Here is a 57,671-nt window from a genome sequence, read left to right as displayed (position 1 = left end):
AGCTACTACACCGATGCGCACGGCGCAGCCGACTGGCGACGTGCCGTCACCGCGGTTCTCGCCGAAGAGATCCGCGCCGAATTGTCGAACACTGCACTGCCGAAAACGGAGGTTCAGCCGTGAAACTCACCGTCAACGGCCGTGAACGCGACGTCGACCCCCGGCCCGGCCAGTGCCTGCGCACCCTGCTGCGCGAGACCGAGCACTTCGAGGTCAAGAAGGGCTGCGACGCCGGCGACTGCGGCGCGTGCTCGGTCCTGCTCGACGGCGAACCTGTCCACTCCTGCGTGGTCCCGGCCGTGCGGGTCGAGGGTCGTGAGGTCACCACGGTCGCGGGTCTCGGCACCCCCGACGACCTGCATCCCGTCCAGCAGCAGTTCGCCGACGCCGCCGGTTTCCAGTGCGGCTTCTGCACCGCCGGCATGATCGTCACCGCATCCACCTTCACCGACGAGGATCTCGACGACCTGCCGAAACGCTTGAAGGGCAACCTGTGCCGGTGCACCGGCTACCGGTCGATCGAGGACGCCCTGCGGTCGCGCACCAACGTCGAACAGGTCGACGGCCCGTCGTGCGGCCGCTCGCAGCGCGCACCCGCCGCGACGCGCGTCGTCACCGGCACCGAGCCGTACACCCTCGACACCACCGTCGAGGGTCTGCTGCACATCGCCGTCCTCGGCAGCCCGCACACCCATGCGCGGATCGTCTCCGTCGACGCCTCGGCCGCCGAGACACTCCCCGGTGTCCACGCGGTGCTGTACCACCGCGACGCCCCCGCCACCGCCTACTCGACGGCCCGTCATGAGAACCGCAACGACGATCCCGACGACACCTATCTGTTCGACCGGGTCGTGCGCTTCCGGGGACAGCGGGTCGCCGCGGTGGTCGCCGAGAGCCCGGCGATCGCGCACCAGGCGCTCGCGTCGATCCACGTGGAGTACGAGGAGCTGCCCTTCGTCCTCGATCCCGACGAGGCCCGGCAGCCGGGGGCTCCCCTGCTGCACGCCGACAAGTCCCCCGACGCACGCATCGCCGATCCCGGACGCAACGTCGTCGCCGCGATCCACGGCAGCAGCGGGGACGTCGACGCGGCGGTCGCCTCCGCTGCGGCGGTGGTGCGGGGACGCTGGCAGACCCACCGTGTTCAGCACACCCACCTCGAAACACACGGAGCCATCGGACATCTCGACGAGACGGGACGGCTCGTCATCCGCAGTTCCACCCAGGTTCCGTTCCTGGTGCGCGACGAGCTGTGCCACATCTTCGGACTCGAACGGGACCGGGTGCGCGTGCACACCGCCCGGGTGGGCGGGGGTTTCGGCGCCAAGCAGGAGATGCTGGTCGAAGATGTCGTCGCGGCGGCGGTCCTGAGGACGGGCCGTCCGGTGCAGTGGGAGTTCACCCGCTCCGATCAGCTCACCGTCGCTCCGTGCCGGCATCCCATGCGGGTCGATGTCACCCTCGCCGCCGATACCGACGGTGTCCTCACCGCCCTCGCGATCGACGTGCTGGCCGACGCCGGCGCCTACGGCAACCACAGCCCCGGGGTGATGTTCCACGGCTGCACGGAGTCGATCGCGGTGTACCGGTGCCCGAACAAGCGCGTCGACGCCGAATCCGTGTACACGAACAACCGGCCGTCGGGTGCCTTCCGCGGTTACGGTCTCGGCCAGGTGATCTTCGCGGTGGAGTCGGCCATGGACGAACTCGCCGGCAAGCTCGGCATCGACCCGTACGAGTTCCGGCGCCGCAACATCATCGTGCCGGGAGATCCGCTGGTCGCGGCACATCCCGAGGGCGCCGACCTGACGTACGGCAGCTACGGACTCGACCAGTGTCTCGATCTCACCGAACGGGCGATGGCGCGCACGGGTGGCCGGCCCGCGCCGACCGGTGATCATTGGCGGGTCGGCGAGGGTATGGCGCTCGCGATGATCGCGACCAACCCGCCCAACGGGCACATCTCCGAGGCGTCGATCGAACTTCTGCCCGACGGCCGGTATCTCGCCCGGGTGGGCACCGCGGAGTTCGGCAACGGCACCACCACCGTCCACACCCAGATCGCGGCCACCGCGCTCGGCACCACCCCCGACCGGATCGTCGTCCAGCAGTCCGACACCGACGTCACCACCCACGACACCGGCGCGTTCGGATCGTCGGGCACGGTCGTCGCGTCGAAGGCGCTGCTGGCAGCTTCCCACGAGCTGCGACGGCGGATGACCAAGGCCGCCGCGGAGCTGACCGGCACCGACCCGGAGCAGGCCGAACTGCAGGCCGGCGGCGTGCAGTGCGGCGATCGTCTCGTCACCTCCGGTGAACTGCTCGAGGTCGCGGGTGGGCGGTTGCGCGCCGAGGGCCGGCACGGCGGGCTGCCACGGTCGCTGTCGTTCAACGTGCAGGCCTTCCGCGTCGCCGTGGACACCCGCACCGGTGAGGTGCGGATCCTCCGCTCGATCCAGGCCGCCGATGCGGGCACCGTCCTCAACCCCGAGCAGTGCCGCGGGCAGATCGAAGGCGGCGCGGCGCAGGCGCTCGGTGCGTCGATGTACGAGGAGATCATCACCGACGACGCGGGTCGTGTGACGACGGATGTGTTGCGCAATTACCACATTCCGCAGTTCGCGGACGTCCCACGCACCGAGGTCTACTTCGCCGACACCTACGACGAACTCGGCCCCATGGGCGCGAAGTCGATGAGCGAGGCCCCGTTCAACCCGGTGGCCCCGGCGTTGGCGAACGCCGTGCGCAACGCCATCGGGGTGCGGCCGCACGAGCTGCCCCTGTCCCGCGACCGCATCTGGCGACTCATGCAGTGAGACCGATCCGTCGAGACCGGTGTTGTGTGCGATTTCCGGCCGGATTTCGCACACAACATCGGTCTCGTTCGTTGTACGGCCGGAGACGCAACGCAGCCGTAACACGAAGTTGATGCAGCGGGGTCGATTCGACCCATCGCGCTGTGTAAAGTACTGAACCACATCGGGAATCGAACCGATGATGTCCGTCCGGCCCAGGGCCGGTGAACGATCCGGAGCTCCCCTCCGGAGGAGGACTCTCCGGTGACGGGCGCGAGGGCCGTCGCAGACGAAGCACCCCACGTCCCCGGAGGTTTCCATGCGATGTTCCCCGACACCGAGCCCCTTCCACGGCCGGCGCACCCACTGCTGACATGTGCGGCACGATCTCGTCCACCCTCACGCTGGTAGGACGATTCGATCCGGGTGCCATGGCGCACTTCGTCGCCGCCCGCGCCGACCTGCTGCAGGTACGTGCCACCGTCGTCACTGCGACCCGGCATCGCATCGAGCTGCGCACCGAGGGCGAACCCGACCTCGTCGACGCCCTCGAAACGGCCTGCGCTCTCGCCCCCGGCACCAATGTCGTCCTCGATCTCACTTCGACCGAGAGGAACCCGACCCCATGACCGTCTGGACTCCCGTCGCTCTCGCCCGCGACATCGAGCCCGGCACCGCGACCGGCACCACCGTCGACGGGGACTCCGTGGCGCTGTGGCGCGGCACCGACGGCGCCGTGCACGCGTGGGCCGATCGTTGCCCGCACCGCGGCATGCGCCTGTCCTTCGGTTTCGTCCGCGAGGACCGCCTCGTCTGTCTCTACCACGGGTGGCAGTTCGACGGCGCCGGCGCGTGCAGAAACGTCCCTGCCCACCCGCGGATGGAACCGCCGAAAACCGTGAAACCGCAGCAGTATCGGACCGTCGAGAGCGCCGGTCTCGTGTGGGTCGCACCCACCGATGCCGACGGCACACCCGACGTTCCCGACACGGCGATCACCCCGGTGCGATCGGTATGGATCGACGGTGACCGGGACACCGCCCTCACCCTCCTCGGCCTGGACGGAACCGGTGCCGTCGCCACCGGCACGATCGACGGAACCGACGTGATCGCCGGCATCCAGACGATCGACGCGCACACCACGGCCGTGCACGTCGTCGCCGCCGGCGTCGTCCCGGCCGACACCGTGAACGCCCTCGTCCACCGACTGCACGAACTCCGCGACTCCGTGTCGTCCGCGCGAGAGGTAGTGGTCTCGTGAGCATCCCTGTCCTGCACGACTTCCCGCTCGACCCGCGGTGCTACTCGGTGCGACTGGCACTGACACTGCTCGGCGTCGAACATCGGGTGCAACCGGTCGACGTGTTCCCCGGTGGCGCCCACCTCGAATCGCCCTACCGCGAGCTCACCCCCACCGGCGAACTTCCGGTGTTCGAGACCGGAACGACGACGCTCGTCGGATCGATCGACGTCCTCGTCCACCTCGCCGACGGAACCACCTGGGCCGCACCGTCCGACGACTGGATCGACTTCGCGACCGGACCGCTCGAACAGTTCTACTCCTGCCGGGAACGATCGCTGTACACGACGGATCCCGTCGACACCACGGCCGCTCGCGCGGTGGTGCAGTCGCTCGACGACCTGCTCGCGTCCCGCACGACGGACGACGCGTGGGTGGCCGCCGACCGGCCGACCGTCGCCGACATCGCCCTGTTCCCCGCCGCTGCCCTGAGCCGGGACATCGCAATCGACCACGACCGCTACCCCGCCCTGCGCAGCTGGATCCGGCGCATCAAGCAACTTCCCGGCTTCGTGGAGATGCCCGGAATCCCCGTCTTCCCCTGATCTTTCCGACCGCCCACATTCCGAAAGGACGCCACATGCAACAGTCCACCGTCGACGCGGTGATCCGCGGCCTGGAGAAGGCCGGCGTCACCACCGTGTGCTACCTGCCCGACTCCTTGTTCAAGGAGCTCTACCCCGCCCTCGACGCGCACCCCACGATCCGCACCATCCAGGTCACCAACGAGGGTGAGGGCGCCGCGATCTGCGGCGGAATCTTCCTGTCCGGCAAGCGTGCCGCGCTCATCATGGAGAACTCCGGCCTGCGTGCGTCCGTCGAACCCCTCGCCCGCATGGGCCTCGGTGCCGGCATCCCGGTGATCATGCTCATGAGCTACCGCGGCGAACTCGGCGAGAACAACTGGTGGGCCGTGCCGCACGGCATCACGATGGAGCCGATCCTCGATGCCCTGCGCATCCCGTACCGCATCGTGCGGGAGGAGGACGCGATCGAACGCGCCATCCACGACGCGTTCGAGTGGTCCTACTCCGCCTACCACCATTCCGCCATCGCCCTCGGAGGAGGACTCGTCCGATGACCACCATGCGCATGACCCGATTCGAGTGCATGCAGGCACTCGCCGCCCGGCTCGAGAACGAACTCGTCATCCTCTCCCTCGGCGCGAGCGTCGACGAGTGGTACAACGCCGCCCCGCACATGCGCGAGGCCAGCCTGTTCCAGCAGCAGCTCGGCTGCGTGACCCCGCAGGCGTTCGGTCTCGCGGTGGGCCTGCCGCACCGACGCATCGTCTCGCTCGACACCGACGGCGGCATGCTGTTCAACCTCGGCATCCTCGCTACCCTCGCCAACGAGCAGCCCCGCAACCTGTTCACGGTGGTGTGGGACAACGAGTGCTACCAGTCCATCGGTGGGCCGCCGACCCATACGGCGAAGGGCAAGGTCGACATCGCCGCGATCGCCCGCGGAGCGGGAATCGAGAAGGCCTACACCGCGGAGACCCTCGAAGAGTTCGACAAGCACTGCGTCGCAGGGTTGTCCGCGGACGAACCGTACGTGCTCGTCGCGAAGGTCTCGAGCGTCGTGCAGCCGGGCATCAAGCGCAAGCACAGCGACGGCCGGGAGGACAAGTACATCTTCGTTCGCCACGTGGAGGCGACGGAAGGCATCACCATCATGGGTCCCAGTGAACACAACTGAAGTGAACACAACCGACGGATTCGACTACGTCGTCGTCGGCGGCGGGTCGGCGGGGTGCGTCCTCGCCGCCCGTCTCACCGAGGATCCCGACACCACCGTGCTGCTCCTCGAGGCCGGACCGGACCACGCCGGTCTCGCCTCGATCGACGCGCCGGTGACCTGGGCGGGACTGCTCGGCGGCGACTACGACTGGGGGCACAGCTACGCGCCCAACCCGTTGCTCGACGGTCGCGCCGTGCCCATCCCCCGCGGCCGGGTTCTCGGCGGATCGAGCAGCCTCAACGCGATGCTCTGGTATCGCGGGCACCCCTCGGACTACGACGCGTGGGAGACCGCCGGCGCGAAGGGCTGGAACTTCGCGTCGCTGCTCCCCTGGTTCCGCCGTGCCGAGGACTGGGAGGGCGGCGCCACCGCCTTCCGCGGCGCCGGAGGCCCGGTGCGCATCACCCGGCCCGCCGACCCGCATCCCATCGCCACCGGATTGCTGAACGCCGCAGCCGAACTCGGCATGGCCGTGCTCGACGACTGCAACGGACCGGACATCGAAGGCGCCTCCCTGGCGAACCTCACGATCGACGACGGCCATCGCGTCAGCACTGCTCGTGCCTATCTCGATCCGGCGCGGACCCGGCCCAATCTCACCGTGCGCACCGACGTCACGGTGTCGGGGTTGGTGTTCGACGGCGACCGGTGCGTCGGTGTGCGGTACGGCAGTGGAAGCACGGACACCGTCGTCCGTGCCGACGCCGAGGTCCTGCTCTGTGCCGGTGCGATCTCGAGCCCGCACCTGCTGCTGCTCTCCGGGATCGGCGATCCCGCGCACCTGCAGGAACACGGAATCCCTGTCCACACCGCACTTCCCGGTGTCGGACGCAACCTTCAGGACCATCCCCTGCTCATGGGTGTGAACTTCCGGGCCCGCAACCCGCTCGGGCCGGTCCGCGACAACGGCGGCGGGGCAATCCTGAACTGGCGCTCGGACCCCTCGCTGGACCTGCCCGACCTGCACGCCTTCGTCGTCCAGGGTGCGCACGCCACCCCGGAGGTGGCCGCACGCTACGACGTCACCGGCGACGTCTTCGCGATCTCCCCGGGTCTCATGCGCTCCTACAGCGTCGGACAGCTGAGCCTGCGGTCCGCGGATCCGGGCACAGCACCGATCATCGACCCGCGCTATCTGTCCGATCCCCGCGACCTCGACGCCCTCGTCGCCGGCCTCGACCGCATCTTCGACCTCGCCGAGACCTCCGCCTTGCAGGATCTGGTCGAGGCACCCGTTGCACCGGACCGTCGTCTCGGCCGCGCCGACGCCGAGGCTTTCGTCCGCGCGAGTTGCGCGACCTTCTTCCACACGGGTGGCACGTGCGCGATGGGCGTGGGACCCGACGCCGTCGTCGACCCGGACCTGCGTGTCCACGGCGTGGACGGACTGCGCGTCGTCGACGCCTCCGTCATCCCGGTGCTCCCGTCGTGCAACACGAACGCCCCCGTGATCGCCCTCGCCGAGCGCGCGGCCGCGCTGATCACCGGAACCGAGAGGAGACTGTCGTGACGACCAGCATCACCACACGCTGCGACGACCCGGTCGTGCTGAACCAGTGGTATCCGGTCTGTTCCGAACAGGAGGTCGCCGAGGGCGTCGTGCGCACCCGCCTGCTCGGCGCCGACATCGAGTGCAGCGTCGACGCCGACGGCGAACCGACGGTGCGCGACGGCGACGCCGTGCTTCCGGTGCAACGCCGATACGGGTTCGTGTGGACCACGCTCGGCACCCCCGACAAGGACGTCTTCCCCATCGACGAGGCCGACGAACCCGACCGGCGCTACGTGCCGTGCGGGTGGGTCACGCTGCGGTCGTCGCCCGGCCGGGTGGTCGAGAACTTCCTCGACATGGCGCACTTCCCGTTCGTGCACACCGGCATCCTCGGAGGTGAGGCCGCCACGGAGGTCGCACGCTACAAGTGGGAGATCCGCCGGGAGACCGACGAGGTGTGGGCCACCGACTGCACGTTCTTCCAGCCGCAGATCTCCGCGGCCTCCGAAGGCACGTTCGCGCAACTGACCTACCGCGTCCCGAATCCGTATCAGGTGATGCTCTACCGGGTCTCGCCCTCCGATCCCACCCGTCTCGACGCGATCGCCCTGTTCATCCAGCCGATCGACGAAACCCTGTGCCGCGCACAACCGGTGATGTACCTCGTCGACCCGGATTCCACGCACACCGAACTGGTGCAGTTCGAGCAGGTGATCTTCCTGCAGGACCGCATCATCGTCGAGAACCAGCGTCCGCTGCTGCTGCCGCTCGATCCGCGCGACGAGATCCCCACCCGCGCCGACGCCTCGTCGGTCACCTACCGGCGCTGGCTCAAGGCCAAGGGACTGCGTTGGGGTGCCCTGCCGTTCCGTCCCGTCCATCCCCGAGGAGCAGACACGTGATCACCTCCGCCCTCCCCCGGTACTGCGCCGACTTCCTCCGCGACGGCACGAAATCGCTGCTCGTCGACGGCCGGTGGATCCCCGGTTCCGGCGAACCCTTCGAGACCATCGACCCGGCCACCGGCGTGCCGCTCGCGACACTCGCGTCGGCGGGAGCCGACGAGGTGGACACCGCGGTCGCCGCCGCGCGCCGCGCCCTGCAGAACGAGTGGGCGTCGTGCACCCCCGCGGCCCGCGCTCGCGTGTTGTGGCGGATCGCCGAGACCATCGACGCCCACGCCGACGAACTCGCCGAACTCGAGACCCTCGACCAGGGGAAAGCCTGGGCGACCTCCCGTTTCGCGGAGATCCCCTCCGCAGCCGAGCAGTTCCGCTACTACGCGGGTTGGGCCACGAAGATCACGGGGACCACCGTCACGCCCTCGATCACCTACGCACCTCCGGGACGGAAGGTCGTCGCGCACACCGTGCGCGAACCGGTCGGTGTGGTGGCTGCGATCGTGCCGTGGAACTCACCGCTGCTCATGGCGGCGATGAAGCTGGCGCCGGCGCTCGCCGCGGGATGCACCGTCGTGCTCAAGCCGGCCGAGGACACCTCGCTGACCGCCCTGCGGTTCGGGGAACTGCTCGCGCAGAGCGGAATTCCCGATGGCGTCGTCAACATCCTCACCGGTGGCGGCGAGGTCGGGCGCATGCTGGCCGAACACTCGGGGGTGGACAAGGTGACGTTCACCGGGTCCACGGAGGTCGGGAAGAAACTCGTCGCCTCGGCCGGGGCCCGCAATCTCTCGCGGCTCACCCTCGAACTCGGCGGCAAGTCCCCGGCGGTCGTCTTCGGCGACACCGACCTGCCGCTGACGATCCCCGGTCTCGCGCGCGGCATCTTCGCCAACTGCGGGCAGGTCTGTGTCGCCGGTTCCCGGATCTACGCCGAACGGCGCGTCTACGAGCAGGTCGTCGACGGTCTCGCCGCTGCTGCGGACACCCTGCGGCTCGGCCACGGACTCGACGACGACACCGACCTGGGTCCGCTGGTGAGCCTGCGGCACCGCGAGACGGTGGCGTCCTACGTCGACGACGGAGCCCGCGCGGGAGCCACGGTCGTGACGGGTGGTCGCATGGTGGGCGAGACGGGCAGCTTCTACGAGCCCACCGTGGTGGTCGACGCGGCCCCGGATCTGCCGATGATGCGCGAGGAGATCTTCGGCCCGGTCGTGACGGTGACCCCCTTCGACGATCCCGACGAAGTGATCGCCTGGGCCAACGACACCGACTACGGTCTCGCGGCGAGCGTGTGGACATCGGATCTGTCGCGGGCCCACAGGGTGGCCGACGCGATCCGCGCCGGCACCGTGTGGATCAACTGCCACTCCTACTTCTCCCCCGAACTGGTCAAGGGCGGCCACAAGCAGTCCGGCTGGGGTTACGAGAACGGCGCCGCCGGGCTGGAGAACTACTTGGAGACCAAGACGGTGTGCTTGTCGATCTGACCGTCGGTCGGGGCCCCGAGGTAGGCGTGTGTCGCTTCGAACCGCGATTGCAGGTACTCGCCGGCCCCGATCGGCGGATGGATCGGCTCCGCACCCGGTTCGACACAGGTCGGGATCGCCTCGATCACGGCGTGGTAGTCCGGAGTGACGAAATAGGGCAGCGAATAGCGGTGTCCGTGCGTGGGATTGAGCACGCGATGACGGGTGGAGACGTAGCGGTGGTTGGTCCATCGGGCGATCATGTCGCCGAGGTTGACGATCAACGCGTCGGGCGGGGTCACGACGTCGATCCACCCGCCGCCCCGCGCGGCGACCTGCAGCCCGCCGATGTCGTCCTGGGCGAGCAGCGTCAACGAGCCGTAGTCGGTGTGAGGTGCGATGCCGAGTGCGGTGTCGCCGACGGGAACCGGTGGGTAGTGCAGCATACGGAGCGACGCGAGCGGGTCGGTGAACATCGGCACGAAGGCGTCGGCGTCGAGGCCGAGAGCGAGTGCGAGACCGCGCATGAGGTGAGCGTTGATGTCCAGGCACGCCTTCGCGTACTCGTCGGCGACGCTCTTGAAGCCGGGCATCAGCGAGGCCGGCCACTGTGCCGGACCGTGCAGCGGCGTGCCCGCTATCACCTCCGGATGATCGTCCGCACGGTCGGTGGTGATGTCGAAGGCCTCCTTGCCGTCGGCTCCGACGGTGGGGTCGAGTGTCTCGGTCTTCGGCGGCACGTATCCGCTGTGGCAGGTGGATTTCGCGATGGCGATGTCCATCTTCTCCTCGAAGGGCAGCGCGAAGAAGTGCCGCGCCTGCTCCATCGTCGCCGCGCGGAGGTCGGGGTCGAGTCCGTGACCGGTGACGACGAAGAAGCCGAGGTCGGTACACGCGGCGTCGAGCGCGTCGGCGACGGCATACGGGTCGCTCCCGTCGCGCAGCGGACGCAGATCGATGAGAGGCAGGGATTCCATGGGTGACTCCTGGCAGGAACGGACCGATGATCGCTCTGAGTTAATTCCTGCGATGCTGCGGGTCCGTCTCGCTGCGGTGAGGACCGTGTTACGGATCCTGGGAACGCGCTCCGACGCAGAGCACCAGGCGAGCCGGCACCGAACCCCGATGGCGCCACTGCATCTCGGTCCCCGCCGCGGCGAACAGGCAGTCCCCCTCCGCGAGCTCGACCGCCGGGCGCCCGCGTACCTCCACCTCGAGCCGTCCACCGGTCATCACCAGCACGAGATCGTCCGAGCGGCGGAACCAGCCGGCGATGTCGCCGTCCGGCCCGATCTCGTACTGGTACACCTCGGCGATCGCTCCGTTGCCGCGGGCCATCCAGGTCACCGGTGCCGCAGGGGTTCCCGTCACCGCCCGCGCGAGGCGCCCCCCGGCACGCACCACCAGTACGTCGTCGGCAGGCGCCGGATCGAGGAAGTCCGACGGCGACCGTCCGAGCGCGTCGGCGATCCTGTACAGCGTCGCGAGCGAGGGCGCGTTGAGGCCCCGTTCGACCTGACTGAGGAACGCCTGGCTGACCCCGGCGCGCGAGGCCAGCGCCCGCGCGGTGAGTCCCTCCTGTCTGCGAACGGCGCGGATGACGCTGCCCACCCGGGCGACGCGATCCTGTTCCGGCACTGCACTCTCCGTCGGCATCACGAATTTCATCCCCTCCCGCCGCCCGAAACACAATCGTCATGAATCGGACACGGCGGCTCAATTACAACCCTGGATCGTCTCGACTTAACACATAGCGATTACTCGGAAGGTCCCACCGTATGGTGACAGCAACTTCGCCCGCGAGCATCACCACCGCTGCGGGAGCGACGGAATCGGTTCCCGCCGAGGGCGTCGTGATGCGCGGTATCCACCGGTCCTTCGGTGAGAACACCGTCCTGCGCGACGTGTCGTTGCATGTGCGGCCCGGCGAGGTGTACGCGCTGCTCGGCGAGAACGGCGCCGGCAAGTCGACCCTGATGCGCATCCTCACCGGATTGCTCCCGCCGGACTCCGGTTCCATTGCGGTGGACGGAAAGTCGCTCGCCGACGGAGGCCGGGAGCGGATCGCCATGGTCCACCAGCACTTCATGCTCGTGCCGAGCATGACGGTCGCCGAGAACTTCCTGCTCGGCCGCTCCCGCGGAGTGGTCCGCCGGAAACGCCTGCGGCGCACCGAGGCCGAGATCGCCGCCCTCGCGGAGGACACCGGCCTCGCGTGCGACCCCACCGCACGTGTGGAGAACCTGTCGGTCGGCGAGCAACAGCGCGTCGAGATCCTGCGCGCCCTGCACCTGGGCGCCGGCTACCTGCTTCTCGACGAACCGACCGCCAATCTTGCGCCGGCCGAGGTGCATTCTCTGCTCGCACAGGTCCGCCGACTCGCCACCGAGCGAGGCGTCGGGATCGTGCTCATCACCCACCATCTGGAGGAGGTCCTCGAGGCCGCCGACCGGGTCGGTGTGCTGCGAGGAGGGCAACTCGTCGCCGAACGCCCCATCCGCGGGGAGGGCGCCGAGAGCGTCACCACCGCCGAACTCGCCCGCGACATGGTCGGCCGCGAGGTCGGACTCGGTATCCGTCGTGCGGCCACCGAACCGGCCGGGAGCCGGATGCTCGAACTGGTCGGCGTGTCCGTCCCCGGCCAGTTGCACGATGTGACCCTGCGGGTCGCATCCGGGCAGCTCGTCGCCGTCGCCGGAGTCGAGGGCAACGGTCAGTCCGCCCTCGAGGACGTCCTGTCCGGGCTCGCCCCCGACTCCACCGGCGCGGTGGTCGTCGCCGAACGGGAGATCGACGCCTCGTCGCCGCGCGCGATGCGCGAGGCCGGTGTCGGCGTCGTCCCCGCCGACCGCTACACCCGAGGACTGATCAAGTCGCTGGGAATCGATACCAATCTCGCGATCGACAGCTACACCGATCCCCCGCTCGCGCGTCGCTGGGGACGCCTGTCGCGGGCCGCCGTTCGTGAACGCGCCGAGCGCATCATCGCCGCACTGTCGGTCAAGGCCCAGAGCCCGCGCACGCTCGCCGGCACCCTGTCCGGTGGGCACGCGCAGCGCGTGGTGCTCGGTCGGGTCCTCGACGGTGAGCCCGACGTCCTCGTCGTCGCCCAGCCCACCCGCGGTCTCGACATCGGTGCCACCGAGTTCGTGTGGGACACCCTCGTCGACCATCGCTCCCGGGGCGCTGCGATCCTGCTCATCTCGTCCGATCTCGACGAGATCTGCAGCCTCGCCGACCGGATCGTCGTGCTCTACCGCGGACGGATCGTCGCCGAGTTCGACGAAGGCCCGTTCGACCGCGAAGCCCTCGGCTCGGCCATGGGCGGATTCCAGGAGGCCGCAGCATGACCGCCACGCTCAGTCCACCGGTGACGACACCGCCCGAGCCGCCCACTGCGTCGCGGATCCGGGGCCTCGCGACCACCATCGGCGTGCCGCTGCTCGCCGTCGCCGTCGGTCTCGCGGCGGGTGGGATCCTCATCGTCCTCGCGGGCGGCAATCCCGGGCAGGCCTACGCGACGATGCTCGACGCCGCGCTCGGTGGCGACACGCAGCTCGGTCGCCTGCTCACGGGCATGACGCCGCTCGTGCTCATGGGACTCGGCTACGCGATCGCGTACCGCACCGGCTTCATCACCATCGGCGCGCAGGGCCACTACGACATCGGCGCGATCACCGCGACGGCCGTGGTGCTGAGCATGCCGCTGGGGACGAGCTGGATCGCGATCCCGATCGTCGCCGTCACCTCCGCGGCCGCAGGTGCGTGCATCGGCGGCATCGCGGGCGTGCTGAAGGCGCGGCTCGGGGTCAACGAGATCATCTCGTCGCTCATGCTCAACTACCTCGTCTTCTACACACTGGCGTGGGCGGTGCGCAAACCCCTCGCCAACCCCAACGGTTTCACCCCCGAGTCCGAGCGCATCCCCGACTGGGCGGCGCTCGCGACGATCCCCGGCACGCGCATCCACATCGGTGTGTTCGTCGCGATCGCGGCGGTGCCGCTGGCGTGGTGGCTCATGCGTTCGACCCGGTTCGGCTTCGCGTCGCAGATCGTCGGTGAGAGCCCGAGCGTCGCCGAGGCCAACGGCATCTCCGTCGCCCGCACCGTGGTCACCTCCGCTCTGATCAGCGGCGCCCTCGGCGGTATCGCCGGAGCGATCATGTTGCTGGGCAGCGAGTTCCGCCTGTCCCTGGCGATCTCGTCCGGGATCGGGTTCACCGCGATCGTGGTGGCGCTGCTCGGGCGTCGCAATCCCTTCGGCATCGTCCTCGCCGCGGCGCTGGTCTCGGGGCTCACCCTCGGCAGTCAGGCGGTGCAGCGCACCCAGGAGATCCCCGCGTCCATCGGCACCGTCGTCCAGGCAGTGATGATCCTGACGGTGCTGCTCGCCAACCGAATCGTGGAGCGTGCCCGATGAACTGGTCCGACGTCCTGGGCGCCGGTGCGCTCGTCCCGCTGTTCACCGCGGCGCTGCGTCTGGCGGTGCCGATCATCCTCGCCGCCGCCGGCGCGTGCCTCGCCGAGCGCTCGGGGCTGATGAACCTCGGTATCGAGGGACAGATGATGGTCGGCGCGATCATCGCGTTCGTGACGGTGTACTACACCGGGCAACCGATGCTCGGCGCCGCCACCGGTGCCGCCGCGGGCCTGGTGATCGCCGCGATCGTCGGCTATCTGACGATCACGATGGCCGTCGACCAGATCATCACGGGCATCTCGGTGGTGATCCTCGGGACCGGCCTTGCGTCCTTCCTGTACCTGCAGGTGTTCGGCGTGACCGGCACACCGCCGCGCATCCAGGGCACCACGCCCCTCGACCTTCCGGTGCTGTCCGACCTGCCGGTGCTCGGCCCGATCGTGTTCTCGCAATCCCCGCTCGTCTACCTCGCGCTCGCGATCGTCGTCGCCCTGTGGTGGGTGCTCACCCGCACAGCCTTCGGCCTGTCGATCCGCGCGGCCGGGGAGAGCCCCGAGGCCGCCGACTCGGTGGGCGTCTCCGTCCCCCGTACCCGGTGGAGCACGCTGCTGATCTCCGGCGCCGCAGCAGGTATTGCCGGCGCGCTCGTCATCGACGGTCTGGGCTTCTTCCAGGACGGCATCACCGGTGGTCGCGGCTGGATCGCGCTCGGTGTCGTCATCCTCGCCCGGTGGAATCCGCTCGGCGCCATCGCCGGTGGCTTCATGTTCGGTCTCGTCGACGCCTTCCAGCTGCGCGTGCAGGCCGCATCCGGTGGGCAGGCCACGTCGGTGCCGTACGAACTGTTCCAGGCCATGCCGTACGCGGTGACGCTGCTCGCGGTCATCGCCACCACCGTGTGGTTCTCGCGCAGCAATTCCCCGAAGGCGCTCGGCGTCCCGTTCGTCCCCGCGAAATAGCTTTCCGTCAGCTTTCCCGTCAGTCATGGGACTCGTAGTCGCGAGCCCTCCCTTCCCCGAGGAGAACCACGTGAAGAAATTGGGTACCGCTGTGGCGGCCGCCGCCGTCGTCGGAGCCGCCGTGACCGGGTGTTCGAGTTCCGACTCCGGTGGGAGCGGCTCGGCCGACGGGGTCGTCAAGGCCGCGATCATCACCTCGGGTCCGGTCAACGACGTCGGCTGGAACCAGGGCATGGTCGAGGGTGCCGAGAAGCTCGAGGCGGAAGGTCTCATCGATCTGACCGTCGTGCAGCAGGATTCGGGCGCGACCTCGGAGCAGATCGCCCAGATCGTCACCGACCTCGCGGAGGACGGCAACCAGCTCATCGTCGGCCACTCGTTCAACTACGGCGAACCCATCAAGGGCATCATCGCCGACTACCCCGACGTGCTGTTCGCCTATCCCGGCGGCTTCGGCGACATCACCGCCAACCTCGCCGACTACAGTCAGCCGTTCTACCAGGGTTCGTTCCTCACCGGCATCCTCGCCGGCGACCTGACGGAGACCGGAATCCTCGCCGGCACCGCCGGTTTCGAGATCCCGGTGTGCAAGGCCCAGATCGAGGCGTTCGCCGACGGTGCCCGCCTGACCTACAAGGGCCCCGGCGAGATCCAGTTGCGCCCGTCCTACATCGGCGGATGGTCCGACGCGGCGGCCCAGACCCTCGAGGCCGTCAACGCCCTCGTCGACCAGGGTGCCGATCAGTTCTCCACGTGTGGTGTCGACGCGGCCACCATCGAGGGCGCCAAGCAGCGCGGCGTCGGCGTCGCCGGTTACACGATGGATCAGACCCCGCTGGCCCCCGAGAACGTCGTCTCATCCGTCGTGTGGAATCTCGACGAGGTCCTCCGCGCGATGATCGCCGACGTCGAGGCCGGCAACGTCGACCCGGCGAAGTACTACGAGGTGGACATCACCGAGGGCGGTCTGGACGTGGTCATCAATCCGGCCTTCGTCGACAAGATCTCGCCCGAGGCGATGGCACTGTTCGAGGAGTACCGCGAGAAGATCATGGCCGGTGAGTTCGAGGTCGAGTACAAGGGTGGCGACTGACCCCGAGACCACCCGGTAGGACGAACGAGACCGGCGTCGTGTGCGATTTCCCGACGGATTTCGCACACGACGTCGGTCTCGGTCGTTCGCCGCAGTTCACGCCGCACCGTCGCCGAAGCGCGCCAACGATCTGGTGACCTCGGAGGCCACCACCGCATGTCCGGCCATCGTGAGATGGATCCGGTCCGCGCTCAGCCAGTTCCGCCGCAGCCGTGCCGGATGGTCCCAGAACTCGGTGAGGATCGCGTCGTGCCGGCGGGCCACCCGACGAACGACGTCGGCGAACTCGACGAATCGGGGCCGCAGCGGCAGCATCGGACCGGTGAACGCATCCGCCAGCGTGAACATCGACAGCCGTGCCCCGCCGGCCGTCACCGCGGCGCAGAGTTCGTCGAGGTCGCGTTCCACCGACCCGATTCCCGCGTTATGCAGGAAGAGGTCGTTGCCACCACAGTTGACGTGCACCAGATCCGGGCCGAAGTCGAGGACGGCACCCATCTGCCCGGACAGGACTTCACCGATGGTGGCCCCGACTGCGCCGGTGTTGAGATAGGCGACCTCGGGCCGCACGGATCTCATGGTCGATGCCACCCTGTCCGCCCACGGCACCTCGGCGTATCCGGGCCACGGATCACCGATCCCCGCCGCGATCGAATCACCGATCACCGCGAAGCGGGACCACGGCATCCCGGTCATCATCTCGCGCGCCGCCTGCGGGGTCAGCACCATCGGGTCGTCGAGTTCCGATCGGAACTCCCCATTCGGTGAAGCAGTGTCACTGAGTGAGGCCGTGCGATTCATCTCGGTTCCTCCTGAATATCGAGGGAGATCGCCGCACGCCGCCCAAAACAACACGAACGATCGTGCGTACAACTGACCGTACGACCGTACGTTCGACATTGCAAGACCCGAGTGCCACCATGGTGGGGTGACCGACCCGAACATCTCCGACCAGCGACTGCTCAAGGGCGCGCGGGCCAGGGCGACCATCGCGCGTCACGCCACCGACGTGGCCTCCGTCGAAGGCCTCACCGGGCTGAGCATCGGAAGGCTCGCCACCGACCTGGGGCTGAGCAAGAGCGGCGTCGCCACCCTCTTCGGCACGAAGGAGAATCTGCAGCTCGCCGCCGTCCAGTCCGCCCGCGAGGTGTTCGTCGAACATGTCGTCCGGCCGGCGCTGACCGCACCCGAGGGCATGCCGCGTCTGCGGACGCTCGTCGACCACTGGTTCGACTACATCGACAGGCCGGTCCTGCCCGGCGGATGCTTCCGCGTCGCCACCGCGACCGAGTTCGACAGCCGAGTCGGCCCGGTCCACGACGCACTGCGCGACGAGCGCACCGAGTGGTTCGCCCTCCTCGAGACGGAGATCGCGAGGGCGCAGGCAGACGGGTATCTCGACGGGCACGATGCCCACGCCCTCGCGTTCGAACTCGACGCGCTCGTCGCCGCAGCCAACACCGGAGCCCGCATGGGCGACGACAGCGCGATCCCGACCGCGCGATCGATCGTCGATCGCCTGCTCGGCCCGTCTACCTGAGGGAGTCGCACCACTCCACCAGCGCCGCCGCGAGGTCGTCGCGCGCGGACAGCTGGGGTGCGTGGTCGGACTCGAGCGACACGACCTGCGCACCCGGGGTGAGGCGTTGCATCTCCCGCTGGGTGACGATCGGAACCGAACGATCCAGTGTCGCTTCGATGTACAGGCGAGGCAGGCCGCCGAACCGTTCCGGTGTCCAAGTGGGCGCCATGAGCCGGGCGGTTTCGAGTTGCGGCACGAGTCGGCGTGCGGCACCGATCGCGTCGGCCGCGTCCGCCTCATGGAAGAACACCGCGGCGCCGGCCTCGGGTGGCACAATCGTGCCGCGACAGTCCTCGGTGGGTTCGAGCCAGCGTGAGATACCCACCGGCGCTTCGAGACCGAGGCCGTCGCAGAGCATCCCGAAGTCGACCCCGGACGGGAGCATCATCCCCGCCACGTAAGCGACCCCGGCGACGCGCTCGGGTAGCATCTCCGCGACCTGCGTGACGACGATGCCGCCACCGGAATGGCCGACGAGGATCACCCGACCGTCGAGTCCGGCAACATGATCGGCCACGACCGCGGCGACGTCGTCGAGCGTCACGTCGTCGGCGCCCCACGATCCGACACCCGGAAGCGAGAGCGGGTGCGGGACGTGCCCGGCCCGGCGGAGCGGTTCGAGCAGCGTGTCCCACACCCAGCTTCCGGCCCACGCGCCGTGCACGAGCACGACATGACTCACGCGCGGTTCTCCCCCGTCGCCGCCAGCACACGGGCGGCTTCCCGCACAGCAGCGGTGTTGGCCTTGCCGTGCCGCGACCCGGCGAGCTTCGCCTTGATGTGATCGCGGATCAGGATGGGTTCGTAGGGCTCCGGGCCCGCATACTCGGGCAGCGTGGAGACCACCGCGTCGACGTTGCCGTCGTGGAAGAACGCCACCGAACGACGGCGCCGGATCCTCCCGTCGACGATCGGCGGCTTGACGCGGTGCAGCGTCGACATCCACCGGTCGTCGGTGATGCGGGCGGTGAGATCCCCCAGGTTGACGAGCAGGGCGCCGGGCAGCGGTTCGACGTCGTGCCAGATGCCGTCGGATCCGAGCACCTGCAGCCCTGCGACCCGGTCGGCCCACAGCACGGTGACGATCCCGAAGTCGGTGTGCTCGCCCATGCCGGTGAGGTCGCCGTCGAGGTCGACAGTGCCTTCGGGCAGCGCGTAGTTGTTCATGCGCAGCACGTCGATCGAGTGGTCGGTGAGCCGTTCGAAGTAGTCGGGGGCCTGCCCGAGCGCGTCGGCGAAGATCCGGGTGAGGGTCCGCGCGACCCGCGAGGCCTCGGCGAAGTAGGTCTGGACGCGGTCCTCGAAGCCGGGGACGTCGGGCCAGACGTTGAGTCCGTAGTCGTTCTCCGACAGGTCCAGGTGGGGGAACGACCGGGCCTCCACGCCGACGTTGTATGCCTCGAAGAAATCGTTCATACGGCTGGCGGATTCGACGCCGAGGCTCAGGCTCAGCGACTCGCTCTTCGGCGGGCTGTACCCGCGGTTCGCGCCGACCACCCGGTACTGCTGCTTGACGTCCATCGGCAGACCGAAGAAGTCGTCGAGGGCGCCGGCGAGGCCGTCGACCACCGGATCGGGGATGCCGTGTCCGAGGATCTGGACGAATCCCACACGGCTGCAGGCTTCGTCGATCTCACGGGCGACACGAGCGCGTTCGGCCTCGTCGCCGGCCCGGACGTACGGGCCGATATCGACGGCGGGAACGACGAAGGCGTCAGACGGCGACTGGTTCATGGGCAACTCCGTGGGGAGAGGTGGTGCCGGCCGAGGTGACGGGGGCCGGTGTGCCGGACCGGGACGCGCGAGCCAGTGTCCCGAGACGAGTGTGGTTGAACAGCAGGTTCAACGAGAACGCCGCGATCGCGGCGAGCGTGATACCGCTGCCGAGCAGGATCTGCGCGGCGGACGGGAAGCGCTCGAACATGCCCTCGGCGAGTTCGGGCAGCAGACCCACACCCACCGCGACGGCGGCGATCGTGGAGTTGATGCGGTCGGACAGGTCCACCGAGCGCAGCGTGTTGATGCCCACCAGGGCGACGGTGGCGAACAGGATCAGGCCGACACCGCCGACCACCGGCTTCGGCAGCGCCGCGACCACCGAGCTCACCTTCGGCAGGGCACCGAGGACGACGAGGATCGCACCCGACGTGGCGGTGACGTAACGGCTGTAGACCCGGGTGGTGGCGACCGCACCGACGTTCTGGGTGAAGACGGTGTCGACGAAGGCGTTGAAGACACCGGCGAGCACGGCGGACGCTCCGTCGCCGGCGAGTCCACGGGCGATGTCGCCCTTGCTGACGCGCTTGCCGGTGATCTCGGCGACGGCGAGCATGCTCGCGGTGGATTCGGCGAAGACCACGGCCATGACGATGCTCATGGCGACGACCGCGGTGATCGGGAATTCCGGTGCGCCGAAGTGGAAGGGCGCGGGCAGACCCACCCACGCCGAGCCGGCCACGCCGCCGAGGTCGATCAGGCCGAGCGGAACCGCGACGACGGTGCCGACGGCGAGGGCGATCAACACCCCGAGCTGTGCCCAGATGCCGCGCCCGAGGCAGAGGAAGGCAACGGCGACGACGATCACCAGCACGGCCAGGGCGATGTTGGTGGGCGAGGCGAAGGTGGGCGACGACGGGTCGGTGCCGACGATCAGGCCGCCCGCCACACCGATGAGCGAGATACCGACGACGGTGAGCACGGCACCGGTGACGAGCGGCGGGAAGAACCGGATGATCCTGGCGAACGGCCAGGCCAGGGCGAGACCGACGATGCCGCCGATCAGCATGGATCCGTAGACGGCCTGCAGGCCGTATTCCTTCGCGATGAGGATCATCGGCGTCAGGCCGGCGAAGGTCGCACCGCAGACGATGGGCAGGCGGACGCCGACGAGCTTGCCGACACCGAGACTCTGGACGATGGTGATCAGACCGGCGATCAGCAGGTCGGCGCTGATGAGCATCGCGATGGTGTCGCGGTCGAGTCCGACGGCCGCGCCGAAGACCAACGGGACGGTGATGCATCCGGTGTACATGATCAGGACATGCTGGAGGCCGAACGCGAACTGCCGGAGGAACGGCAGTCGCGCGTCGACGGGGTGCGGTGAGGTCATGTGATCGCTCCCATTTCGGATGCAGTGCTGTATACGGTGCCGGATACAGCTTGGGGGCCGAAGTTTTCGGGCTCGAGTCATCGTGTTTCGTGCGGGTAAGGAACCGCTCACCGCACCCGCGTCGGAGTTAGGTCAGTCGTCCGTTCACGCGCAAGCGGGCGATGCCGCCGTCGGGATAGACGTCGAGCCGCACGAATTCCACCGGCGTCGGCGAATCGACGCGGAAACGGTGCCGGCAGTCCGGGAGCAGCGCGGTGCGCGGCACGAGTTCGACCCAGGACGATTCGTCGGACATCGCGTCCCCGCTGGGAATTCCGCTCAGGCGCGCCGCTCCCGGTGCGTTGCCGACGAAATAGGAGGTGTCGATCTCGACGTGGTCGACGCAGCCCTGCCCCGCGAGGCGGATCACGACGTAGTCGTTGCCGTCGTCGCGGCGACGCGCGTTCTCCCAGCCCTCCCCCATGTGCCGCGAGCGGCCGAGGCCGATGATGTTGCGCGGCGACGAATAGAAACGGTTCGAGCAGGCGACGACGTCGCCACCGTTCTCGAGGGCTGCGAGATCGATCGTGCCCGTGAGAAAGGCCGGGTCCGGACGGGCATGTCCGTGCACGCGGAATCGGGCCACACCGCCGTCGGGAAAGATGTTCAGGCGCAGGTGCGTCCAGCGCCGGTCGTCGTCCACCGCGAAGGCGTTCGCGGTGTCGCCCTTCAGGGCCACGCGATCGAGGACCGGTTCCCACGGCGCGTTCAGCAACTCCTGATCGGTCGGGTATCCGTCGAGGTTCACCCCGTCGACGGATGCGAAGGGCGGGTAGTTACCGGTGAACCAGGCGGTGTCGATCACGACGCCCTCGACGACGCCGGGAACGCCGAGCCGGACCACCGCGAAGTCGTGCCCGGCTTCGCGGCGACGCCGGGTCTCCCACCCGTCGTAGACCTTTCCCTTGTGCCCGAACTCGGACGGATCGAAATCGGGTGCACCCGGTGAGATCAGGTTCTCGCGACTCGCGAAGAACTCGTCGTTCGCGAACACGACGGCCCCGCCCAGCGATCGCGCGGCGAGATCGGGTAGTTGCAGGAAATCTGCTTCGGTCAACGGTTTTCCTTTCGGGAGAGCAGCGCACCACGCGGTGCGGGGTCGGTGGCGTCGAGGGTGACGGTGAGCGGTTCACCGGCGAGCCAGGTCTGCCGCACGACCCCGGCCAGCGCGCGTTCGGCGTAGGGCGTCACGGCGTTGCGGTGGTGCAGCCGCTCCGGGAAGACGACGAAGGCGTCGTCGGGCGCGAAGACACACAGGTCGGCACTGTTGCCCACGGCGATGGCACCGCGGTCGGCCAGTCCCACGAGGTCGGCGGTGCGACCGGCCATCCAGCGCACCACGTCGACGAGGGTGTGCCCGCGCTTGCGGGCCTCCGACCACACGATGGGCAGTCCGAGTTGCAGCGACGAGATTCCGCCCCAGGCCTCGCCGAAGTCGCCGGTGACGAACTTCTTCAGCTCCGGCAGGCACGGCGAATGATCGGAGACGATGCAGTCGAGCGTGCCGTCGGCCAGGCCGCGCCACAGCGCTTCCCGGTTGCGGGCCTCACGGATCGGCGGGCAGCACTTGAAATGTGTGGAGCCGTCGAGGATCTCCTCGCTGAACAGCGACAGGTAGTGCGGGCAGGTCTCCGCGGTGACGGGCAGGCCCTCGGCCTTCGCCGCGGCCACGAGCGGAAGGCTTCCCGCATCCGACAGATGCAGGATGTGCACGCGGCACCCGGTCTGCCGCGCGCCGTCGATCACCTGGGCCACGGCACGGGACTCGGCGACCGGTGGTCGCGAGTACAGGAAGTCGTCGTAGCGCGGTCCGGCCGGTGGGTCCTGCGCGTCGAGGGTCGGTCCGTCCTCGGCATGCACGATGAGCAGACCACCGAAGCCGGCGATCACGCGCATCGCCTCGATCATCTGCTCGCGGTCCAGCGGCGGGTACTCGTCGAGACCCGAATACGCGAGGAAGCACTTGAATCCGTACACCCCTGTGTCCCAGAGCGGTTCGAGATCGGCGAGGTTACCGGGAATCGCACCGCCCCAGAATCCGACGTCGACGGTGACCTGCCCGTCCGCGACCTTCTGCTTCACCTCGAGGGCCGCCACGTCGACGGTGGACGGGATGGAGTTGAGGGGCATGTCGACGATTGTTGTCACACCCCCGGCCGCGGCGGCACGTGTCGCCGTCGCGAAGCCCTCCCATTCGGTGCGGCCGGGTTCGTTGACGTGGACGTGCGTGTCCACCAGGCCGGGGAGCAGCACCTCGTCGTCGGCGAGGACGATCTCCCGCGCACCGGCCGGAGCGGCACCGTCGTATTCCTCGATCGCGACGATGCGGCCGTCGCGCACGTGGACGGCGCAGCTGCGTTCCTCGTCCCCCACCACAGCGCGTCGCGCGCGGATCACGGTGGTCATCGCGTCACCGCCGTCGGTCGACCCGCGAGCCGGGCCAGGTGGTCGAGATTCGTGCCGGTGCGATCGCATACTTCCTTCTCGGTGAGGGCTCCGCAGCTCGTTCCCCGCAGGAGGAATGCGGCGAGAGCACGGGCGGTGGCGGGTTCGTCGAGATACCCCGACGACAGGGCCGGGTCGATGTAGGCCGCGACGCGTCCCGCGGCGGTGGACAGCGACCGGCGGTAGAACGCGAAGGTCGCGGCGTAGCGGGTGGGCAACTGCGCCGGATGCAGGTCCCAGCCCTGGTAGAAGCCGCGGCGCAGCGACCGGTCGATCAGGCGGGCGTGCAGCGCCCATGCCGCGCGGATCTCGTCGCGGGTGCCGACGGGAAGGCGATTGGTGGACCCATCGGACAACCGCACCCCGGTACCCGCTGCCGCGACCTGCATCGTGGCCTTGGCGTGGTCGGCGACGGGGTGGTCCATCGCTTGGTATTCGGCGGCGATGTCGCATGCGGCCGAGTAGTCGTAGGTGCCGTAGTGCAACCCCGAACAGCGCCCGTGGGCCGCTCGGATCATCGTGGCGACGGCAGCGGTGCCGTCGGGGCCGCAGATCGCCTGCGGCGTCTCGATCTGGATCTCGAACCGCAGGGACGCGGCGAGCGAGTGGGTGGCTTCGAGATGTTCGCAGACCGTCACCATGGCGGCGACCTGCTCGGGCGCGGTGACCTTGGGCAGTGTGACGACGAATCCGTCCGGGAGAGCGCACTTTCCGGTCAGCTCGGCGACGAAGGCGTCGAGTGTGCGGAGCCCGCGGCGCCGGGTGGCGGCTTCGAAGGACTTGAACCGGATGCCGACGAAGGGTGTCGCGGTGGGATCGGTCGCCAGCGTGGCGGCGGCGCGGGCGACGTGGGCGTCCTCGTCGGCGTCGCGTTCGTGCTCGGGAATGCCGGGGCGGGTGAACCCGTCCTCGAAGTCGATGCGCAGATCCTCGATCGGTTCGGAGCGCAGTTTGGCCTCCACGAGCGGGAGGACGGCTTCGGCGAGTTCGGGTTCGATGCCGGTGACCGTGGCGAGGTCCGCGGGACCGTCGATGTGGGTGTCGAGGACGTCGAGCGCGTCGGCCCCCCACCGTGCCACGATCCCGGCGTCGTAGCGGTCGGCCGGGACGTAGACGGTGTGTATCGGTTGGCGGGCACCGTCGGTCCCGGGATAGGTCGCGGCGTATGCCGCGTCGGTGTCCGCGAGCTGCGCGTCGAGCGCAGCCGCAAGCCTGTGCAATCCTGTCGGCACCCGAACTCCTGTCCTGTATCCACGGCTGTATACGTCGTGGTGCGCCGACGTTATCGGCGCCAGGTCATGTGTTCGGTTAACTGCGGTTACGGGCCCGTTACACATCTGCCGGGGCGGTGTTCGTCCTCGGCTGAACCCGGTCCGATGCCGCCGGATCGACGGCACAATGGTCGGCATGGAGCCGGAGCAGGGTCGTGTGATCGACTTCGCCACCGCCGCGAAGGCGGCACGTGCAACCGCCGCGAAGGCGGCACGGACTCCCGTGCGGGGAGCCGACAGCACCGAACCCCGTCTGCTCCGTCAAATCTACGGCGAGATCCTGCGCGACGAGCGTCGCGATCAGGACCGCAGCCTCGAGGACGTCGCCCGCACGGTCGGGATGTCGAAGCAGTACCTGTCGGAGGTCGAACGTGGGCGCAAGGAGGCATCCTCCGAGATGCTGCGGTCCGTGTGTGGTGCGCTGGATCTTCCGATGGAGCAACTGCTCGCGCGCGGGATCCGCCGGATGACCGCGCACCGCACACTCCGGACCACGGGTCACGCCGGCGTCGAGTTGTGCGCGGCGTGACAGTGCAACTACGTCACATGTGACCACGTGACGGTCATCCGTCCCGGTCGACGATGACGTGATCGGCCAGGCCGTAGGCGACCGCCTCCGTCGGTGAGAAGATCCGGTCCCGGTCGGTGTCGCGGCGCAGTTGGTCGATATCTCGTCCGGTGTGCGCGGCCAGGATCTCCTCGGTCTGGGCCCGCACCCTCATCACCTCCGCTGCCTGCAGGGCCAGATCGGAGATGGTGCCCTGCCCCTGCGCCGACGGCTGGTGCAGCAGCACCCGCGAATGAGCGAGCACGTGCCGACGGCCGCGCGCTCCGGCCGCGAGCAGCACGGCGGCCGCCGACGCGGCCTGTCCCATGCAGTAGGTCGCGACCTTCGGGCGCAGGAACTGCATGGTGTCGTAGATCGCGCGCATCGCGGTGGACGATCCGCCGGGTGAGTTGATGTAGAGGCCGATCTCCCGATCGGGGGATTCGGCCTCGAGATGCAACATCTGCGCCATGATGACGTTGGCGACCCCGTCGTCGATCTCGGTACCGAGGAAGACGATGCGTTCGTTGAGCAACCGGCTGAAGACGTCGAACGACCGCTCCCCCGCCGGTGTGCGTTCGATGACGTTCGGGATCGTGTAGGTGCTCATCGTCCCAGTCCCATCTGCCGTCCCGTGGCGAACGGTGCCAGTTCGGCGAGCGACCCGACGACGGTGTCGACGATGCCGTACTCGCGTGCCTGTTCGGCGGTGAACCACCGGTCGCGGTCGCTGTCGCGTTCGATCTCCTCGAGCGAATGTCCGGTGGCGTCCGAGAGGATCTGCTGCGACTGCAGTTTCATGTATTCGAGATTCTCGGCCTGGATCGCGATGTCGACGGCCGTCCCCGAGAATCCGGCCGAGGGTTGGTGCATCATGATCCGGCTGTGGGCGAGGCTCGCGCGTTTGCCCTTGGTGCCCGCCGCGAGCAGGACCTGCCCCATGCTGGCGGCGAATCCCGCTGCCACGGTGACGATGTCGTTGGGAACGAGTTGCATCGTGTCGTAGATCGCGAGGCCGGCGAAGACCGATCCGCCGGGTGAGTTGATGTGCAGGACGATGTCGCGCCGGTCGTCGGCGGAGGCGAGCAGGACGAGTTCCGAGCAGACGCGCTCGGCCATCTCGTCGTCCACCTCCCCGGTCAGTCGCAGGATGCGCTGACGGAAGAGTCTGTCGGCCAGTTGGTCCCGGTACGAGGATGGTTCGGTGGTCGTCATGCAGCCAGCCTGACCCCCGATGGGCGCGAACCGGCGGTTCGTCTGCTCACGGCAGACGGACCGGTCGTTCCGGCAGATCAGTCCTCTGCGGACCGGACGGCGCTGATCACCGCCGCGACGAGGACGGCCAGCAACAGGATCACGAGCAGGACCGGTCCGAGCAGCAGCACCAGCACGATCAGGACGGCCAGTCCGATCTTCGCCTTGGTGCTGAGTCCGGAGATCAGCCCGCCCAGTGCGGCGAGGGCGGGATTGCGGCCTTCCAGCGCGGCCCGGATCCCGGCGAGGACCGCCTGCAGTCCCACGCCGCCGCTGGTGACCTCGCCGAGGAGCGAGTCCACCCATCCGCGGATCTTCCGGGTCAGTCCCGCCCCGAGTCCCCGGAACCCGTCCAGCGCGGTACGGACACCGGTCCGCAGCGCATCCTTCAGCCTCTCGAGGAGCGATGTGGGCTTCTGTTGTGGCTGCTCGGTTCGTGCCCGCTCACGTGCGGGGCGGGTCGGTTTCCCTGCCCGGGCGTCGTTCGCCGGCGGACGCGGTCGTCTCTCCTTCGGAGGCGCCGGCTTCGCACGAGAGCGGGGCGTGGTGTCCGAACGGGTCGATGTCCGAGTGGTCGATCGGGATGAGGTTCGGGTCGAGGTGCGCCGCGAGCCGGTCCCGGGGTCGCGGTCCCGACGCCGTGCAGCGGGTTCGGGCTCGCGGGTGCGCCGCTGGGGGGTGGTCTCGGGTTCGCGGGTGCGACGCCGCTCGGTGGGCTCGGGCTCGCGCGGTCGACGGCTGCGCGTCCGCGCAGGCTCGGCGGGGGTCTCCGTCCCCGGGGTCCTCGCGTGCGTCGCGGTCGGCCGCCGCACCGGACGGGAGGTTCGGCGGGCTTCGTTCTGCCGAGCACTCATACCGCTCGCCTTCTCTCGTGGACGGGCACGGTGCCTCTCAGTGAACGCCGGATTCCGGGTCCGGTCAACGGCAGACGGAGCGTTCAGCCGGTACGGAAAAGGGATGGACCCTGTTCAAGATCGGTAACGGCTCTTGGAAGAATGAGCAATGCCCTCACAGCACACGGGGAGGTGTGCGCATCATCGTTCGCGATGGGGAGTGCGCGCGCGACGTAATCCGAAGGAGCACCGACAGACGTGACCGAGCAATTCAGTTTCGAAACACTCACGCCCACGGCATTTCTCGACCGTTCCGCCCGGGTCTTCCGTGACGACCTCGCGATGGTGGACGGCGATGTCCGTCGCACCTACGCCGAATTGCGCGATCGGTGCCTGCGACAGTCGGGCATGCTGCACGCTCTCGGCGTCGAACCCGGCGACCGTGTCGCAGTACTCGCGCCGAACACCTCGCTGATGCTCGAGGCGCACTACGGCGTGCTCTACGCGGGCGCCGTGCTCGTCTCGCTCAACACGCGCCTCACCGCGCCGGAGCTGCGGTTCATTCTCGAGCACTCCGGCAGCCGGGTCCTGCTCGTCGAGGAGTCGCTGGCCGATCTGGCACGCGAGGCGACGGCCGATCTGCCGTCGATCACGGTCGTCGGCGACGACTACGAGGACAAGCTCGCCGCCGCCCGCCACCGGTACGTGCCGCTCGCCGACGAGCGCACCATGATCGCCCTGAACTACACGTCCGGCACGACGGGTGATCCGAAGGGCGTGATGTACCACGCGCGCGGCGCCTACCTGCAGGCCCTGGCGATGGTCGCGCACTTCGGGCTCGACAGCGGATCCACCTACCTGTGGACGCTGCCGATGTTCCACTGCAACGGCTGGACGTTCACCTGGGCCGTCACCGCAGCCGGTGGCACGCACGTGTGCCTGCCCAAGGTCGACCCCGAGCGGATCTGGGATCTCGTGCGCACCGAGAACGTCACGCACCTGTGCGGTGCGCCGACCGTTCTCGCGTCGCTGGTCGACGCCCCGAATGCGGGCGGCATCGACCACCGTGTCGTCGCGGCGATCGGTGGCGCACCGCCGGCACCCGCCCTCATCGAGCGCTGCACCGCGCTCGGACTCGACATCACCCACCTGTACGGGCTCACCGAGACGTACGGCCCGGCGGCGATCTGCGAGTGGCGTTCGGAATGGGACGTCCTCCCCGAGGACGAGAAGGCACGGCTGCGCTCCCGGCAGGGCGTGGGCAACGTCGTGGCCGGTGAACTCCGCATCGTCGACCCGATGGGCTCCGACGTTCCCGCCGACGGCGAGACGACCGGTGAGATCGCGCTGCGCGGCAACAATGTGATGCTCGGTTACTACAACAACCCGGACGCGACCGCCCGCGCCGTGCCGGACGGCTGGTTCCGCACCGGCGACATCGGCGTCGTGCATCCGGACGGCTACATCGAGATCCGCGACCGCGCGAAGGACGTCATCATCTCCGGTGGCGAGAACATCTCGTCCGTCGAGGTCGAGGCGGCCCTCATCAGCCACCCGGCCGTTCTCGAGGCCGCCGTCGTCGCGGCGCCGAGCGAGAAGTGGGGCGAACGTCCCGTCGCCTACGTGGCACTGCGCAGCGGCGCGAGCGCCGACGAGGCGGAACTGCGCGCGCACGTGCGTTCGCAGCTCGCCGGTTTCAAGGTTCCCGACAGCATCGTCTTCGGCGCCCTGCCGAAGACCGCCTCGGGCAAGATCCGCAAGGTCGAACTGCGCGAGCGTCTCTGAGCACCGGCCGGGGCGGTTCCCGACGTCACCTCTCGTCGAGAACCGTCCCGGCCCGCTCGGGCAGCGTGAACGCCGCGAGCGCGGCGACGACGAACGATGCCGCGAACGCACCGAAGACGAGACCGTTGCCGCCGGCGCCCAGCAGCACCGGCACCAGCAGCGGCGCGATGATCGACGCGAGCCGCCCGAAGGCCGCCGCCGAACCGGTGCCGGCGCCCCGCACCGGCGTGGGATACAGCTCGGGTCCGATCGCGTACAGCGCACCCCAGGCTCCGAGGTTGAAGAACGACAGCGCCATGCCCGCCGCGACGATCGTTCCTGGAGTCTCGGCGAGTCCGAACAACCCTGCCGAGACTGCCGACCCGGCGAGGAAGACCCCCAGCGTCAGGCGGCGTCCCCACACCTCGATCAGCCACGCCGCGACGCCGTAGCCCGGTAGCTGGGCGAGCGTGATGAGCAACGTGTAGCCGAACGAGGTGACCAGGTCGAAGCCCTGCGCGACGAGCAGGCTCGGCAGCCAGATGAACGCGCCGTAGTACGAGAAGTTGATCCCGAACCACACGATCCACAGCGCCGCGGTGCGGCGGCGCAGGCTCGGCGCCCACACCGATCCGCGGGGTGGACGCTCGACTTCTGCGACGGACTGTTCGCTGTCGTCCGTATCGTCGCTGTCCTCCGGAACGGAGGTGACCCCCGCCGAGCGCTCGTAGTCGCGCACGATCTCCTCGGCTTCCGCGTGCCGACCGCGACTCTCGAGATAACGCACCGATTCGGGTAGGCCGAACCGCACGACGAGGGCGTAGGCGGCCGGGACGAGCCCGACGGCGAGCGCCCACCGCCATCCGTTGTCGCTGGTGGGAACAACGAAATAGCCGATGAGAGCGGCCAGCAGCCAGCCGACCGCCCAGAACGCCTCGAGGGCGACGACCACGCGTCCTCGCACCTTGCGGGGCGCGAATTCACTGACCAGCGTCGACGCGACCGGCAGTTCTGCACCGAGTCCGAGTCCGACGACGAACCGCAGGGCGATGAGCATCGCCACCGACGTCGACAGCGCCGCCGCACCGGTCGCGAGACCGTAGACGAGCAGCGTCGCGGCGAAGACCTGCCGGCGTCCGATGCGGTCGGCGAGCAGACCACCGAGGGACGCACCGATCGCCATGCCGACGAAGCCGATGGATCCGATCCACGAGAGCTGCGTCGACGACAGATCCCACTGCACCGCCAGGGCCGCCATGACGAACGAGATCAGCCCGACGTCCATGGCGTCGAGGGCCCAGCCCACGCCGGAGCCGGTCAGCAGGCGGCGATGTCTGCCGGTGAACGGCAGGTCGTCGAGCCGCTGGGTGCGAGTGGTCATGCACCGAAACGTACCGCAGCGCTCGGGCGCCGATCAGCCGCGCGCGGCGGCCTCGAGCGCCGACACGTCGATCCGGCGCATCTTCATCATCGCGGCGGTCACGCGCTTCGCGACCTCCGGATCGGGGTCGGCGAGCAGTTCGTTCAGCCGTTTCGGTACCACCTGCCACGACAGGCCGTACTTGTCCTTCAACCATCCGCAGGCGGATTCCTCGCCGCCGTCGGCGGTCAGCGCGTACCAGTAGTGGTCGGCCTCCTCCTGGTCGGCGCAGTCGATCTGGAAGGACACCGCTTCCGAGAACCGGAACTGCGGTCCCCCGTTGAGTCCGTAGAAGACCTGACCGTCGAGGAAGAACTCGACCGTCATCGGAGTTCCCGGTGGGACCGGGATGTCGCCTCCGGTGGACTCCTCGGTGTAGCGGGTGATCTCACCGATCTCGGAGTTGGGGAAGACACCGATGTAGAAGTTCGCGGCCTCCTCGGCGTTCATGTCGAACCACAACCACGGGGTGATCCTGGGCATCGTGACTCCTCGTGTCGTCGAATGTGTTCCACTGTCACGAAGGCAGACCCTGTCCGGCCCGGATTCTCATCGCCGCAAAGCGGGACAGCATGCCTCTACCGCCTCGACATTGTGCAGGACACCTTCAACACGCAGACCGAAGCCGGGAACACGCTCGCAGACCTCGTTCTCGGTGACATCGACGTTCCGGACGAGCGGGGTTGTTTCGCACTGCGCCGCGGCGAGCCGTGGTGGGCGGAACCGTCGGTGCTCGCTCGCAACGACGAACAAGCCGAGCGGTTGTGGCGCGAGAGCGCACGGCTCGTCGGACTGCCCGACCGCTAGGTCCCCGGGCGTAGCATCGGGTGGCATGGGGAGCGCCTCGCGGTCCTCACGGCCTCTCAGCGATCGTCTCGCCGCACGGGCGCGACGCGTGTTCGTCGGTCGCGATGCCGAGCTCGAGCTCGTTCGCTCCGCACTGGACTCCCCCGAACCCTCGATCGCCGTGCTGTACCTGTACGGTCCCGGAGGCATCGGCAAGACCTGTCTGCTCGGCGCGATCTCCGATCTTGCGGAACGGAGCCGTCGCGTGGTGACGGTGATCGACGGGCGCAACACGGATGCGTCGCCCGGTTCGGTCCTCGCGTCGGTCGATCGCCTCATCGGCGACCGGCCGAGGGTGCTTCTCCTGGACTCGTACGAGCGGCTACGTGTGCTCGACGACTGGATCCGAACCGACTTTCTTCCCGGTCTTCCTGCGACGACGCTGACGGTGATCGCCGACAGGTCACCGCCCTCCGCAGGATGGCGCACCGATCCGGGTTGGGGTGATCTGCTCCGGATCGTGTCTCTGAGGAATTTCGACCCCGCTACGAGCGCTGCCTACCTCACCGCTGTGCATGTTCCCGAGGAACTGCACGACGAGATCATCGAGGCAACGCACGGGCATCCGCTCGGGCTCGGTCTGCTCACGGACGTCTTCGTCCGAGGAGGCGACGTACGTGCGCCGTGGCCACCGGATCTCGTCGGGATGTTGCTCCGACGGTTTCTCGACACCGAGCCGAGGATCGAGCATCGCCACGCCCTGGAAGTGTGTGCGCTCGCCCGGGTGACCAGCGAAGCCCTGCTGCGCGACACCCTCGAGCTCACCGATGCGCACGCCGAGTTCGAATGGCTACGTGAGCTGTCGTTCGTCGAAGCGGGTCCGGAGGGATTGTTTCCCCACGATCTGGCACGCGACGTCCTCGACGCCGATCTGCGCTGGCGGGATCCCGAGGCCTACCGGTACACCTTCCACCGCGTGTGGAAGGGCATTCGCCGCAGTCTCGATTCTGCAGGAGAACACGAAAAGCAGCAGGCCATCGTGGACCTGAAGTTCGTGTTCCGCAATCTTCCCGGTGTGCTGTCGCCCGTGGATTGGCAGTCGTGGGGAAGCGCGCAACCCGAACGTGCGGAGCAGGCCGATCACTCCGCGATCGTCGAACTCGTGCAGACGTCGGAGGGAGACGAATCCGCGGTGCACGCGCGACGCTGGCTCGAGCGACAACCCGAGGGGCTCTTCGTGCTGCGCGACACCGACGGATCGATACGTGGTGTGATCGGTCTCCTGGAACTCTCGCGAGCGTCACCCGAGGATGTCCGTGCCGACCCGGCGACGCGCGCCGCATGGGATCTCGCCCGGCGGACAGCGCCTCCCCGTCCCGGCGAGTGCGTCACGATCACACGCATCGTCATCGATCGCGCGGAGTACCAGAATCCCTCTCCCACAATGAACTCGGTTCCGGTACTCACCTTCCAGCGCTATCTCACCCTTCCGCATCTGTCGTGGGACTTCCTGGCGCTGGCGGAGCCCGACCGGTGGAACGAGTACTTCGCGGTCGCAGACCTCCCCCGCGCCGAAGGGGCGGATTTCGCGGTCGGTGATCGCCGCTACGGACTGTTCGCCCACGACTTCCGTCGACGGGATGTCGACGAGTGGCTCACCGTCGTCACCGATCGTGCTCTGACTCAGGGGCACAGCGGTCCCGAGCCCACGGTGTCCCCACCTCTCGCACTGTCGGAGAGAGAATTTGCGGAGGCGGTCCGAAGTGCGCTGCACGACCTCCATCGATCCGATCTCCTCTCTCGTAATCCCCTGTTGCACACGAGGGCCCTCCGCAAACGGTCCTCTCCCGACGATCCCGATCCAGCGGTGCTGCGCGCGCTCCTTCGTGAGGCGATCGATTCCTTGGCGAGCGACCCTCGGGACGACAAGCTCTTCCGTGCGGTGGACCGCACGTACGTGCGCGGCGCTGCAACCCAGGAAGCCGCGGCGGCCAGACTCGGGCTGCCGTTCAGTACGTACCGCCGGCATCTGACACGCGGCGTCACCCGCGTCGTCGGGTGGTTGTGGGATCTGGAGGTGTACGGCGAGGCGCCGTCCGCCCGTGAGCACAGGTGAGCAGGTTCCGGCCTGTCGAGCGAGCACCTTCCGCAGCGACGATCGATTCCGCGGAGGAGGTGTGATCATGTCGATCGGAGAGCGCGCCGTGGTTCTCGGCGCGAGCATGAGCGGATTGTCGGCTGCACGTGTCCTGTCGGACAGGTTCGCCGAGGTGACGGTGATCGATCGCGACCGGCTGCCGTCCACGGACGAACCACGCCGTGGCGTGCCCCAGGGACGGCACATCCACGTGCTGATCTCACGGGGACAGCAGCTCGTCGAGGAGATGTTCCCCGGGTTGTCGCAGGAGCTGACCGCTGCAGGCGTTCCCACCCTCGACCATCTGGGCGACGTACGCTGGATTCTCAGTGGCCACCGGATTCGTCAGGGGCGGAGTGGACTTCGAGTACTGGCGGCCGGCCGGCCACTGCTGGAGCGCCGCATTCGTGACCGTGTGGCGGCGTTGACGAACGTCGAGATCGTCGAACGGTGTGATGCAGCGGGTCTCGTCACGACCGCGGACCGCAGCCGGGTGGTCGGTGCGCGGATCATCCGTCACACCGACGGAAGCGCCGAACAGATACTCGATGCCGACCTCGTCGTCGATGCGACCGGACGCGGATCCCGCGCCTCCGAATGGCTCGGAAGACAGGGCTGTCCGCGGCCCCGGGTCGACACCGTCGAGCTCGATGTCGGCTACGCCACCGCGGTGTTCCGTACTTCTTCGGTTGCGCTCGGCAGCGACCGGGGCATCGTCATGGCGCCCACCCCCGAACATCCACGGGGCGCTGCCCTGCTCACCGTCGAATCGGATCGGTGCGTGGTGGCCCTGATCGGGGTCCGCGGCGAAACCGTGCCGGCGACCCGGAGGGACTATCTCGAATTCGCGCGGTCCCTGAGATACCGGGACCTGTACGACGCGATCGCGGATGCCGAATGGGTCGAGGACGTCGTCCGGTATCGCTTCCGGGCGAGCACGTGGCATCGCTACGATCTTCTCGCCCGATCTCCCGACGGATTCCTCGTCCTCGGCGACGCGTTCTGCAGTTTCGATCCGATCTATGCCCAGGGGATGACGGTCGCCGCCCTCGAAGCCACCGCAATGGGTCGTCTCCTCGACGACCACGGGCCGTCCGCTGCCGTTCAGCGGAAGCTCGCGCGTGTCGTCGACGATGCCTGGGCGATGTCCACCGGTGGCGATCTCGCGTTCCCCGGTGTCGAGGGCCGGCGGGATCCGAAGACGAGGATCGGCAATGCATACGTACCGATGGTGCACGCGGCAGCCGCATACGACACGAAGGTGGGCACAGCGTTCGCCCGAGTGTCGGGACTGCTGGATCCCCCATCGGCATTGATGCACCCCGGAATCGTGGCACGTGTTGTCCGGCAGAACATTTCACATTCGGTTGTGTGGCCATGGCGCCGAACCGACGGATCCGCGATGCCGCCTCGCCGGTCGTCTCCGGGACCCGCCGGTCCGGCGGCACGACCTTCGCCCCTTCCGCAGACCGGGCGCATGCACACGTAGTCGCCGGAGTGGGTATACGTCGTCCGTGACGAAGAAGACGCGCGATCGCAGGAAACCGGGGAGGCAACGGCATCGGCCGCCGAGCACCGCACCCGCACCACCGGCGCGATATGTCGAGGATCCGACGTTGCCGGCGGCCTGGCTCGTCGACATCGACGGAACGCTCGCGCACATGAGCGACCGGAGTCCCTTCCACTGGCACAGGGTGGGCGAGGACACCGTCTCCCCGGCGGTCGAGGCCGCGGTGCGGGCGTTCGCCGCCGCCCCCGACCGGGCCGCGATCGTGTTGCTCTCGGGACGCGACGGCGTGTGCCGACCGGAGACCGAGGAGTGGCTCGCCCGGCACGACATCCCCTACGACGAGCTGTACATGCGTCCGGCAGGCGATAATCGGAAGGATTCGATCGTCAAGGCCGAATTGTTCGACCGTCACATCCGGCACCGCTACCGCATCATCGCGGTGCTCGACGATCGCGATCAGGTGGTGCGCATGTGGCGGCGGATGGGACTGGTGTGTTTCCAGGTCGCCGAGGGTGATTTCTGACGGAAATCTGCACACGTCCGGTTCTCGGACGGTGACTCAATCATTCAGGGACACTTCGGTACTCAGCGCGGTCGGCGGAACGAAGGGCGCCCCGCCGAGATCGACGCGCCGGGTCCCGCATCCGACGCAGCGCACGTACAGCACCTGCCCGATCGACGTGGCGTGACTCGACTCCACGCTCCACGCGTGTTCGTGAGCGGGAGTCCGGGCGGGGCATTCCTGTGGGTTCCGAGCTTCGATGGCGGTCATGTCCACCACCATGATGTAATGTCCTTATGCATCTCAACCCTTACGGCGAGTATGCGGTCCTCCTCGCGGCGTCGCTGGCCGACGACTGGCCCGACGATCGGGCCGGCATCATGGCGCGTACCCGCGAGGTGGGCATGACCATGGACTTCCCGACCGCGCCCGACGACCATCAGCGCACCCGCGAGGTCATCGACGACTGGCTCGCCGTCGTCGACGCGTCCGACCCCCGGGAACGTGCGCGCCTGCTCAACGAACAGATGGCCACCGCAGCGGCCTATCCCCGGCTGACCGACCACGACGGCGAGGGATGGCACCTGCACTACCGCGACGAGGTCCAGCCGCTCCCCGACGTACTCCGCGCGGTGATCAGTGTCGGCACGGCACTGCACCTCACCACTCGCGGAATGCACCGCCTCCATCGGTGCGCCGCAGCGAGCATCCCGACCAACCCGTGCTCGGCCGTGGTCGTGGACATCACCCGCAACGGCCGCCAGCAGTACTGCTCCGTGCGTTGCGCGAACCGCGCCGCGGTGCGCCGGCACCGAGCGCGGGCGGCCCAGCAGCGTCGCTCCGCGTAGCCGAGTAGCACATCGCAACCGGGGACGGGCCTGTCCCCCACGTTCCCCCGAACCCGACGAGTTGGGAAGCTGAACGGCAGACACCCGACCGATCCGGAGGCTCCGAGAACCATGGCTGCTCGTTCCACCACCCGCCCGCCGAGGATCGACGCTCCGGACCTCGGTGTCCTCACCGACACGGACGGCGACGAACTGCACGCACACGGGATCTTCGAGAGCGTGCGCTACACCGGCACGGACCTGACGGGCCGTGATCTGACAGGGATCGTCCTGTCCGAATGTTCGCTCGTCGCATCGATCGTCGCCGACAGCGACCTCACGAACGCACGCCTGCGCGACACCCTGGTCGAGCGCATGCAGGCACCGAATCTGTTCGCGCCGCGCAGCAGCCTGCACCGCGTGCACATCCGCGACAGCCGCATCGGTGCGCTGGACCTCTTCGATGCGGATCTGCGCAGTGTCACGATCGCGGATTCGAAACTCGGCCTGGTCAATCTGAGGGCCGCCACGGGACGCGACGTGCTCTTCCGCGGTTGCATCCTCGACGAACTGGATCTGGGCGGAGGCACCTTCACCCGCGTCGCCTTCGAGGACTGTTCCGTCGGCGTCCTCGACCTCGACCGCGCAACCCTCGACCAGGTCGACCTGCGCGGCCTGCGCATCGACACGATCCGCAACATGGGCGGGATGAAGGGCGCGACGATCGACGCCCACCAGGCCGTCGCCCTGGCAGGGCAGTTCGCCGCCCATCTGGGCCTGCGTATCGAGGACCTTCCCTGAACGCTGCGCCTCAGCGGTCGGTCAGATCCCGCACCTCCGCGTAACGCTCCCGCACGTGCGGGGTCGGGTCGGCCTCGTAGTGCCGGCTCGGTTCGGGTTCCCAAGTGGGGGGCTCGTCGCCTCCGCGCAGCACCCACGCCGCCTGCCGCGCCGCGCCTCGCGCCACGTACTCCCCCGGTTCGGGAACGTCGACGGGCATGCCCAGCACCGCCGGCGCCAGCTCGCACACCGCCTGCGAGCGCGCCCCACCGCCGACGAGCAGCACCCGCCGGACCTCGGTGCCCTGCGCCCGGATGTGGTCGATGCCGTCGGCCAGCGAGCACAGCAGGCCCTCGAACGCCGCGCGGGCGAGATGTGCGGGCGTCGCCGTTCCGAGCCGCAACCCGTGCAGGGCGCCGGTCGCGCCGGGACGGTTCGGGGTGCGTTCCCCTTCCAGATACGGGACCAGCACGAGTCCGTCGCTGCCGGCCGGCGCCGAGAGTGCGAGCCGCGTGAGCTCGGTGTGGTCGACGCCGAGCATCGTCGCGGTGGCGTCCAGTACCCGGGCCCCGTTGAGCGTGCACACCAGTGGCAGATGCCGGCCGGTCGCGTCGGCGAATCCCGCGACGTAACCGTCCGCATCGCGGGCCGGTGTCGTGGACACCGCGCACACCACGCCCGACGTGCCGATCGAGACGACCACATCGCCTTCGCGGACGTCGAGGGCCAGCGCGCTCGCCGCATTGTCGCCGGCCCCCGGACCGAGCAGGGCACCGGCGACCGTCTCACCGACGCTCTCGGCCGGCCCGGCGACCCGCGGAAGGATCGGGCTCGGCCGGCGCAGGGCCAGTTCGAGCAGATCCCGGCGGTAGGTGTCCGTGGATGCGTCGAAGTAGCCGGTGCCGCTCGCGTCGCTGCGATCGGTGGCGAGCCGGTCGAGGTCGCGGTCGGTGCGCATCGTCCACGTCAGCCAGTCGTGCGGCAGGCACAGCGCCGCGGTGCGGTCGGCGTTGCCGGGTTCGTGGTCGGCGAGCCAGCGGGCCTTCGCGACGGTGATCGCGGCGAGCGGGACCACCCCCGCGGCCTCGGCCCATGCGGCCGAGCCACCGGCCTCGTCGACGAGATCGGCTGCTGCCGCGGCGGATCTCGTGTCGTTCCACAGCAGCGCGTCACGGACCACGTCGCCGCGATCGTCGAGGCACACCATGCCGTGCTGCTGCGCTCCCACCGAGATCGCCGCGACGTCGTCGAGCCCGCCCGCTTCGGAACACGCCCGATCGAAGGCGGCGCGCCACTCCAGCGGGTCCACCGCGGTGCCGGGTGGATGCGGAGCGCGACCTTCGCGCACGACGGCTCCGGTGTCGGCGTCGCACACGACGACCTTGCACGACTGGGTGGACGAATCGATCCCGGCGACGAGCGTCATCGTCCCGCCTCCCGGGCCGCGGTGCGGTCGGCCAGCGTGGGCAGGTCGGCGCCGGCGCGCGCGACGGTCAGACCGGACGTCCACGCGGCGGTGTCGAGTACGTCGCGCAGGTCGTCGATCCCGATGCCGCGCAGCCGTTCCCGATGGTCGGCACCGAGGAGTCCGCAGGTCCACAATCCGTCGAGCAGACCGGTGGTGAAGGCGTCGCCGGCGCCGACCGTGTCGACAACCTCGACCCGCACGGCGGGCACCTCGACGGTTCCGGCCGCACACAGCGCCACCGCACCGCGTTCTCCGCGGGTCACCGCGACGATCGCCGGCCCTCGCGAGAGCCAGTCCCGTGCGGTGTCGAGGGGATCGCGGTCGGGCGCGAACCACGTCAGGTCCTCGTCGCTGGCCTTGACCACATCGGCGAGCGAGACGAGGCGTTCGATCCGTTCCCGCCCACGTGCCGGGTCGTCGATCAGCGCCGGGCGGACGTTCGGGTCGAAGCTCACCGTGGACGTTCCCGCCTGCTGCGCGACGAGTTCGGCGACGAGTTCACAACCGGGTTCGAGCACCGTAGCGATGGATCCGGTGTGCACGAGCACGGCGTCCACCGACGGTGGTGGCTCGACCGGATCCCAGACGATATCGAATTCGTACTTCGCGGAACCCTTCTCGTCGATCTCCGCCTGCGCGGTCGCTGTGCGCTCGGCTGCAACGCTGCCCGGTGTCAGAGACACACCGGAGGCCGCGAGATGGTCGACGATCCGCCGTCCGCGGGCGTCGGTACCGACGCGTGTCGTGAACTGCACGGGCCGGTCGAGCCGCCCCAGACCCAGCGCGACGTTGAGCGGGCTCCCGCCCACATGCTCGACGGGTTCGGCATCGCCGCGGTGGACGATGTCGACGAGGGCTTCTCCGACGACGAGAGCGTGGCCGTTCATTCCGGCTCTCCCGGAAGTTCCTTCAGGGTGGCGCGGGCGCCGTCGTTGTGCAGGGCGTTGAGCGCCCAGGTGTAGGCGTCGACGAAGCGGTGGTTCTGCGCGAGATCGCCGAAGACCTCGGTGTTCTCGATGAAAGCGGTGGGATGCGTGAGTTGTCGTCGCGCGATCGGGACGAGCGTGTCGGCGAGCCGGTCGACCACCTCGATCGGTTGCCCCTGTTCGTCGACGCCTTCGGCGTAGCGCGCCCACGAGGCGACGATCGCCGCGGACGACTGCACGTGACCACCGGTGGCCAGGTTCTCCCGGATCACCGGCACCAGCCACTTCGGGATGCGATCGGACGACTCGGCGCACAAGCGGGCGATCGTGTCCCGGATCTCGGGGTTCGCGAACCTCTCGATGAGGGTGGTCTTGTACTCGTCGAGATCGATGCCCGGCACCGGTTTCAGGGTAGGTGTCGCTTCGGTGTCCATGTACGCACGGACGAATCCGGCGAGGAGCGGATCCTGCGCGGCCTCGTGGACGAGCCGGTAGCCCATGAGATACGCGAAATAGCAGAGCCCCTGGTGACCGGCGTTGAGCAGGCGCAACTTCATCAGCTCGTAGGGAGCGACGTCCTCGACGATCTGCACTCCCGCATCCTCGAAGGGCGGTCGCCCGTCGGCGAAGGCCTCCTCGAGGACCCACGAGGTGAAGGGCTCGGCGGCGACCGGCCAGCGGTCCTGCACGCCGAAGCGTTCGGACAGCGCCGAGACCACCTCGTCGGTGGTCACCGGGGTGATCCGGTCGACCATCGAGTTGGGGAAACGGACGTGCTCGGTGATCCATTCCGCGAGATCCGGATTCAGGAGGCGCGCGTATTCGGTGAAGACGCGGCGCGCGACACTTCCGTTGCCCTCGATGTTGTCGCACGACATCACCGTCGGAGCGCGCAGTCCCCGCTCCCGTCGCCGGGCGAGACCCTCGGTGACGAGACCGAATACGGTGGCCGGGGGTTCGCCGGACCGCAGATCGTGTTGCACGGCCGGATCGTCGACGTCGAACTCGCCGGTGTCGTGACGGATGTTGTAACCGCCCTCGGTGACGGTCAGCGAGATGATCCGGGTGGTCGGGGCCGCGAGGAGCTCGATGACCGCCTCGGGATCGTCGGGGGCGTAACGGTAGTCGACGATGGAGCCGATCACCCGCGGCTCCCACGTGCCGTCGGGGTGGGTGAGCACCAGTGTGTACAGGTGGTCCTGCGCGGCGAGCGCCTCCTGCATACGGCGATCACCGGGGAGCACCCCGACACCGCAGATACCCCATTCCTTCGCCTTCCCCTGTTCGAGGAGCCGGTCGACGTACATCGCCTGGTGCGCGCGGTGGAATCCGCCCACACCGAAGTGCACGATGCCGACGGAGACGTCGTCGCGCCGGTAGCTCGGGACGGGCACGCCCAGCTCGGGCAGGGTCTGCTCGTTCACCTGCATGGATCTTCAGTCCTTTCCCGCCGGATCGGTCACGTCCACGACGGCCTTGATGTTTCCGGGTGTCCGGTCGGATTCGAGCGCGTCGGCGGTCTTGTCGAGGGGGAACCGGGCGGTGACCATCGAGTCGAGATCGACCCGGCCCGCCTCGACGAGTGCGAGCGCGGTCGGCCACGTGTTCGCGTAGCGGAACACACCGGTCAGGATCAGTTCGCGGTTCTGGACGAGCTGCACCGGCAGGGTCATCGTCTCCGCGCCGGATCCGACGAGGACGACGGTGCCGCCGGGACGGACCGCGCGGATACCCGAGTCGACGGCGGCGGGGGCACCGGACGCGTCGATGTAGGCGTCCACGCGCAGGGCCGACGGATCGTCGAGGCGGGGATCGAGCGCAGCGCTCGCCCCGAACGACAGTGCGGTCTCGCGTCGTCGTTCGTCGAGGTCGGTGACGACGACCTCGACCGCACCGAAGGCGCGCGCGACCTGGGTGACGACGATGCCGACGGGCCCGGCGCCGGTGACGAGGACACGGGAGCCGGCAGTGACGCGGGCCTTGCGGACAGCCGCGATGCCGACCGACAGCGGCTCGCACAGCGCGGCGGCGTCGTCGGACACGGTGTCCGGAACGGGATGGGCGAAGGCCGCCCCGATGGTGACGTACTCGCACAGCGCGCCGTCGACGGGCGGCGTGGCGTAGAAGCGCATGTGCGGGCACAGGTTGTAGTCGCCGCGGCGCGTCTCCTCGGTGAGTGGGTCGGGACGTTGCGGTTCGATCGAGACCCGCTCGCCGATCCGGCTCTGCGGAACACCGTCCCCGACCGCGACCACGACCCCGGACGCCTCGTGGCCGAGCACGATCGGATCGGTCACGACGAACTCGCCGATCCGCCCTTCGCGGTAGTAGTGCGCGTCCGAGCCGCACACCCCCACGGTGGTCACCCGGACGAGGACGTCGCCGGGCTCCGGTACAGGTAGAGGCCGTTCCTGCATCTCGATGCGGCCCGGTTCGAGAAGCACGGCAGCACGCATCGTGTCCGGGAGCGTCGGGCGAACTGTTGTGTGGGTCACACTCCGATGCTAACGTACTGAGCAGATGCACGCACCCCTGAGCAGATGCTCACGGAGCGCGACGAAGACTGCTCGCACCAAGGAGAGCTCGTGACCGCCCCCGGCCCCGCCAACATCCCGGACACGGAGAGCCCGGTATCCACCGAGGATCTCCGTCTCGCCGTGCGGGCCGCGACGCTCTACTACCTCGACGGCCTCACGCAGGCGGAGGTGGCGCAACGCCTCGGCGTCTCCCGCCCCACCGCCGGCAGGCTCGTCGCGCGCGCTCGCGCCCAGGGTCTGGTGCGCATCGAGGTCACCGTGCCACCCACCTGGCGCGACGACCTGCACGCCGAGACCGAACGGGCACTCGAGGAGCGCTACGGACTCGTCGAGGCCGTCGTGGTCGGGCGCCGCGTCGACGACGCCGGCCCGATCGAGGACTCCGCGAGCTTCGCTGCCCTCGGACGCGCCGCCGCCGGCCTGCTCACCCGCCGCCTCCGCCCCTCCGACACCCTCGGATTCACGTGGGGTCCGGAAACGGTCGCCGTGGCGCAGGCCCTCCCGTCCGGTGTCGCCAGTTGCGCGACGATCGTCCAGCTCGACGGATCCATCTCCACGAGCGCCTACCAGACCGGCACCGAGTTCGTCCTCGGCCGCTGCGCCGAACAACTTCGGGCACAACCGCTCCGGCTTCCCACACCGCTGTACGCCGATCCGTCCACGGTCGCGTCGATGCGCACCGACTCACTGATCTCCCGCACACTCGAGGTCGGACGCCGCGCCGAGGTGATGATCTTCGGTGTGGGCGCGGTGTCGACCTCGACCACTCTGTTCGAGGGTAGTTTCCTCGACACCGCGATGCTCCACGAACTCGACGGCCTCGGTGCGGTCGGCGAGATCGGCGGCCGGTTCTTCCGCGCCGACGGCACCGCCGTGCACGGCGAACTCGAGACCCGCACCATGTCGGTCCCCCTCGACGACGTCCGCGACTGCCCCGCCACCATTCTCGTCACCGGCGGACAGTCCAAGCACCGCGCTGTACTCGGTGCTCTCCGAGGCGGTCTCGCGAACATGCTCGTCTGCGACATCGCGTGCGCCCAGTACCTGCTCGACCATCCCGACCACGCCCTCGAGAACGGCACCCCGAAGGACGAGGCACCACCGAAATGAGGTAGACCATCGTGCCTACAGCAAGAAGATCCATCCGCACGGCCGCGGCAGGAGCCGTGGCCCTGAGCGTCGCACTGACCGGTTGTGCCGGTGCAGGATCGATCGGTACGTCCGGCCGCACCGTCACCATCGCGATGGTGTCGAACTCCCAGATGCAGGACGCACAGCAACTCGCGTCGCAGTTCGAGGCCGAGAACCCGGAGATCGACCTGAAGTTCGTCACGCTCTCCGAGAACCAGGCCCGCGCCAAGATCACCGCATCCACAGCGATGGGCGGCGGCGAGTTCGACGTCGTGATGATCAGCAACTACGAGACGCCCCAGTGGGCGGAGTACGGCTGGCTCACGAACCTGTCGCCGTACATCGAGCAGACCGACGGCTACGACGCCGACGACATCATTCCCTCACTGCGCGAGGCACTCTCGTACGAGGGCGATCTGTACTCGGTGCCCTTCTACGGCGAATCGTCGTTCCTGATGTACCGCAAGGACCTGCTCGAGCAGGCCGGCATCACGCTGTCCGATCCACCGACCTGGACCGAGGTCGCCGAGGCCGCAGCGCAACTCGACGGCCCCGACATCAACGGGATCTGCCTGCGCGGCAAGCCCGGCTGGGGTGAACTGCTCGCACCGCTCGACACCGTCATCAACACCTTCGGCGGACGGTGGTTCGACGAGAACTGGAATGCGCAGCTGAACAGCCCCGAGGTACGCGAAGCGGTGCAGTTCTACGTCGACCTCGTCCGCGAGTACGGTCAGCCCGGTGCCGCGACGAGCGGATTCAGCGAGTGCGCAACGCAACTCGCGCAGGGTCGGGTCGCCATGTGGTACGACTCCACCTCGGCCGTCTCGACTCTCGAGGATCCCGCGTCGAGCAACGTCGTCGGCAAGATCGGCTACGCGGCCGCGCCCGTCCAGGAGAAGGATCCCTCGGGCTGGCTCTACACGTGGTCGCTCGGTATCCCCGCGAGCAGCGAGCACACCGAGGACGCGTGGAAGTTCATCTCGTGGATGACCGACCAGCAGTACCTGCGCACCGTCGGCGAGCAACTCGGCTGGGAGCGGGTGCCGCCGGGTAGCCGACTGTCGACCTACGAGATCCCCGAATACGCCGAAGCCGCCGCGGCCTACGGCCCGATCACCCTCGAATCCATCGAAGGAGCCGACCAGCAGAACCCCACGGTCGACCCCGTCCCGTACACGGGCATCCAGTTCGTGGCCATCCCCGAGTTCCAGGATCTCGGCACCCGGGTCAGCCAGCAGATCAGCGCCGCCATCGCCGGACGGCAGAGCGTCGAGGAAGCCCTCGACCAGGCACAGAAGTACGCCGAGGCCGTCGGCGCGACCTACCGGGAGAAGGACCAATGACCGCACCTGCAGCGCAGCGTCCCGCACCGGACGCCGACGAGCGAATCCGCGCCGTACGGGAGGCGAAGGAGGAACAGATCTCGCGGGCCGAAGGGTGGCGCCGGCGCGGACCCCTGCTCCCGGCCCTGATCTTCACGATCGTGGTCACGCAGATCCCGTTCCTGTTCACGCTGTACTACTCGACCCAGTCGTGGAACCTCGTCAGCCCCGGCTCCCGCCGGTTCGTCGGGCTCCAGAACTACGTCGACGTCTTCCAGGACAGCCAGTTCTGGCAGGTCACCCTGAACACGGTGATCCTCATCGTCGGCACGGTCCTGATCTCCGTGATACTCGGGTTGCTCCTCGCGCTCCTGCTCGATCGGGCGTTCCTCGGACGCGGTATCGCACGGACCCTGCTCATCACGCCGTTCCTCGTCACCCCGGTCGCCAGTGCGCTGATCTGGAAGACATCGATGTTCGATCCCGTCTTTGGCATCGTCAACTTCGTGCTCTCCCCCTTCGGAGTGGGCGAGGTGGACTGGATCAGCCGATTCCCGCTCCCGGCCGTGATGGTCGCGCTGGTGTGGCAGTGGACGCCGTTCATGATGCTGCTCATCCTCGCCGGCCTGCAGTCGATGCCCCGCGACATCCTCGAGGCCGGCCGCGTCGACGGCGCCGGAGCGTTCGCACTGTTCCGCGAACTGACGCTGCCGCACCTGCGCCGGTTCATCGAACTCGGCACCGTTCTCGGCGCGATCTACCTGGTGAACACGTTCGACGCGATCTACATGATGACCCAGGGCGGACCCGGCACGGCCAGCTCCAACCTGCCGTTCTACATCTACCAGCGCGCGTTCCTCGGCTTCGACATCGGCCAGGCCGCGGCAATGGGTGTCGTGGTCGTCATCGGCACGATCGTCATCGCCACCTTCGCACTGCGCCTGATCTTCACATCGTTCACCGGCAAGGAGGAAGCGGCATGAGCACCACGGCCACGGAGCCGCAGGCTTCGGACACCACGGAACCCACCGGCCGTGTCATGCGCACGGCCCGGAAACGCAAGAACCGCAAGTTCAATCCCTGGGGTGTGGTCGCGTGGATCGCCGCCATCGGATTCTTCTTCCCGGTCTTCTGGATGGTGCTCACCGCCTTCAAGCAGGAGGCCGACGCCTACTCCGACCCACCGAAGTTCTTCTTCACCCCCACCCTCGACCAGTTCCGGGCGGTGTTCGAGACCGGAGTGGGCACGGCCCTGCTCAACTCGGCCTTCGCCACGATCGTCTCGACGGTGCTGGTCCTGTTGCTCGGCGTGCCGGCGGCCTTCGCTCTGTCGCTGCGTCCGGTGAAGAAGACCAAGGACGTGCTGTTCTTCTTCATCAGCACGAAGATGCTGCCCATCGTCGCCGCGATCATCCCGCTGTACGTGATCGTCGCGAACGTCGGCCTGCTCGACAACATCTGGGCCCTGATCATCCTGTACACGGCGATGAACCTGCCCATCGCGGTGTGGATGATGCGGTCGTTCTTCCTCGAGGTCCCGGGCGAGCTTCTCGAGGCGGCGAGCATGGACGGCGCGAGCCTGTGGACGGCGGTGCGCGAGCTGATCCTGCCGCTCGTCTCCCCCGGCATCGCCGCCACCGCCCTGATCTGCGTGATCTTCTCGTGGAACGAGTTCTTCTTCGCGGTCAACCTGACCGCCGTCCAGGCGCAGACGATCCCCGTCTTCCTCGTCGGTTTCATCACCGGTGAGGGCCTGTACTGGGCCCGGCTCTCCGCCGCCGCGACGATGGCGGCGCTGCCCGTCGTGCTCGCGGGCTGGCTCGCCCAGAACAAGCTCGTGCGCGGCCTGTCGTTCGGCGCCATCAAGTAGACCCGATTCCCCTTACCAGCAAGGACTTCCACCATGGCCGACATCACCTACCGCAACGCCTCGTGCATCTACGAGAACTCCGACACCTTCGCGGTCGATTCGCTGAACCTCGACATCGAGGACGGCGAGTTCGTGGTCCTCGTCGGACCGTCCGGATCCGGCAAGAGCACCGCGCTGCGCATGCTCGCCGGACTCGAGGACATCGACGAGGGGTCGATCTCCATCGGGGGCAAGGACATGACCGGTGTGCCGTCGAAGGACCGCGACATCGCGATGGTCTTCCAGAACTACGCGCTGTACCCGAACAAGACGGTTGCCGAGAACATGGGATTCGCCCTGAAGATGCGCGGTGTGAGCGCCGACGAGCGTCGCCGCAAGGTCGAGGAGGCAGCGAAGATCCTGGACCTGACCCAGTTCCTCGACCGCAAGCCGGCCAAGCTGTCGGGTGGTCAGCGCCAGCGCGTCGCGATGGGACGCGCGATCGTGCGTGAGCCCCAGGTGTTCTGCATGGACGAGCCGTTGTCGAACCTCGATGCGAAGCTGCGCGTGCAGACCCGCACCGAGATCGCGGCGCTGCAACGCCGTCTCGGCACCACCACCGTCTACGTCACCCACGACCAGGTCGAGGCGATGACGATGGGCGATCGCGTCGCCGTCCTGAAGAACGGTGTACTGCAGCAGTTCTCCAGCCCCACCGAACTCTACGACCGCCCCGCCAACGCATTCGTCGCCGGTTTCATCGGCTCACCGTCGATGAACCTGCTCCGCGCGAAGGTCGTCGACGACGGAGTCGTCGTGGGCAGCACCGTCATCCCCGTCGAACGCGACCGCATCGCGCGACTGCACTCCGCGGGCATCGAAGAGGTCACCGCCGGGATCCGGCCCGAGGACTTCGAGATCGCCGACGAGGGCGTCGAAGCCGTCGTCGAACTCGTCGAGGAACTCGGCAGCGAGTCGTATCTGTACACGCGGGTGCCCGGCACCGGCAATCAGGTGGTCGCGCGGGCCCTGGTCCGTACCCCCGCGCGCCTCGCCGACACCGTGCACCTGCGCAAGCGCGAAGGTACGGTGCACCTGTTCCACGTCGACACCGGAGAGCGGGTGGGCGACTGATCCGGCGACGGAAGGATCCTCAGTGGGCGAGCAGTCGGTGGGCGAGCAGAAGGAACGGATGCTGGCCGGCGAACTCTACATCGCCGACGATCCCGAACTCGCCGCCGACGCGCTCCGGGCAGCGCTGCTGACCGAGAAGTACAACGCGTCGAGTGCAGCGGATCCGGATGCGCGTCGCGCACTGCTCGAGGAGTTGTTCGACTCCATCGGTGACGACGTGGAGATCCGGCCGCCGCTGCAGGTGGACTACGGATCCCGGATCACCGTGGGGAACGGGACATTCGTCAACTTCGGCGCGATCATGCTCGACGTCGCGCCGATCACGATCGGCTCGGACGTGCAGATCGGCCCGAACGTGCAACTCCTCACCCCCACTCATCCGCTCGAGCCCGATCTGCGCCGCGCGAAGTGGGAATCGGCGCAACCGATCACGATCGGCGACAACGTGTGGCTCGGCGGTGGCGTGATCGTCGGACCCGGCGTCACGATCGGCGAGAACACCGTCGTGGGAGCCGGCGCGGTGGTCACCCGCGACCTGCCGCCGAACGTCGTGGCGACGGGCGTACCTGCGCGGGTGACGCGCCGGCTCTGAAACGATCGGAGCTGCCGGTTCAGAGACGATCGGAGCCACCGGCTCAGTGACGATCGGAGCCACCGGCTCAGTGACGATCGGAGCGGAACTTGCGTCGATTCCGGCGCTCGCTATGCTGCCCCGCATGATCAGTCGCCGCACACGCCTCGTCAGCTTCGTCGTCGTCGCGGGTGCGGCACTCGTCGCGGCAGGGTGTTCGCGGAGCGTGGAGGGTGAGGCCACCGCATCCGAAGCACCCGCCGAGCCGGCGAGCACCACCGCCACCTCCTCGGCGCCGTCCACGACCACGACCACGACGGCCGCACCGAAGCCGGTCGACCCCGACGACTACGCCGCGACCAGCGAGGGCGTGTACTACTTCGCGTCGCCGGGCGGACAGTTCGGATGTGCCATCCTCGTCCACACCACGCCCCTGACGGGCTGCCAGGGCACGATGCCGGCCAGTGCACCCCAGGTCCCGGGCAGCGGTGCGCCCGACGCCCTCGTGCCGGCGAACGCCCTGATGCTCGAAGGCGACGGCCCCGGAGAGTGGGTCAGCATCGGCGACATCGCGTTCACGGATTTCGGCGGTGCCCCGAAGACGCTGCCCCACGGCAGCACTCTCACTGTCGATCCGTTCACGTGCACCGTCGACGAGAAGACCGGTGTCACGTGCGAGACGGACGCCCACGGATTCACCGTGTCGTCGACCGGCGGCGAGGTGTGGTGACCGCAGCCGTGATCGGGAGGTGATCAGGGCAGGTCGTCCCGCGCCATCGGCATCATGAAATCGCCGATCTCGTCCCGCATCCACCACTGTCCCGTCGCGCGCCGTTCGGCGTGCGTCGCGAACCGGTAGCGGAACAGGCGGGCCCGCACCAGGCGCGGCGGTTCGTCCGGGAACGGGTTGTGCCGGAGCAGTTTCACGGTGGCCGGATCGTTCTCGAGCAGCTTGCCCGCGAACCGCGGGAACCACCCCGCGGCGTAGTCGCGGGAGATCCCCGCGAACCACATCAACCAGTCCAGACGCAGGTGGTACGGCGCGTACTGACGCGGCCTGCGGTACACGTCGCCCGGTTTGCCCTTGAACTCGTACTCGTGCCACTCCGTCACCGGTGTCACCACCGCATCGGTGGTGCCTTCGACGATCACTTCCCGCCGGGTGCGTGTGACGGTGCCGAACGCGCCATAGGTGTTCACGAAGTGCCACTTGTTGAACGAGGCGTTCATCGCCTGCCGATGCGACATCATGTTCGCCACCGGCCAGTAGCTGAGCACCGCGACCAGCACGGTCAGTGCCACCACGGCGACGGTGAACGCGATCGGTGTCGGACCGTAGGTCGTGTCGGAGTCGATCAGCAACCCGTAGAAACTGTCGGGCACCACCGAGAGCGCGATGACGATGGTGATCCAGTTGAGCCACGCGAAGTTGCCGCTCGTCACCAGCCACAACTGCGTGACGATCATGATCAGTGCGGCGATCCCGGCGACCGGCTGCGGCAGGAACAACCCGAACGGCACGACGAGCTGCGTGAAGTGGTTACCCGCCACCTCCACCTTGTGCAGCGGCCGCGGGATCAGGTGGAAGTACCGGCTGAGCGGGCCGGGCATCGGCTGGGTTTCGTGGTGGTAGTACAGGCAGGTCAGGTCGCGCCAGCAGCGGTCGCCGCGCATCTTGATCAGCCCGGCGCCGAACTCGAGGCGGAACAGCAACCAGCGCAGCAGGATCAGCACGAGCAGCGGCGGCGCGGTATCGGCGTTGCCCAGGAAGATCGCGAGCACACCGGCCTCGAGCAGCAGCGACTCCCAGCCGAACGAGTACCAGACCTGCCCGACGTTGACGATCGACAGGTACAGCAACCACATCACGAACCACACGAGCATGCAGACCACGAGCGGCAGCTGCTCCGTGACACCGAGCACGGTCACCACCGACAACACGAGACCCATCGCGGCGACCGCGGTGAACAGACCGTCGGAGTATCTCCAGTGGAACAGGCTCGGCGACTGCCGGAACGATGTGAGTGCCAGGAATCGGGGGGCGGGAAGGATGCCGCGTTCGCCGATCAGCGCCCGGAACTGCAGCAGGGCCGCGAGGAAGGCCACGGCGTACAGCACCGCGAGTCCACGGGTGACCAGCAGCCGCCCGATCGTGTACCCGTCCGCGTCCAACCAGTCCATCGCTCGGCTCGTTCGTCGTCTGTCGTGCGCGCCATCTCGAGCATGCCACGTCCCGTTCGCCGGCGGAGACGGTCTCGCGACGATGGAACCGGACGCGTCCTCATCCGGTCGAGCGCGGAGGTCGACGACCGCTGACGACCGGCTACACGCGAATCTCCCGTCGCAGCCCGCTCGCTCGGAGCACCTGCCGTGCCACGCCCGCGCGTACCGCGTCCTCGGTCCCGATGATCCGCACGTGCGACCGCGCACGTGTGATCGCGGTGTACAGCAGTTCGCGGGTGAGCAGCGCCGATCCGGAATCGGGCAGCACCACCGAGACGGTGCCGTACTGGCTGCCCTGGCTGCGGTGGATCGTCATCGCGTAGACGGTGCTCACCGCCGGGAGCTGACTCGGGCGCAGTTCGAACGGTGTCTCGCCGCGGGCGAACGCCGCGACGAGTTCGTCGCCGCGCCGCACCACCACGCCGGTGTCACCGTTGTAGATCTGCATGTCGTGGTCGTTCGCGGTGACGAGCAGCGGCCGGCCGGGGTACCAGCTCTCGGGGTCGAGGCGCTGCCCGGCGGCCTCCCCGATCCATTCGGCGGCCTGCCGCGCCCACCACTGCACGCCGGCCGGGCCGTCGCGGTGCGCGCACAGCAACCGGTGTTCCTCGAAGCGCTTCAGCGCCGTGTCGACGTCCCCCGTCTCGGCGGCCTTGGTGACCTCGGCGGCGGAGCGGACGATGTCGTCGCGCAGGGCGTCGAGGTCGTGGGGAGATAGGAACGACACCTTCGGGTCGCCGCTGCGCAGGATCTTCAGTACCTCATCGGCTTCACCCTCGCGTACGGCAACGGCCAGCTTCGCGATTGCGCCACCGAAGCGGCGGCCACGGCTCAGGCGCACGACACCACCACCGAGCCGGGCGCGTTGGGCCGGAGTGAAGGCCGCCTCGGCCGGGTCGTCGGCGGCCGCCAGATCGCGGGCGACGACCCGTTCGAAGACCGGATCGAGGGTGCCGCCGACCGGGCGCCCCACCAGATCGGCCAGCACGGCACCGGCGTCGACGGAGGCGAGCTGATCGGGGTCGCCCACGAGGACGAGCCGGGTGTCGGGACGCACCGCCTCGAGCAGGCGGCACATCATCGTCAGCGACACCATCGACGTCTCGTCGACGACGATCACGTCGTACGGCAGGTGGTTGCCCGCGTGGTAGCGGAAGCGGGTGCGGCCGCGCTGCCAGCCGAGCATCCGGTGCACGGTCATGGCGGTGAGATTCGGCGGCAGACCCAGCTCGGTCTCCTGCTCGCGCACCGACTCCTGCAGGCGCGCGGCGGCCTTGCCGGTGGGAGCGGCCAGGCCGATGCGCAGCTCGTGCCCGTACAGACGGGTGAGCAGCGCGAGGATCCGCGCCACGGTGTGGGTCTTGCCGGTGCCCGGCCCGCCCGCGATCACCGTGGTCGGTCGGGTGGCCGCGAGCGCCGCCGCGACACGCTGACGGTCGGGTGCCGGCGCGGGCCGGGAGGGATCGTCGGGATGGTGGAACAACTCGTCGAGCGTCGCCGCGATGCGCTCCTCGTCGAGGTCGGCGAAGGTCGCCGTGCGTTCGGCGAGCACCCGGCGGATCGTCTGCTCCTGCCGGAAGTACCGGTCGAGATACAGCAGCGGGCCTTCCGCGGTGTCGACGAGACGCAACGGTCGCAGGGGTCCACGTTCGCCGCCGACCACGAGGGGGCTGCGACGCAGCGCCGCGAGCACGTCCTCGTCGCGAGGCCACGGCAGGCTCGCGGGGTCGACGACGGGATGACCGTCCGCGTCCTCCTCGACTGTGACCTCGCGAAAACGCGTGAGGTCGAGGCACACCGACCCGGATCGCACGGCACGCACAGCCAGCGCGGTGGCGAGATGCACGTGCGGGTCGTCCTCCCCGCCGAGTGCCGCGAGTCGCAGCGCGACGTGCACGTCGGCGGCGGAGAGTGCGCCCACCTCGTTGAACTGCCGCAGAGCACCCTTGCCGCGCTGGGCGATCCGAACGTCGGTCATGGACTCGATCACGAGATCACGGCCTTTCCGGCGAGGAGGTCGGACAGGTCGGTGACGAGGTCGGCCGGCGGATGCCAGTCGAACACCCCGCTACCGGGTGGACTGTCCGGTCCGGCCATGCCGCGGACGAACAGGTACTGCACGCCACCGAGGTGGACGTGCGGGTCGTAGTCGCGCATCCGCCACCGCAGATAGCGGTGCAGGGCAACGGAATAGAGCAGAGCCTGCATCGGATAGTGGGCACGGAGCATCTCCGCCGCCATCGACTCGCGGGTGTAGTGCGCGGTGGTCAGTTCGTCGACGGGCGCGAGCCGGTTGGTCTTGTAGTCGACGACGACGAATCGCGGACCCTCGATGCGCAGCACGGCGTCGATACTGCCGTTGAGGTAACCCCGCAGCGGCACGGGTTCGAGGGTGCGCACCAGATCGGCGTAGGCCGCCATCGGATCGTCGGCGGGCAGGTGCCGGCGCAGCAACCCGCCGACCGCGTCGAGGGTGACGGTGACGGGCACCGGGCTGTCGCCTCCGGTGAGCGGCAACTCGAAGTCGAGCTCGGAGAGCCGGTCGGACGGAGTGAAGTCGGCGAGGGTCCGGCCGAGCGGCCCGAGCGGGGTGCGCATCACCGGGAGCAACGCCGCCGCGAGCTGGGCGGGATCGATCGGCGACATCTGGCGGCGCACCGTCTCGCGGCAGCAGTCGAGCAGTTCGGCTTCCAGGTCGGGGGCGGAAGTATCGACGACCTCGAGGACGGCGTGCACCAACGTGCCGAAGACCGTGCCGCCGGGCAGTCCGTTCATCGGTGACGGAATGCCTGCCCGCGCGGGTTCCGTCGAGCTCAGCGGAGGCTCGGCCGGCTCGTCGGTCGTCACAGGTTCCTCCACCTCACCGCTCACCACGGGCGCATCGTGCACCGAGGCGGTGAGCGCCGAATAGGAGGTCCTGCGCCAGTTCTCGTCGACGACCCGATCGAAGCGCGCGGCGGCGAGAGGGCCGGTCTCCACGCGGGGGCGGGTCCAGCGCAACACCGGAATCGGATGCGACCCCACCGCTTCGGCGGCGATGACCCCGTCGGCGCGCGCGGCCCACCGGTCGAATTCCTCGGCCATGGCCTCGTCGTGGCCGATCCGGCCTTCCGCGGCGACCTCCGCCGAACCGGGGTCGCGGGCGAACAGCAACCGGTGCAGCGGCGACCGTGAGGTGGGTGTGGACGGCGCCCACCAGAGGGTGAGCGCACACTGCGCGCGCGTCACCGCCACGTACAGCAGGCGCAGTTCCTCCCCCGCCTCCTCGAGTTCGTGCTGACGCCGCCGCGCGACGTAACCGGGACCGCTCTTGCCGCCCACATCGAGGATGCGTCGGCCGTTCTCGTGCAGCAGCAGCTTGTCGGGCTCGGGGTTCTTCGCGGCATCCCACCCGTACGGGACGTGGACGACGGGGAACTCGAGTCCCTTGCTGCCGTGCACGGTGAGGATCTGGACCGCCGCGGCGTCGCTGTCGAGGCGCCGGATCCGGTCGGCCCCACCGCGGTCGGGGTCGTTGATGCGATCCTCGAGCCAGCGGGTGAGCGCGGCCGGCCCCAGCGACTGCGCCGAGGCGACATCCTCGAGCAGCTGTGCGACGTGCCGGATGTCGGTGAGGGTGCGTTCCCCGGACGGCTCGTCGAGGAGGCGGGCCTCGACCGAACCAAAGGACGCGAGTCGTTCGAAGACGGCGGCGAAGCCGGTGCGGGCGTAGACGTCGTTCAGTTCGCGGAGCAGTCCGCCGACCTCCACGACCAGCGCTTCGCCCTCCGAATCGATGTCGGTCATCGTGCGGCCGAGCAGCGGGGTGAGCGCGGCGAGCCGGACGCGATCGGCGCGATGGGGCTGCTCGAGCGCGTAGAGCATCCACAGCCAGTGCTGTGCGGACGGGGTGGCGAACACACTCGTGCCCCCGGCGACCACGCACGGCACGTTCGCCTTCGTCAGCGCGTCGTGGACGAGTGTCACCTGCTTGTGCTTGCGCACGAGGACGGCGATGTGCCCGGGGCGTACGCGCTCGGGGCCGGAACCGAGGTCGACGGTGACGTTCTCGTCGTCGAGCAGGCGCACGATGTCGGCCGCGACGTCGCGGGCGACCCGCCCGCGCAGGCCGTCGAGGTTCTGCGGGAAACCCCAGTCGTTGAGCGGACCTGCGCCGGCACGGGGCAGGTGACGCACCCGCAGGGGCGCGATGCCCGAGAGCCGGGAATCGGCGGACGCCGCCTTCACCGGGTTCACCACGATGCGGGGATCACCGAGGGACGCACCGAGATGGACGTGTTCGAGCGCCCGGACGAGATCGCCGTCGCTGCGCCAGTTGGTGGTCAGCTCGCAGTAGGTGTCGGATTCGGAGACGGCGTCGAGATAGCTGAGCACCTCGGCGCCGCGGAAGGCGTAGATGGCCTGTTTCGGGTCGCCGACAAGCACGAGCGTGCGGTGCCCGTGGAACGCCCGGCGCAGGATCTCCCACTGCTTGGGGTCGGTGTCCTGGAACTCGTCGACGAGGACGACGGAGAAGCGCGCACGCATCCGCCGGCAGGCGGCGTCGCCGTGCTCCGGATCGCCGAGCACCGCGTGCAGCAGGGACAACTGGTCGTCGAAGTCGCGCAGTCCGAGCCGGCGCTTGCGTCGTTCGACCTCCTCGCGGACCGCACGTGCGAACTCCACGCGCTCACCGGCCGCGGTGCCGTCGGCGTCGTCCGGTGCGAGTTCGGCCTGCGGGTCGAAGATCGCCTCCTTCGCGGCGACGGCCGCCTCGGCGTAGGTGATGGGGGCCTGTCCCCTGCCGTAGCGCCGCAGGTAGAGATCGGCGACGACCTCCACCCGCAGGTCGTCGACGTCCTCGACGACCGTGACGTCGGGTTCGCGTTCGCCGGCGATGCCGAGTTCGTCGAGCATGCGACGGCAGAAACCGTGCGTGGTGGAGATGGTGCCGGAGTCGAAGTCGGACAACGCCTGTCGCAGCCGGGCCCGCCGCGCGTCGACGTCCTCGCTCGCGAGATGACGGACGAGCGTGTCGTTGCTCGCCCGTGCACCGTCGGGATCGGCGAGGGCGGTGGCGACCTGCGCGAACCGGTTCCGGGTGCGTTCACGCAGTTCCTGCGTCGCGGCCCGGCTGAAGGTGACGAGCAGTAGGTCGGACAGGCGGGCGTGTCCTTCGGCGACGAACCGGGTGGCGAGCCCGACGATCGCATATGTCTTTCCCGTTCCCGCGCTGGCCTCGAGTACGGTGGTGCCGCTCGGGAGCGGGCCGAGCAGATCGAAGCCGGCCGGCGGCGGACCGCCCGCGGCTCGCGGATCGGTGATGGCGGTATCGGGCACGCTGCGTCCTTCTCTCACGGGCGTCCCTGGTTCTCGGAGGCGAGCAGGGGTTCCCACAACCGTCGGGCGAGCACACCGAAACGGGTGGGGTCGTCGAACCAGCCGGCCTCCACGCCGTCCGGCGCGTCGGCGGTGAGCCGACCGAGCGTCACGTCGGGTCCGTACAGGTACTGCACGTGACGGTCCTTGCCGTCGCCGAACGAGCCACCGAACGCCTTCCCGGCGGCCGACAGTGCCATCTCCACGGAATCACCGCGGTGGCGGCGATCGGCGTACTCGGCCGACGCGCCCGTCACGAGCGGCAGCGGCCGGCACAGTCCGCGGTCGCGCAGATCGACGAGTGCGGCGAGCAGCGCGACGGGATCGGCGGGAGCCAGAAGGGTCGAGCGCCAGGCCGGATACGAGCGCGAGCGACTGCGTCCTGTGGTCACCGCCCGCCACTGCCCGGGATGACCCGAGGCGACGACGGCGAGCAACCGGATCCATGCTTCGAGCCGGTGTTTCGGGGACAGCTTGGAATACGTGCTGCGGGCGAGTACCTCGCCGTGCACACCTCCGACGGTGCCGGTGAGCCGACGACCGTCGCCGAGATCGACGCGGATGTCGACGGTGCGGGCCTGCCCGGTGTGCACACCGGCACAGGCGTGCACGAGGCGCTCGACGTTGTCGCTCACCGCGTCGAGGGTCCTGCGGCCGAGCGCGAACGGCGGGAGCGTGCCGCGACGCCACTCCGCGTCCTTAAAGGCACCCGCGGACATGCCCGCCAACCGCGCTTCGAGCATGCGGTCGCCCAACTGCCACTGGGCGAGACCGTCGAGCTCGACGTCGAGTGCGTCGGCGATGCCCTCGTCGGTGTCGGGGATCCGCAGACCGAGCCGCTGCCGGAGGAAGCCCTGCGTCGGATGTGTCAGGAAGGAGACGAGTTCGTCGAGATCGACGTCGGTGCGTGCCGGGGCCGGAAGGTCGTCGACGAGAAGCGCACCCGATCGGTCGCGTGCCACCGAACCTCCTTGCCCTGCACGGGCTCCCGCGAGTGCGGTGACACCGAACCCGAACGGGTCGTCGGCCCGGAAGTTGCGCGGATCGAAGGGCTGCAAGGGATGTCGCCGCACGATGCGCTCGTCGTCGACGTCGACGCCCGTCATCGTCGCCACCACGTCGCGCACCTCGGTGAGCGGAATCGCCGGTGGGCGCAGCGCTCCGGTGACGGCGTCGGCGCCGGTATGGAACAACAGCACACGCTCCTCCGCGGCCATCAGCGCGTCGAGGAGCAACTGCCGGTCCTCGCTGCGCGGATCACGCTCTCCGACACAGGGATTCTGGGTCAGGACGTCGTCGCCGTCGATGTGGGCCGTGCGGGGGAAGACGTCGTCGTCGAGACCGAGGAGAACCACCACGCGATGGGGCACCGAGCGCATCGGCACCATCGTGCACACGGTCAGTTCGCCGGTCCGGAAGTTCGAGCGCGACGGACGCCCGGCGAGCCGGGAGGAGAGCATGGACCGGACGTCGCTCAGGGACAACTGCGTGTCGCCGGCGTGCTCGACGGCGTCGCCGATCTCGCGCCGCGCGCGGGTGAGCTGCCATGCGTCGGCGGTGGGAACGTCGGTGAGCAGATCGATGCCGTAACCGAGTTCGCCCGACCACCGCCCTGCCGGATGCGGGCCGCGCAGCCGGAGCAGCACCACCGTCAGCCGGTCGATGAACTCGGCGAACCGCCCGGCGAGGTCGATGTCGTTGCTGTCGACGTCGTCGAGAGGCAGCGACAGCGACAGCCACTCCCCGTCCGCTCCGTCGGCGGCGACACCGAGCAGGATGCGATCGAGTGCCGCCCCGAAGGTGTTCTGCATGAAGTCGCCGAGACCGAAGCTCTTGCGCTGCCACGGGCCGAGACCCCAGCGGGCACCGGTCTCGGTGGTCCACTCCTGCAGGCGTTCGAGTTCGTCGTCGTCGAATCCGAACTTGCGGCGCACCGGGGCGGAGGCGGCGAGATCGAGGACCTCGCTGGCGGTGACCCGGCCGTCGGCGAGCGCGAGCAGTTCGGACACCACCGCGAGGATCGGATCGGTGCGGCGCAGGCCGCGATCGGCGAGACGAACCCGCAGCGTGTGGCCGGGATGCTCGCCGACCCCGGCACCGAAGGCGGCGTGGACGAGCGGCGCGTACGTCTCGACGTCGGGGCACATGACGATGACGTCGCGCGGTTCGA

At 68.9% G+C, this 57,671-nt stretch carries 51 protein-coding genes and 1 pseudogene (2 of these 52 cut by a window edge); 30 read left to right on the top strand and 22 right to left on the bottom strand.

Annotated elements, in window-relative coordinates; translation table 11 throughout:
- The 10 genes from B9C99_RS00720 to B9C99_RS00675 form a co-directional block, all read left to right on the top strand.
- Positions 1–123, top strand: the final stretch of a protein-coding gene (locus tag B9C99_RS00720) for a xanthine dehydrogenase family protein subunit M (protein WP_172414826.1). It extends 720 nt beyond the left edge of the window; the window shows 123 of its 843 coding nt (coding positions 721–843); its start codon lies off the left edge, out of view; its stop codon occupies positions 121–123.
- On the top strand, positions 120–2,816 hold the full coding sequence (locus B9C99_RS00715) for a molybdopterin-dependent oxidoreductase (protein ID WP_088896663.1): 2,697 nt from the start codon (positions 120–122) through the stop codon (positions 2,814–2,816). The genes B9C99_RS00720 and B9C99_RS00715 overlap by 4 nt, the downstream gene beginning before the upstream one ends.
- Before the next feature lie 353 nt (positions 2,817–3,169).
- Positions 3,170–3,424, top strand: a complete 255-nt coding sequence (locus tag B9C99_RS00710; protein ID WP_016693646.1) for a hypothetical protein — start codon at positions 3,170–3,172, stop codon at positions 3,422–3,424.
- Entirely contained in the window at positions 3,421–4,056 is a 636-nt protein-coding gene (locus tag B9C99_RS00705) for a Rieske (2Fe-2S) protein (protein WP_088896662.1), read from the top strand. The genes B9C99_RS00710 and B9C99_RS00705 overlap by 4 nt, the downstream gene beginning before the upstream one ends.
- Positions 4,053–4,640: a glutathione S-transferase family protein gene (locus B9C99_RS00700; protein WP_088896661.1), complete on the top strand. Its 588-nt coding sequence runs from the start codon at positions 4,053–4,055 to the stop codon at positions 4,638–4,640. The genes B9C99_RS00705 and B9C99_RS00700 overlap by 4 nt, the downstream gene beginning before the upstream one ends.
- A 35-nt stretch (positions 4,641–4,675) precedes the next feature.
- On the top strand, positions 4,676–5,176 hold the full coding sequence (locus B9C99_RS00695) for a thiamine pyrophosphate-binding protein (protein WP_016693649.1): 501 nt from the start codon (positions 4,676–4,678) through the stop codon (positions 5,174–5,176).
- Positions 5,173–5,796, top strand: coding sequence for a thiamine pyrophosphate-dependent enzyme (locus tag B9C99_RS00690; RefSeq protein ID WP_016693650.1), 624 nt, complete (start codon positions 5,173–5,175; stop codon positions 5,794–5,796). The genes B9C99_RS00695 and B9C99_RS00690 overlap by 4 nt, the downstream gene beginning before the upstream one ends.
- A gap of 1 nt (position 5,797) precedes the next feature.
- Positions 5,798–7,348, top strand: coding sequence for a GMC family oxidoreductase (locus tag B9C99_RS00685; RefSeq protein ID WP_016693651.1), 1,551 nt, complete (start codon positions 5,798–5,800; stop codon positions 7,346–7,348).
- Complete coding sequence (locus B9C99_RS00680; protein WP_088896660.1) at positions 7,345–8,232, top strand: aromatic ring-hydroxylating dioxygenase subunit alpha; 888 nt, start codon at positions 7,345–7,347, stop codon at positions 8,230–8,232. Before B9C99_RS00685 ends, B9C99_RS00680 begins: the two co-directional genes overlap by 4 nt.
- Positions 8,229–9,722, top strand: a complete 1,494-nt coding sequence (locus tag B9C99_RS00675; RefSeq protein WP_088896659.1) for an aldehyde dehydrogenase — start codon at positions 8,229–8,231, stop codon at positions 9,720–9,722. The genes B9C99_RS00680 and B9C99_RS00675 overlap by 4 nt, the downstream gene beginning before the upstream one ends.
- Here B9C99_RS00675 and B9C99_RS00670 read toward each other — a convergent pair.
- Together B9C99_RS00670 and B9C99_RS00665 are read right to left on the bottom strand one after the other, a co-directional pair.
- Complete coding sequence (locus B9C99_RS00670) at positions 9,686–10,678, bottom strand: 2-oxoglutarate and iron-dependent oxygenase domain-containing protein (protein ID WP_088896658.1); 993 nt, start codon at positions 10,676–10,678, stop codon at positions 9,686–9,688. The two genes, B9C99_RS00675 and B9C99_RS00670, sit on opposite strands and share 37 nt — an antisense overlap.
- Positions 10,679–10,766: 88 nt before the next feature.
- Positions 10,767–11,339, bottom strand: coding sequence for an XRE family transcriptional regulator (locus B9C99_RS00665; RefSeq protein ID WP_216359283.1), 573 nt, complete (start codon positions 11,337–11,339; stop codon positions 10,767–10,769).
- A 140-nt stretch (positions 11,340–11,479) separates the two neighbouring features.
- Between B9C99_RS00665 and B9C99_RS00660 the strand changes: the two genes are divergently transcribed.
- From B9C99_RS00660 to B9C99_RS00645, 4 genes are all read left to right on the top strand, one after another.
- Positions 11,480–13,051 (top strand): ABC transporter ATP-binding protein, encoded by a 1,572-nt coding sequence (locus B9C99_RS00660; RefSeq protein ID WP_088896657.1) that lies wholly within the window; start codon positions 11,480–11,482, stop codon positions 13,049–13,051.
- A complete protein-coding gene (locus tag B9C99_RS00655; protein WP_088896656.1) occupies positions 13,048–14,121 on the top strand; it encodes an ABC transporter permease in 1,074 nt (357 codons plus the stop codon). The genes B9C99_RS00660 and B9C99_RS00655 overlap by 4 nt, the downstream gene beginning before the upstream one ends.
- On the top strand, positions 14,118–15,080 hold the full coding sequence (locus B9C99_RS00650) for an ABC transporter permease (protein ID WP_088896655.1): 963 nt from the start codon (positions 14,118–14,120) through the stop codon (positions 15,078–15,080). Before B9C99_RS00655 ends, B9C99_RS00650 begins: the two co-directional genes overlap by 4 nt.
- 70 nt (positions 15,081–15,150) lie before the next feature.
- Positions 15,151–16,173: a BMP family protein gene (locus B9C99_RS00645; RefSeq protein ID WP_253249921.1), complete on the top strand. Its 1,023-nt coding sequence runs from the start codon at positions 15,151–15,153 to the stop codon at positions 16,171–16,173.
- A 96-nt stretch (positions 16,174–16,269) separates the two neighbouring features.
- On the opposite strand, the gene B9C99_RS00640 is transcribed toward B9C99_RS00645, so the two are convergent.
- Positions 16,270–16,902: an SGNH/GDSL hydrolase family protein gene (locus B9C99_RS00640; RefSeq protein WP_088896654.1), complete on the bottom strand. Its 633-nt coding sequence runs from the start codon at positions 16,900–16,902 to the stop codon at positions 16,270–16,272.
- A 199-nt stretch (positions 16,903–17,101) separates the two neighbouring features.
- On the opposite strand from B9C99_RS00640, the gene B9C99_RS00635 reads away from it, so the two are divergent.
- Positions 17,102–17,713, top strand: coding sequence for a TetR/AcrR family transcriptional regulator (locus tag B9C99_RS00635; RefSeq protein ID WP_088896653.1), 612 nt, complete (start codon positions 17,102–17,104; stop codon positions 17,711–17,713).
- On the opposite strand, the gene B9C99_RS00630 is transcribed toward B9C99_RS00635, so the two are convergent.
- The 6 genes from B9C99_RS00630 to B9C99_RS00605 all read right to left on the bottom strand — a co-directional run bounded on the left by B9C99_RS00630 (position 17,706) and on the right by B9C99_RS00605 (position 24,580).
- A complete protein-coding gene (locus B9C99_RS00630) occupies positions 17,706–18,437 on the bottom strand; it encodes an alpha/beta fold hydrolase (RefSeq protein ID WP_088896652.1) in 732 nt (243 codons plus the stop codon). The two genes, B9C99_RS00635 and B9C99_RS00630, sit on opposite strands and share 8 nt — an antisense overlap.
- The gene (locus tag B9C99_RS00625; RefSeq protein ID WP_088896651.1) at positions 18,434–19,489 is read right to left on the bottom strand and encodes a 2-oxoglutarate and iron-dependent oxygenase domain-containing protein; all 1,056 of its coding nucleotides are present in this window, start codon (positions 19,487–19,489) and stop codon (positions 18,434–18,436) included. Before B9C99_RS00625 ends, B9C99_RS00630 begins: the two co-directional genes overlap by 4 nt.
- Positions 19,470–20,864, bottom strand: coding sequence for a uracil-xanthine permease family protein (locus B9C99_RS00620; RefSeq protein WP_016693869.1), 1,395 nt, complete (start codon positions 20,862–20,864; stop codon positions 19,470–19,472). The genes B9C99_RS00625 and B9C99_RS00620 overlap by 20 nt, the downstream gene beginning before the upstream one ends.
- A gap of 127 nt (positions 20,865–20,991) precedes the next feature.
- A complete protein-coding gene (gene alc, locus B9C99_RS00615; RefSeq protein ID WP_088896650.1) occupies positions 20,992–21,960 on the bottom strand; it encodes an allantoicase in 969 nt (322 codons plus the stop codon).
- Positions 21,957–23,309, bottom strand: coding sequence for an allantoinase AllB (gene allB / locus B9C99_RS00610; protein ID WP_016693871.1), 1,353 nt, complete (start codon positions 23,307–23,309; stop codon positions 21,957–21,959). The genes alc and allB overlap by 4 nt, the downstream gene beginning before the upstream one ends.
- The gene (locus B9C99_RS00605) at positions 23,306–24,580 is read right to left on the bottom strand and encodes an aldolase (protein ID WP_016693872.1); all 1,275 of its coding nucleotides are present in this window, start codon (positions 24,578–24,580) and stop codon (positions 23,306–23,308) included. The genes allB and B9C99_RS00605 overlap by 4 nt, the downstream gene beginning before the upstream one ends.
- Positions 24,581–24,746: 166 nt before the next feature.
- Here B9C99_RS00605 and B9C99_RS00600 point away from each other — a divergent pair, with 166 nt between their 5' ends.
- On the top strand, positions 24,747–25,148 hold the full coding sequence (locus B9C99_RS00600; protein ID WP_088896649.1) for a helix-turn-helix domain-containing protein: 402 nt from the start codon (positions 24,747–24,749) through the stop codon (positions 25,146–25,148).
- 34 nt (positions 25,149–25,182) lie between these two features.
- On the opposite strand, the gene B9C99_RS00595 is transcribed toward B9C99_RS00600, so the two are convergent.
- The 3 genes from B9C99_RS00595 to B9C99_RS00585 all read right to left on the bottom strand — a co-directional run bounded on the left by B9C99_RS00595 (position 25,183) and on the right by B9C99_RS00585 (position 26,722).
- Positions 25,183–25,776, bottom strand: coding sequence for a ClpP family protease (locus B9C99_RS00595; protein ID WP_088896648.1), 594 nt, complete (start codon positions 25,774–25,776; stop codon positions 25,183–25,185).
- Positions 25,773–26,381 carry a ClpP family protease gene (locus B9C99_RS00590; protein ID WP_088896647.1) on the bottom strand — a complete coding sequence of 203 codons (609 nt, stop codon included), beginning with the start codon at positions 26,379–26,381 and terminating at the stop codon, positions 25,773–25,775. The genes B9C99_RS00595 and B9C99_RS00590 overlap by 4 nt, the downstream gene beginning before the upstream one ends.
- A gap of 77 nt (positions 26,382–26,458) precedes the next feature.
- Complete coding sequence (locus tag B9C99_RS00585; RefSeq protein WP_253249919.1) at positions 26,459–26,722, bottom strand: hypothetical protein; 264 nt, start codon at positions 26,720–26,722, stop codon at positions 26,459–26,461.
- A gap of 700 nt (positions 26,723–27,422) precedes the next feature.
- On the opposite strand from B9C99_RS00585, the pseudogene B9C99_RS00580 reads away from it, so the two are divergent.
- Positions 27,423–29,038, top strand: a pseudogene (locus B9C99_RS00580) (AMP-binding protein).
- 25 nt (positions 29,039–29,063) lie between these two features.
- Here B9C99_RS00580 and B9C99_RS00575 read toward each other — a convergent pair.
- Together B9C99_RS00575 and B9C99_RS00570 are read right to left on the bottom strand one after the other, a co-directional pair.
- Positions 29,064–30,398, bottom strand: a complete 1,335-nt coding sequence (locus B9C99_RS00575; protein WP_088896645.1) for an MFS transporter — start codon at positions 30,396–30,398, stop codon at positions 29,064–29,066.
- 33 nt (positions 30,399–30,431) lie between these two features.
- Entirely contained in the window at positions 30,432–30,920 is a 489-nt protein-coding gene (locus tag B9C99_RS00570) for a VOC family protein (protein ID WP_088896644.1), read from the bottom strand.
- Positions 30,921–31,031: 111 nt separating this feature from the next.
- Here B9C99_RS00570 and B9C99_RS00565 point away from each other — a divergent pair, with 111 nt between their 5' ends.
- The 6 genes from B9C99_RS00565 (at position 31,032) to B9C99_RS00535 (ending at position 37,000) form a co-directional block, all read left to right on the top strand.
- Positions 31,032–31,244 (top strand): hypothetical protein, encoded by a 213-nt coding sequence (locus B9C99_RS00565; RefSeq protein WP_088896643.1) that lies wholly within the window; start codon positions 31,032–31,034, stop codon positions 31,242–31,244.
- A 25-nt stretch (positions 31,245–31,269) separates the two neighbouring features.
- Positions 31,270–33,339, top strand: coding sequence for an ATP-binding protein (locus B9C99_RS00560; RefSeq protein WP_088896642.1), 2,070 nt, complete (start codon positions 31,270–31,272; stop codon positions 33,337–33,339).
- Positions 33,340–33,406: 67 nt separating this feature from the next.
- Positions 33,407–34,849 (top strand): NAD(P)/FAD-dependent oxidoreductase, encoded by a 1,443-nt coding sequence (locus B9C99_RS00555; RefSeq protein WP_253249918.1) that lies wholly within the window; start codon positions 33,407–33,409, stop codon positions 34,847–34,849.
- Between the two features lie 25 nt (positions 34,850–34,874).
- Entirely contained in the window at positions 34,875–35,393 is a 519-nt protein-coding gene (locus B9C99_RS00550; RefSeq protein ID WP_088896640.1) for a polynucleotide kinase, read from the top strand.
- A gap of 275 nt (positions 35,394–35,668) precedes the next feature.
- On the top strand, positions 35,669–36,220 hold the full coding sequence (locus tag B9C99_RS00540) for a CGNR zinc finger domain-containing protein (RefSeq protein WP_088896638.1): 552 nt from the start codon (positions 35,669–35,671) through the stop codon (positions 36,218–36,220).
- A gap of 111 nt (positions 36,221–36,331) precedes the next feature.
- Complete coding sequence (locus B9C99_RS00535; RefSeq protein ID WP_088896637.1) at positions 36,332–37,000, top strand: pentapeptide repeat-containing protein; 669 nt, start codon at positions 36,332–36,334, stop codon at positions 36,998–37,000.
- A gap of 10 nt (positions 37,001–37,010) precedes the next feature.
- Here the strand turns inward: B9C99_RS00535 and B9C99_RS00530 are convergent, their stop codons facing one another.
- The 4 genes from B9C99_RS00530 to B9C99_RS00515 are packed head-to-tail and all read right to left on the bottom strand — an operon-like array spanning position 37,011 to position 41,829.
- On the bottom strand, positions 37,011–38,405 hold the full coding sequence (locus tag B9C99_RS00530; protein WP_088896636.1) for a xylulokinase: 1,395 nt from the start codon (positions 38,403–38,405) through the stop codon (positions 37,011–37,013).
- Positions 38,402–39,334 carry a carbohydrate kinase gene (locus tag B9C99_RS00525; RefSeq protein WP_088896635.1) on the bottom strand — a complete coding sequence of 311 codons (933 nt, stop codon included), beginning with the start codon at positions 39,332–39,334 and terminating at the stop codon, positions 38,402–38,404. The genes B9C99_RS00530 and B9C99_RS00525 overlap by 4 nt, the downstream gene beginning before the upstream one ends.
- Complete coding sequence (locus B9C99_RS00520) at positions 39,331–40,803, bottom strand: mannitol dehydrogenase family protein (protein ID WP_088896634.1); 1,473 nt, start codon at positions 40,801–40,803, stop codon at positions 39,331–39,333. Before B9C99_RS00520 ends, B9C99_RS00525 begins: the two co-directional genes overlap by 4 nt.
- A 6-nt stretch (positions 40,804–40,809) precedes the next feature.
- Positions 40,810–41,829, bottom strand: a complete 1,020-nt coding sequence (locus B9C99_RS00515; RefSeq protein WP_016693891.1) for an NAD(P)-dependent alcohol dehydrogenase — start codon at positions 41,827–41,829, stop codon at positions 40,810–40,812.
- Between the two features lie 129 nt (positions 41,830–41,958).
- Between B9C99_RS00515 and B9C99_RS00510 the strand changes: the two genes are divergently transcribed.
- The 7 genes from B9C99_RS00510 (at position 41,959) to B9C99_RS00480 (ending at position 48,650) form a co-directional block, all read left to right on the top strand.
- Entirely contained in the window at positions 41,959–43,020 is a 1,062-nt protein-coding gene (locus tag B9C99_RS00510; RefSeq protein ID WP_051033054.1) for a sugar-binding transcriptional regulator, read from the top strand.
- Positions 43,021–43,076: 56 nt separating this feature from the next.
- Positions 43,077–44,387, top strand: coding sequence for a sugar ABC transporter substrate-binding protein (locus B9C99_RS00505; protein WP_016693893.1), 1,311 nt, complete (start codon positions 43,077–43,079; stop codon positions 44,385–44,387).
- Positions 44,384–45,349, top strand: coding sequence for a carbohydrate ABC transporter permease (locus tag B9C99_RS00500; protein WP_016693894.1), 966 nt, complete (start codon positions 44,384–44,386; stop codon positions 45,347–45,349). The genes B9C99_RS00505 and B9C99_RS00500 overlap by 4 nt, the downstream gene beginning before the upstream one ends.
- Before the next feature lie 56 nt (positions 45,350–45,405).
- Complete coding sequence (locus tag B9C99_RS00495) at positions 45,406–46,236, top strand: carbohydrate ABC transporter permease (protein ID WP_085989389.1); 831 nt, start codon at positions 45,406–45,408, stop codon at positions 46,234–46,236.
- A 33-nt stretch (positions 46,237–46,269) separates the two neighbouring features.
- Complete coding sequence (locus B9C99_RS00490) at positions 46,270–47,349, top strand: ABC transporter ATP-binding protein (RefSeq protein WP_016693896.1); 1,080 nt, start codon at positions 46,270–46,272, stop codon at positions 47,347–47,349.
- A 37-nt stretch (positions 47,350–47,386) separates the two neighbouring features.
- Positions 47,387–47,941 carry a sugar O-acetyltransferase gene (locus B9C99_RS00485; RefSeq protein ID WP_088896794.1) on the top strand — a complete coding sequence of 185 codons (555 nt, stop codon included), beginning with the start codon at positions 47,387–47,389 and terminating at the stop codon, positions 47,939–47,941.
- A gap of 124 nt (positions 47,942–48,065) precedes the next feature.
- The gene (locus tag B9C99_RS00480; protein ID WP_253249917.1) at positions 48,066–48,650 is read left to right on the top strand and encodes a hypothetical protein; all 585 of its coding nucleotides are present in this window, start codon (positions 48,066–48,068) and stop codon (positions 48,648–48,650) included.
- 23 nt (positions 48,651–48,673) lie between these two features.
- Here the strand turns inward: B9C99_RS00480 and B9C99_RS00475 are convergent, their stop codons facing one another.
- The 4 genes from B9C99_RS00475 to recC all read right to left on the bottom strand — a co-directional run.
- Positions 48,674–50,101, bottom strand: a complete 1,428-nt coding sequence (locus tag B9C99_RS00475; protein ID WP_088896633.1) for a lipase maturation factor family protein — start codon at positions 50,099–50,101, stop codon at positions 48,674–48,676.
- Positions 50,102–50,243: 142 nt separating this feature from the next.
- On the bottom strand, positions 50,244–52,121 hold the full coding sequence (recD, locus tag B9C99_RS00470; RefSeq protein ID WP_172414825.1) for an exodeoxyribonuclease V subunit alpha: 1,878 nt from the start codon (positions 52,119–52,121) through the stop codon (positions 50,244–50,246).
- An 8-nt stretch (positions 52,122–52,129) separates the two neighbouring features.
- Positions 52,130–55,462 carry a UvrD-helicase domain-containing protein gene (locus B9C99_RS00465; protein ID WP_088896631.1) on the bottom strand — a complete coding sequence of 1,111 codons (3,333 nt, stop codon included), beginning with the start codon at positions 55,460–55,462 and terminating at the stop codon, positions 52,130–52,132.
- Between the two features lie 14 nt (positions 55,463–55,476).
- Positions 55,477–57,671 carry the 3' portion of an exodeoxyribonuclease V subunit gamma gene (gene recC, locus B9C99_RS00460; protein WP_088896630.1) on the bottom strand. Its footprint extends 1,099 nt past the window's final position, so the window shows 2,195 of its 3,294 coding nt (coding positions 1,100–3,294); its start codon lies off the right edge, out of view; it ends in the stop codon at positions 55,477–55,479.

The sequence above is a fragment of the Rhodococcus sp. BUPNP1 genome (assembly GCF_002215235.1).
Lineage (GTDB): Bacteria > Actinomycetota > Actinomycetes > Mycobacteriales > Mycobacteriaceae > Rhodococcus.
This window is presented reverse-complemented; position numbering and strand designations above follow the sequence as displayed.

What these genes read in the sequence shown, in the direction of transcription:
- B9C99_RS00710 (WP_016693646.1), top strand. Translation starts at nt 3,170, where the DNA reads ATGTGCGGCACGATCTCGTCCACCCTCACGCTGGTAGGACGATTCGAT.
- B9C99_RS00705 (WP_088896662.1), top strand. Translation starts at nt 3,421, where the DNA reads ATGACCGTCTGGACTCCCGTCGCTCTCGCCCGCGACATCGAGCCCGGC.
- B9C99_RS00695 (WP_016693649.1), top strand. Translation starts at nt 4,676, where the DNA reads ATGCAACAGTCCACCGTCGACGCGGTGATCCGCGGCCTGGAGAAGGCC.
- B9C99_RS00690 (WP_016693650.1), top strand. Translation starts at nt 5,173, where the DNA reads ATGACCACCATGCGCATGACCCGATTCGAGTGCATGCAGGCACTCGCC.
- B9C99_RS00670 (WP_088896658.1), bottom strand. Translation starts at nt 10,678, where the DNA reads ATGGAATCCCTGCCTCTCATCGATCTGCGTCCGCTGCGCGACGGGAGC.
- B9C99_RS00660 (WP_088896657.1), top strand. Translation starts at nt 11,480, where the DNA reads ATGGTGACAGCAACTTCGCCCGCGAGCATCACCACCGCTGCGGGAGCG.
- B9C99_RS00655 (WP_088896656.1), top strand. Translation starts at nt 13,048, where the DNA reads ATGACCGCCACGCTCAGTCCACCGGTGACGACACCGCCCGAGCCGCCC.
- B9C99_RS00650 (WP_088896655.1), top strand. Translation starts at nt 14,118, where the DNA reads ATGAACTGGTCCGACGTCCTGGGCGCCGGTGCGCTCGTCCCGCTGTTC.
- B9C99_RS00640 (WP_088896654.1), bottom strand. Translation starts at nt 16,902, where the DNA reads ATGGTGCTGACCCCGCAGGCGGCGCGCGAGATGATGACCGGGATGCCG.
- B9C99_RS00625 (WP_088896651.1), bottom strand. Translation starts at nt 19,489, where the DNA reads ATGAACCAGTCGCCGTCTGACGCCTTCGTCGTTCCCGCCGTCGATATC.
- B9C99_RS00620 (WP_016693869.1), bottom strand. Translation starts at nt 20,864, where the DNA reads ATGACCTCACCGCACCCCGTCGACGCGCGACTGCCGTTCCTCCGGCAG.
- allB (WP_016693871.1), bottom strand. Translation starts at nt 23,309, where the DNA reads ATGACCACCGTGATCCGCGCGCGACGCGCTGTGGTGGGGGACGAGGAA.
- B9C99_RS00600 (WP_088896649.1), top strand. Translation starts at nt 24,747, where the DNA reads ATGGTCGGCATGGAGCCGGAGCAGGGTCGTGTGATCGACTTCGCCACC.
- B9C99_RS00595 (WP_088896648.1), bottom strand. Translation starts at nt 25,776, where the DNA reads ATGAGCACCTACACGATCCCGAACGTCATCGAACGCACACCGGCGGGG.
- B9C99_RS00590 (WP_088896647.1), bottom strand. Translation starts at nt 26,381, where the DNA reads ATGACGACCACCGAACCATCCTCGTACCGGGACCAACTGGCCGACAGA.
- B9C99_RS00575 (WP_088896645.1), bottom strand. Translation starts at nt 30,398, where the DNA reads ATGACCACTCGCACCCAGCGGCTCGACGACCTGCCGTTCACCGGCAGA.
- B9C99_RS00570 (WP_088896644.1), bottom strand. Translation starts at nt 30,920, where the DNA reads ATGCCCAGGATCACCCCGTGGTTGTGGTTCGACATGAACGCCGAGGAG.
- B9C99_RS00560 (WP_088896642.1), top strand. Translation starts at nt 31,270, where the DNA reads ATGGGGAGCGCCTCGCGGTCCTCACGGCCTCTCAGCGATCGTCTCGCC.
- B9C99_RS00555 (WP_253249918.1), top strand. Translation starts at nt 33,407, where the DNA reads ATGTCGATCGGAGAGCGCGCCGTGGTTCTCGGCGCGAGCATGAGCGGA.
- B9C99_RS00540 (WP_088896638.1), top strand. Translation starts at nt 35,669, where the DNA reads ATGCATCTCAACCCTTACGGCGAGTATGCGGTCCTCCTCGCGGCGTCG.
- B9C99_RS00535 (WP_088896637.1), top strand. Translation starts at nt 36,332, where the DNA reads ATGGCTGCTCGTTCCACCACCCGCCCGCCGAGGATCGACGCTCCGGAC.
- B9C99_RS00530 (WP_088896636.1), bottom strand. Translation starts at nt 38,405, where the DNA reads ATGACGCTCGTCGCCGGGATCGATTCGTCCACCCAGTCGTGCAAGGTC.
- B9C99_RS00525 (WP_088896635.1), bottom strand. Translation starts at nt 39,334, where the DNA reads ATGAACGGCCACGCTCTCGTCGTCGGAGAAGCCCTCGTCGACATCGTC.
- B9C99_RS00520 (WP_088896634.1), bottom strand. Translation starts at nt 40,803, where the DNA reads ATGCAGGTGAACGAGCAGACCCTGCCCGAGCTGGGCGTGCCCGTCCCG.
- B9C99_RS00515 (WP_016693891.1), bottom strand. Translation starts at nt 41,829, where the DNA reads ATGCGTGCTGCCGTGCTTCTCGAACCGGGCCGCATCGAGATGCAGGAA.
- B9C99_RS00500 (WP_016693894.1), top strand. Translation starts at nt 44,384, where the DNA reads ATGACCGCACCTGCAGCGCAGCGTCCCGCACCGGACGCCGACGAGCGA.
- B9C99_RS00495 (WP_085989389.1), top strand. Translation starts at nt 45,406, where the DNA reads ATGCGCACGGCCCGGAAACGCAAGAACCGCAAGTTCAATCCCTGGGGT.
- B9C99_RS00490 (WP_016693896.1), top strand. Translation starts at nt 46,270, where the DNA reads ATGGCCGACATCACCTACCGCAACGCCTCGTGCATCTACGAGAACTCC.
- B9C99_RS00480 (WP_253249917.1), top strand. Translation starts at nt 48,066, where the DNA reads ATGATCAGTCGCCGCACACGCCTCGTCAGCTTCGTCGTCGTCGCGGGT.
- B9C99_RS00475 (WP_088896633.1), bottom strand. Translation starts at nt 50,101, where the DNA reads ATGGACTGGTTGGACGCGGACGGGTACACGATCGGGCGGCTGCTGGTC.
- recD (WP_172414825.1), bottom strand. Translation starts at nt 52,121, where the DNA reads ATGACCGACGTTCGGATCGCCCAGCGCGGCAAGGGTGCTCTGCGGCAG.